The sequence below is a fragment of the Cellulomonas terrae genome, assembly GCF_007990265.1.
Taxonomy (GTDB): domain Bacteria; phylum Actinomycetota; class Actinomycetes; order Actinomycetales; family Cellulomonadaceae; genus Cellulomonas; species Cellulomonas terrae.
In genome coordinates this window covers 1-57,671 of sequence record NZ_BJWH01000018.1, presented here as the reverse complement: position 1 = coordinate 57,671, position 57,671 = coordinate 1, and the positions used below count along the sequence as shown (strand labels likewise).

51 protein-coding genes (1 of these 51 running past the window's edge) are annotated in these 57,671 nt (G+C 71.4%); 36 read left to right on the top strand and 15 right to left on the bottom strand.

The features are described from left to right. The 3 genes from CTE05_RS15270 to CTE05_RS15260 all read left to right on the top strand — a co-directional run. Positions 1 to 299: the 3' portion of a DUF3263 domain-containing protein gene (locus CTE05_RS15270; RefSeq protein ID WP_146847168.1), read on the top strand. It extends 7 nt beyond the left edge of the window; the window shows 299 of its 306 coding nt (coding positions 8–306); its start codon lies off the left edge, out of view; its stop codon occupies positions 297 to 299. Between the two features lie 108 nt (positions 300 to 407). Next, positions 408 to 1,001 (top strand): LytR C-terminal domain-containing protein, encoded by a 594-nt coding sequence (locus CTE05_RS15265; RefSeq protein WP_146847167.1) that lies wholly within the window; start codon positions 408 to 410, stop codon positions 999 to 1,001. A 100-nt stretch (positions 1,002 to 1,101) separates the two neighbouring features. Beyond that, positions 1,102 to 1,305 (top strand): cold-shock protein, encoded by a 204-nt coding sequence (locus tag CTE05_RS15260; RefSeq protein ID WP_146847166.1) that lies wholly within the window; start codon positions 1,102 to 1,104, stop codon positions 1,303 to 1,305. 51 nt (positions 1,306 to 1,356) lie between these two features. Here CTE05_RS15260 and CTE05_RS15255 read toward each other — a convergent pair whose 3' ends face one another. Continuing rightward, the gene (locus CTE05_RS15255; RefSeq protein WP_146847165.1) at positions 1,357 to 2,847 is read right to left on the bottom strand and encodes a glycoside hydrolase family 15 protein; all 1,491 of its coding nucleotides are present in this window, start codon (positions 2,845 to 2,847) and stop codon (positions 1,357 to 1,359) included. A 287-nt stretch (positions 2,848 to 3,134) separates the two neighbouring features. On the opposite strand from CTE05_RS15255, the gene groL reads away from it, so the two are divergent. Next, on the top strand, positions 3,135 to 4,760 hold the full coding sequence (groL, locus tag CTE05_RS15250) for a chaperonin GroEL (RefSeq protein ID WP_146847164.1): 1,626 nt from the start codon (positions 3,135 to 3,137) through the stop codon (positions 4,758 to 4,760). Positions 4,761 to 4,921: 161 nt separating this feature from the next. Here the strand turns inward: groL and CTE05_RS15245 are convergent, their stop codons facing one another. Beyond that, positions 4,922 to 6,148 carry a pyridoxal phosphate-dependent aminotransferase gene (locus CTE05_RS15245; RefSeq protein WP_146847163.1) on the bottom strand — a complete coding sequence of 409 codons (1,227 nt, stop codon included), beginning with the start codon at positions 6,146 to 6,148 and terminating at the stop codon, positions 4,922 to 4,924. Between the two features lie 213 nt (positions 6,149 to 6,361). Here CTE05_RS15245 and urtA point away from each other — a divergent pair, with 213 nt between their 5' ends. The 6 genes from urtA to CTE05_RS15215 all read left to right on the top strand — a co-directional run bounded on the left by urtA (position 6,362) and on the right by CTE05_RS15215 (position 11,942). Then, on the top strand, positions 6,362 to 7,621 hold the full coding sequence (gene urtA, locus CTE05_RS15240) for an urea ABC transporter substrate-binding protein (protein ID WP_146847162.1): 1,260 nt from the start codon (positions 6,362 to 6,364) through the stop codon (positions 7,619 to 7,621). A gap of 69 nt (positions 7,622 to 7,690) precedes the next feature. After that, entirely contained in the window at positions 7,691 to 8,575 is an 885-nt protein-coding gene (urtB, locus tag CTE05_RS15235; protein ID WP_146847161.1) for an urea ABC transporter permease subunit UrtB, read from the top strand. Next, entirely contained in the window at positions 8,572 to 9,663 is a 1,092-nt protein-coding gene (gene urtC / locus CTE05_RS15230; RefSeq protein ID WP_146847160.1) for an urea ABC transporter permease subunit UrtC, read from the top strand. The genes urtB and urtC overlap by 4 nt, the downstream gene beginning before the upstream one ends. Continuing rightward, positions 9,660 to 10,520, top strand: coding sequence for an urea ABC transporter ATP-binding protein UrtD (urtD, locus tag CTE05_RS15225; protein ID WP_222595496.1), 861 nt, complete (start codon positions 9,660 to 9,662; stop codon positions 10,518 to 10,520). The genes urtC and urtD overlap by 4 nt, the downstream gene beginning before the upstream one ends. Beyond that, the gene (urtE, locus tag CTE05_RS15220) at positions 10,520 to 11,212 is read left to right on the top strand and encodes an urea ABC transporter ATP-binding subunit UrtE (RefSeq protein WP_146847159.1); all 693 of its coding nucleotides are present in this window, start codon (positions 10,520 to 10,522) and stop codon (positions 11,210 to 11,212) included. Before urtD ends, urtE begins: the two co-directional genes overlap by 1 nt. Before the next feature lie 25 nt (positions 11,213 to 11,237). Then, on the top strand, positions 11,238 to 11,942 hold the full coding sequence (locus CTE05_RS15215) for a GntR family transcriptional regulator (protein WP_146847158.1): 705 nt from the start codon (positions 11,238 to 11,240) through the stop codon (positions 11,940 to 11,942). 29 nt (positions 11,943 to 11,971) lie between these two features. Here the strand turns inward: CTE05_RS15215 and CTE05_RS15210 are convergent, their stop codons facing one another. Further along, positions 11,972 to 12,547, bottom strand: a complete 576-nt coding sequence (locus CTE05_RS15210) for a hypothetical protein (protein WP_146847157.1) — start codon at positions 12,545 to 12,547, stop codon at positions 11,972 to 11,974. 86 nt (positions 12,548 to 12,633) lie between these two features. On the opposite strand from CTE05_RS15210, the gene CTE05_RS15205 reads away from it, so the two are divergent. The 3 genes from CTE05_RS15205 to atzF all read left to right on the top strand — a co-directional run bounded on the left by CTE05_RS15205 (position 12,634) and on the right by atzF (position 18,829). Continuing rightward, positions 12,634 to 13,233 carry a TetR/AcrR family transcriptional regulator gene (locus CTE05_RS15205; RefSeq protein WP_146847156.1) on the top strand — a complete coding sequence of 200 codons (600 nt, stop codon included), beginning with the start codon at positions 12,634 to 12,636 and terminating at the stop codon, positions 13,231 to 13,233. 131 nt (positions 13,234 to 13,364) lie between these two features. Next, entirely contained in the window at positions 13,365 to 16,970 is a 3,606-nt protein-coding gene (gene uca / locus CTE05_RS15200; protein ID WP_146847155.1) for an urea carboxylase, read from the top strand. Beyond that, entirely contained in the window at positions 16,967 to 18,829 is a 1,863-nt protein-coding gene (gene atzF / locus CTE05_RS15195) for an allophanate hydrolase (RefSeq protein ID WP_246123675.1), read from the top strand. The genes uca and atzF overlap by 4 nt, the downstream gene beginning before the upstream one ends. 17 nt (positions 18,830 to 18,846) lie before the next feature. Here the strand turns inward: atzF and CTE05_RS15190 are convergent, their stop codons facing one another. The 5 genes from CTE05_RS15190 to CTE05_RS15170 form a co-directional block, all read right to left on the bottom strand. After that, a complete protein-coding gene (locus CTE05_RS15190) occupies positions 18,847 to 19,122 on the bottom strand; it encodes a DUF4031 domain-containing protein (RefSeq protein WP_055917050.1) in 276 nt (91 codons plus the stop codon). 30 nt (positions 19,123 to 19,152) lie between these two features. Beyond that, positions 19,153 to 19,443, bottom strand: coding sequence for a WXG100 family type VII secretion target (locus CTE05_RS15185; RefSeq protein WP_146847154.1), 291 nt, complete (start codon positions 19,441 to 19,443; stop codon positions 19,153 to 19,155). A 162-nt stretch (positions 19,444 to 19,605) separates the two neighbouring features. Further along, positions 19,606 to 20,370: an HD domain-containing protein gene (locus CTE05_RS15180; protein ID WP_146847153.1), complete on the bottom strand. Its 765-nt coding sequence runs from the start codon at positions 20,368 to 20,370 to the stop codon at positions 19,606 to 19,608. A gap of 43 nt (positions 20,371 to 20,413) precedes the next feature. Next, complete coding sequence (locus CTE05_RS15175; protein ID WP_146847152.1) at positions 20,414 to 21,913, bottom strand: sensor histidine kinase; 1,500 nt, start codon at positions 21,911 to 21,913, stop codon at positions 20,414 to 20,416. Beyond that, entirely contained in the window at positions 21,910 to 22,644 is a 735-nt protein-coding gene (locus CTE05_RS15170; RefSeq protein ID WP_146847151.1) for a response regulator transcription factor, read from the bottom strand. Before CTE05_RS15170 ends, CTE05_RS15175 begins: the two co-directional genes overlap by 4 nt. Positions 22,645 to 22,814: 170 nt before the next feature. Here CTE05_RS15170 and CTE05_RS15165 point away from each other — a divergent pair, with 170 nt between their 5' ends. Next, complete coding sequence (locus CTE05_RS15165) at positions 22,815 to 23,570, top strand: type 1 glutamine amidotransferase (protein ID WP_146847150.1); 756 nt, start codon at positions 22,815 to 22,817, stop codon at positions 23,568 to 23,570. Between the two features lie 53 nt (positions 23,571 to 23,623). Here the strand turns inward: CTE05_RS15165 and CTE05_RS15160 are convergent, their stop codons facing one another. Together CTE05_RS15160 and CTE05_RS15155 are read right to left on the bottom strand one after the other, a co-directional pair. After that, positions 23,624 to 25,285, bottom strand: a complete 1,662-nt coding sequence (locus CTE05_RS15160; RefSeq protein ID WP_146847149.1) for a DNA repair helicase XPB — start codon at positions 25,283 to 25,285, stop codon at positions 23,624 to 23,626. Continuing rightward, a complete protein-coding gene (locus tag CTE05_RS15155; RefSeq protein ID WP_146847148.1) occupies positions 25,282 to 27,681 on the bottom strand; it encodes a helicase-associated domain-containing protein in 2,400 nt (799 codons plus the stop codon). The genes CTE05_RS15160 and CTE05_RS15155 overlap by 4 nt, the downstream gene beginning before the upstream one ends. Before the next feature lie 147 nt (positions 27,682 to 27,828). On the opposite strand from CTE05_RS15155, the gene CTE05_RS15150 reads away from it, so the two are divergent. After that, the gene (locus tag CTE05_RS15150; RefSeq protein ID WP_186814889.1) at positions 27,829 to 29,043 is read left to right on the top strand and encodes a M20 metallopeptidase family protein; all 1,215 of its coding nucleotides are present in this window, start codon (positions 27,829 to 27,831) and stop codon (positions 29,041 to 29,043) included. 102 nt (positions 29,044 to 29,145) lie between these two features. Here CTE05_RS15150 and CTE05_RS15145 read toward each other — a convergent pair whose 3' ends face one another. After that, positions 29,146 to 29,496 (bottom strand): TraR/DksA family transcriptional regulator, encoded by a 351-nt coding sequence (locus tag CTE05_RS15145; protein WP_146847147.1) that lies wholly within the window; start codon positions 29,494 to 29,496, stop codon positions 29,146 to 29,148. Between the two features lie 112 nt (positions 29,497 to 29,608). On the opposite strand from CTE05_RS15145, the gene CTE05_RS15140 reads away from it, so the two are divergent. The 4 genes from CTE05_RS15140 to CTE05_RS15125 are packed head-to-tail and all read left to right on the top strand — an operon-like array spanning position 29,609 to position 34,824. Beyond that, positions 29,609 to 29,992 (top strand): cold-shock protein, encoded by a 384-nt coding sequence (locus CTE05_RS15140; RefSeq protein WP_056019542.1) that lies wholly within the window; start codon positions 29,609 to 29,611, stop codon positions 29,990 to 29,992. A 2-nt stretch (positions 29,993 to 29,994) separates the two neighbouring features. Then, positions 29,995 to 31,047, top strand: coding sequence for a DUF3027 domain-containing protein (locus CTE05_RS15135; RefSeq protein WP_146847146.1), 1,053 nt, complete (start codon positions 29,995 to 29,997; stop codon positions 31,045 to 31,047). After that, positions 31,044 to 34,073, top strand: a complete 3,030-nt coding sequence (locus CTE05_RS15130) for an ATP-binding protein (protein ID WP_146847145.1) — start codon at positions 31,044 to 31,046, stop codon at positions 34,071 to 34,073. Before CTE05_RS15135 ends, CTE05_RS15130 begins: the two co-directional genes overlap by 4 nt. 10 nt (positions 34,074 to 34,083) lie before the next feature. Then, a complete protein-coding gene (locus CTE05_RS15125) occupies positions 34,084 to 34,824 on the top strand; it encodes a CAP domain-containing protein (protein WP_146847144.1) in 741 nt (246 codons plus the stop codon). A 10-nt stretch (positions 34,825 to 34,834) separates the two neighbouring features. Here CTE05_RS15125 and CTE05_RS15120 read toward each other — a convergent pair whose 3' ends face one another. Then, positions 34,835 to 35,077 carry a DUF2530 domain-containing protein gene (locus tag CTE05_RS15120; RefSeq protein ID WP_146847143.1) on the bottom strand — a complete coding sequence of 81 codons (243 nt, stop codon included), beginning with the start codon at positions 35,075 to 35,077 and terminating at the stop codon, positions 34,835 to 34,837. Positions 35,078 to 35,147: 70 nt separating this feature from the next. Between CTE05_RS15120 and CTE05_RS15115 the strand changes: the two genes are divergently transcribed. Beyond that, the gene (locus tag CTE05_RS15115; protein ID WP_146847142.1) at positions 35,148 to 36,647 is read left to right on the top strand and encodes an NCS2 family permease; all 1,500 of its coding nucleotides are present in this window, start codon (positions 35,148 to 35,150) and stop codon (positions 36,645 to 36,647) included. A 57-nt stretch (positions 36,648 to 36,704) separates the two neighbouring features. On the opposite strand, the gene CTE05_RS15110 is transcribed toward CTE05_RS15115, so the two are convergent. After that, a complete protein-coding gene (locus CTE05_RS15110; RefSeq protein WP_246123668.1) occupies positions 36,705 to 37,319 on the bottom strand; it encodes an arsenate reductase/protein-tyrosine-phosphatase family protein in 615 nt (204 codons plus the stop codon). Positions 37,320 to 37,527: 208 nt separating this feature from the next. Here CTE05_RS15110 and CTE05_RS20340 point away from each other — a divergent pair, with 208 nt between their 5' ends. The 4 genes from CTE05_RS20340 (at position 37,528) to CTE05_RS15090 (ending at position 41,376) form a co-directional block, all read left to right on the top strand. Then, complete coding sequence (locus CTE05_RS20340) at positions 37,528 to 38,127, top strand: hypothetical protein (RefSeq protein WP_186814888.1); 600 nt, start codon at positions 37,528 to 37,530, stop codon at positions 38,125 to 38,127. A 141-nt stretch (positions 38,128 to 38,268) separates the two neighbouring features. Then, positions 38,269 to 40,134, top strand: a complete 1,866-nt coding sequence (locus CTE05_RS15100; RefSeq protein ID WP_146847140.1) for a DUF4012 domain-containing protein — start codon at positions 38,269 to 38,271, stop codon at positions 40,132 to 40,134. 173 nt (positions 40,135 to 40,307) lie between these two features. After that, positions 40,308 to 40,724, top strand: a complete 417-nt coding sequence (locus CTE05_RS15095) for a peptidase (protein ID WP_246123666.1) — start codon at positions 40,308 to 40,310, stop codon at positions 40,722 to 40,724. Between the two features lie 178 nt (positions 40,725 to 40,902). Next, the gene (locus CTE05_RS15090; protein WP_246123664.1) at positions 40,903 to 41,376 is read left to right on the top strand and encodes a GNAT family N-acetyltransferase; all 474 of its coding nucleotides are present in this window, start codon (positions 40,903 to 40,905) and stop codon (positions 41,374 to 41,376) included. A gap of 135 nt (positions 41,377 to 41,511) precedes the next feature. Here CTE05_RS15090 and CTE05_RS15085 read toward each other — a convergent pair whose 3' ends face one another. Further along, positions 41,512 to 43,068: a tyrosine-protein kinase domain-containing protein gene (locus CTE05_RS15085; RefSeq protein WP_146847137.1), complete on the bottom strand. Its 1,557-nt coding sequence runs from the start codon at positions 43,066 to 43,068 to the stop codon at positions 41,512 to 41,514. A 206-nt stretch (positions 43,069 to 43,274) separates the two neighbouring features. Here CTE05_RS15085 and CTE05_RS15080 point away from each other — a divergent pair, with 206 nt between their 5' ends. The 9 genes from CTE05_RS15080 to CTE05_RS15040 all read left to right on the top strand — a co-directional run bounded on the left by CTE05_RS15080 (position 43,275) and on the right by CTE05_RS15040 (position 54,015). Continuing rightward, positions 43,275 to 44,783, top strand: a complete 1,509-nt coding sequence (locus tag CTE05_RS15080) for a sugar transferase (protein WP_246123663.1) — start codon at positions 43,275 to 43,277, stop codon at positions 44,781 to 44,783. Positions 44,784 to 44,851: 68 nt separating this feature from the next. After that, a complete protein-coding gene (locus CTE05_RS15075; protein ID WP_146847136.1) occupies positions 44,852 to 45,970 on the top strand; it encodes a glycosyltransferase in 1,119 nt (372 codons plus the stop codon). Beyond that, entirely contained in the window at positions 45,957 to 46,940 is a 984-nt protein-coding gene (locus tag CTE05_RS15070) for a glycosyltransferase family 4 protein (protein WP_146847135.1), read from the top strand. Before CTE05_RS15075 ends, CTE05_RS15070 begins: the two co-directional genes overlap by 14 nt. Positions 46,941 to 47,053: 113 nt before the next feature. Continuing rightward, positions 47,054 to 48,043, top strand: coding sequence for a glycosyltransferase (locus CTE05_RS15065; RefSeq protein WP_146847134.1), 990 nt, complete (start codon positions 47,054 to 47,056; stop codon positions 48,041 to 48,043). Between the two features lie 412 nt (positions 48,044 to 48,455). Further along, complete coding sequence (locus CTE05_RS15060) at positions 48,456 to 49,505, top strand: O-antigen ligase family protein (protein ID WP_186814886.1); 1,050 nt, start codon at positions 48,456 to 48,458, stop codon at positions 49,503 to 49,505. A 260-nt stretch (positions 49,506 to 49,765) separates the two neighbouring features. Further along, complete coding sequence (locus CTE05_RS15055) at positions 49,766 to 50,704, top strand: polysaccharide pyruvyl transferase family protein (protein ID WP_186814885.1); 939 nt, start codon at positions 49,766 to 49,768, stop codon at positions 50,702 to 50,704. Positions 50,705 to 50,728: 24 nt separating this feature from the next. After that, positions 50,729 to 52,006 carry a lipopolysaccharide biosynthesis protein gene (locus CTE05_RS15050; protein WP_186814884.1) on the top strand — a complete coding sequence of 426 codons (1,278 nt, stop codon included), beginning with the start codon at positions 50,729 to 50,731 and terminating at the stop codon, positions 52,004 to 52,006. A 186-nt stretch (positions 52,007 to 52,192) separates the two neighbouring features. Continuing rightward, positions 52,193 to 53,518, top strand: coding sequence for a UDP-glucose dehydrogenase family protein (locus CTE05_RS15045; protein WP_146847130.1), 1,326 nt, complete (start codon positions 52,193 to 52,195; stop codon positions 53,516 to 53,518). A 2-nt stretch (positions 53,519 to 53,520) separates the two neighbouring features. Further along, positions 53,521 to 54,015, top strand: a complete 495-nt coding sequence (locus CTE05_RS15040) for a CAP domain-containing protein (protein WP_186814883.1) — start codon at positions 53,521 to 53,523, stop codon at positions 54,013 to 54,015. Here CTE05_RS15040 and CTE05_RS15035 read toward each other — a convergent pair. Next, positions 54,012 to 54,443: a VanZ family protein gene (locus CTE05_RS15035; protein ID WP_186814882.1), complete on the bottom strand. Its 432-nt coding sequence runs from the start codon at positions 54,441 to 54,443 to the stop codon at positions 54,012 to 54,014. The two genes, CTE05_RS15040 and CTE05_RS15035, sit on opposite strands and share 4 nt — an antisense overlap. Positions 54,444 to 54,503: 60 nt before the next feature. On the opposite strand from CTE05_RS15035, the gene CTE05_RS15030 reads away from it, so the two are divergent. The 3 genes from CTE05_RS15030 to CTE05_RS15020 all read left to right on the top strand — a co-directional run. After that, entirely contained in the window at positions 54,504 to 54,926 is a 423-nt protein-coding gene (locus tag CTE05_RS15030) for a MarR family winged helix-turn-helix transcriptional regulator (protein ID WP_146847127.1), read from the top strand. Beyond that, on the top strand, positions 54,923 to 56,254 hold the full coding sequence (locus tag CTE05_RS15025; RefSeq protein ID WP_146847126.1) for an MFS transporter: 1,332 nt from the start codon (positions 54,923 to 54,925) through the stop codon (positions 56,252 to 56,254). Before CTE05_RS15030 ends, CTE05_RS15025 begins: the two co-directional genes overlap by 4 nt. A 165-nt stretch (positions 56,255 to 56,419) precedes the next feature. Then, on the top strand, positions 56,420 to 57,671 hold a 1,252-nt coding region (locus CTE05_RS15020; RefSeq protein WP_186814881.1), incomplete at its 3' end, for an Ig-like domain repeat protein.

Sequence of the window (57,671 nt, the reverse complement as noted above, 5' to 3'; positions counted from 1 at the left end):
CCGCGACGATCGCCATCGGATCGCTCGAGCACACCCAGGGCTCCTCCTCCACCGGTCTGTCCGAGCGCGACGAGCAGGTCCTGGCGTTCGAGCGGCAGTGGTGGAAGTACGCGGGCGCCAAGGAGTCGGCCATCCGCGAGCTGTTCGACATGTCGGCCACGCGGTACTACCAGGTGCTCAACGCCCTCATCGACGACCCGGCTGCCCTCGCCCACGACCCGATGCTCATCAAGCGGCTGCGCCGGATGCGTTCCTCCCGGCAGCGCGCACGCACGGCCCGCCGGCTCGGGGACGCCTGATCCGCCCCGGTGTGGGTGGTCCCCGAGACGCGTCTCCGCACGTGACACGGCACACGTCGTGCCTCAGGTGGACCCGTCCGCACGACCTGAGCCGTTAGCCTGTCCGGCGTGAGCAAGGCGGAGTACTCCTACCCCGAGGACGAGTTCGACGTCCCGTCGAACCCCGACGTCCCCCGCGGGGTGCATCGCGCACCCCGGTCGGTGTGGAGCCGGTGGTGGAAGTTCCTGGTCGTCCTGGCCCTGCTCCCGGTCCTCGCGTTCACTCTGGTGAACCTCGCGGCACAGGACGGCAACCTCCCGTCCCTCCCGGGCACGTCGAGCTCGCCGGACGCGGAGGACGAGGCGCCGACCGACACCGAGACCGAGGGCGAGGCCCCGACGGACACGGAGACGACGCCCGTCGAGGAGGAGCCCGCCGCGCCGGCCCCCGTGATGGAGACGCCGGTCATGGTGCTCAACGCGGCGAGCATCGGTGGCCTCGCCGCCGCCCAGGCGGAGAAGCTCACGGCTGCGGGCTTCACGAGCGTCGACACGGGCAACGCGGACCCGACCGAGGACGTGTCGACCGTGTTCTACACGTCGGAGGATCTCAAGCCCACCGCGGACCTCGTCGCGCAGACCCTCGGCCTGACCACGGTCACCCTGCAGGCCGCCGACGAGCCCGGGATCACGGTGCTCCTGGTCAGCGATCCCGAGGCCTGACGGACCCCTATCGGCCCTGGTCGGAGCCCGAACGCGGACACTAGGCTCTCGCGCACCGGGCGCCGGCGGAGCGCTCGGCACCGGACGTCGAGGAGTGCGCATGGCTCAGGGCATCGTGAAGTGGTTCAACGCGGAGAAGGGGTACGGCTTCATCACCCCGGTCGGGGGAGGCCAGGACCTCTTCGTGCATTTCAGCGCCATCCAGTCGGACGGCTACCGGTCCCTCGACGAAGGCCAGGACGTCGAGTTCGAGATCGGTCAGGGCACCAAGGGGCCGCAGGCCGAGCAGGTCCGCGCCCTCTGACCTCGTCCGTGCGGGCCGTGCACCTCCCGAGGTGCGCGGCCCGTCGGCGTGTCACGGCTCCAGCGCGTCGAGCGCGAGCAGCACGCACGCTGCGCTCCAGCCGAGCGGCGCCACGGCGGCCGGCGATCCGTCGGCGAGGACCTTCTCCGGCAGCGACCCCGACGGGGTGCGGTGCGTGTCGAGGAACGCGAGCCACCCGTCGGCGAGCTCGGTGTCGCCGTTCTCGGCGGCCACCCACGCGTAGAGCGAGGTCTGCGGCGTCCACGAGACGCCGTCGTCGCGCCAACCGGCACCGGGGGCGAGCCCGTTCGCCGGCCGCACCATGGCCGTCGCCGACGCCCGCCACGCCTTCTCCACGCCGGGGACGGCGCTGGTCAGGAACGGCGGGAGCAGGAACGCGCTGGCGGCGTCGGCGTGACCCCCGTCGAGGTGCCGCGCGAACCCGGTGGCGCCGAACCCGCGGATCACGGCGACCTTGGACCGGATCGAGGCGTCGAACGCCGACCGCGCCAGGGCGTCGTCGTCGGCGAGCTCCAGGACGACCGCCGCCTGCTGCAGCCCGGCGACCAGGGGTGCGACCGTGCCCAGCGTCAGCGTGTCCTCCGGCACCTCCCAGTAGTCGGGCGACGCCGGGGGCAGCCCGTCGTGCGCGACGAGCGAGATCGCGTGCCGCGCGGACCTCTGCACCAGCGGCAGGAGCTCCGCCGCCGCGTCCGCGCGCTGCGAGGGGTCGGTGATCTCGGCGAGGACGAGCCCGGACGCCCACATCACCCAGCCCGTGCCGTCGGTCTGCACGCCGCGGTCGTCCGGCGGCCCGGAGCCGTCGGGCAGGTACCGCGCCTGGAAGGAGCCGTCGGGGGACTGGACCCGGTCGAGGAAGCCGAGGATCTCGAGGGCGTCGTCGACGTGCCCGGTGCGCGCGAGGGCGACGGCGACGAACGACGCGTCACGCGGCCACACGTATCTCCACTTCTCCGACCAGGCCGCCACCGCGGCGCCGTCGGGGAGCTGGAGCGCGTGCAGGTCGAGCAGCGCGGCGCGCGCCATGTCCTCGTACGGTCCGCCGGTGCCGGGGACCGTGCCGGTGGCGAGCCACGCGCGCTGCCGTTCGGCCACGGACGCGGCGGCGCTCACGGTCGCGCCGTGCTCGTCCGTGGCCGCCCCGGCGACGTCGCGCGCGAGCCTGGCTGCCGCCGGGTCGAGGACGTGCGTGCCGGTCAGGAACGTGGCGTCGGTGCCGACCGCGAGCGGGACCCGCCGGCCGCCGGGCAGGGTGGTGAGGCCTTCGAGGTACAGCGGGATGGTCGCGTACTCGGCGGCGGACGGCTCCGGGACGACGACCGTCGCGGACAGGGTGTCGGTCGCCAGCGCCCCCGCCGGTGCGGTCACGACGAGCAGCGTCGTCCCGGCCGCCACGAACGCGGTGGCGACGAGCCCGCCCGTCCGGCGGCGGCGGTGCGCGGGGCTGCGTCGGTGCGCGCGCGGGACCACGGCCGCGGCGTGCCTGCCGTGGCTCTCGACGTCCTCGTCGTGATCGCGCACACGCGCACGATAGTGGGGCCGCACCCCGGCCCGGGCCCGATCACCTGCGCAGGAGGGCCTCCGACGTGCTCGGACCCGGGCCCGCGGGCACGCGCTCTGGGCGAACGCTGCTTGCACTCTCGGGGGTCGAGTGCTAACCATTGACTTAGCACTCTCCGGTGGAGAGTGACAGAACCACCACGGCCGTCCGGTGAGGGCCGTCGCACGCGGGACAAGACCGCGGGTGACGTGCTCGTCCGTCGCGGGCACCCTCGGCCGACCCGAACCCAGTGAAGGATCACAGCCCCATGGCCAAGATCATTGCCTTCAACGAGGAGGCCCGCCGCGGCATCGAGCGGGGACTCAACATCCTCGCCGACACCGTCAAGGTCACCCTCGGCCCGAAGGGCCGCAACGTCGTCCTGGACAAGAAGTGGGGCGCCCCCACGATCACCAACGACGGCGTCTCCATCGCCAAGGAGATCGACCTCGAGGACCCCTTCGAGAAGATCGGTGCGGAGCTCGTCAAGGAGGTCGCCAAGAAGACGGACGACGTCGCGGGCGACGGCACCACCACCGCCACCGTGCTCGCCCAGGCGCTCGTGCGCGAAGGCCTGCGCAACGTCGCGGCCGGCGCCAACCCGATCGCGCTGAAGAAGGGCATCGAGAAGGCCGTCGAGGCCGTCACCGCTGCTCTGCTCGCGCAGGCGAAGGACGTCGAGACCAAGGAGGAGATCGCCGCCACGGCCGCCATCTCCGCCGGCGACCAGGCGATCGGCGACCTGATCGCCGAGGCGCTCGACAAGGTCGGCAAGGAAGGCGTCATCACCGTCGAGGAGTCCAGCGCGCTGGGCCTCGAGCTGGAGCTCACCGAGGGCATGCGCTTCGACAAGGGCTTCCTGTCGGCGTACTTCGTGACCGACCCGGAGCGTCAGGAGGCCGTCCTCGAGGACGCGTACGTCCTGCTCGTCGAGTCCAAGATCTCGAACGTCAAGGACCTGCTGCCGCTGCTGGAGAAGGTCATCCAGGCCGGCAAGCCGCTGTTCATCGTCGCCGAGGACGTCGAGGGCGAGGCCCTGGCCACGCTCGTCGTCAACAAGATCCGTGGCCTGTTCAAGTCGGTCGCCGTCAAGGCCCCCGGCTTCGGCGACCGCCGCAAGGCGATGCTGCAGGACATGGCCATCCTCACCGGTGGTCAGGTCGTCTCCGAGACCGTCGGTCTCAAGCTCGACACGGTGGGCCTCGAGGTCCTCGGTACGGCGCGCAAGATCGTCGTCACCAAGGACGAGACCACGATCGTCGAGGGCTCCGGCGACGCCGCCCAGATCCAGGGCCGCGTCTCGCAGATCCGCGCCGAGATCGACAACTCCGACTCGGACTACGACCGCGAGAAGCTCCAGGAGCGCCTCGCCAAGCTCGCCGGCGGCGTCGCCGTCATCAAGGCGGGCGCGGCCACCGAGGTCGAGCTCAAGGAGCGCAAGCACCGCATCGAGGACGCCGTGCGCAACGCCAAGGCGGCCGTCGAGGAGGGCATCGTCGCCGGTGGTGGCGTGGCTCTCATCCAGGCCGGCAAGACCGCGTTCGAGGGCCTCAAGCTCGAGGGCGACGAGGCGACCGGTGCCGCGATCGTGAAGCTCGCGATCGAGGCTCCCCTCAAGCAGATCGCGATCAACGCCGGTCTCGAGGGTGGCGTCGTCGCGGAGAAGGTGCGCAACCTCCCCGTGGGTCACGGCCTCAACGCCGCGACCAACACGTACGAGGACCTGCTCGCCGCGGGCGTCAACGACCCGGTGAAGGTCACGCGCTCCGCCCTGCAGAACGCGGCGTCCATCGCTGCGCTGTTCCTCACCACCGAGGCCGTCGTGGCCGACAAGCCGGAGAAGTCGGCCCCCGCCGGCCCCGGCGGTGGCGAGGACTTCGGCGGCGGGTTCTGATCCCGCGCTGAACCACACGGACGGGCCGGTCACCTTCGGGTGACCGGCCCGTTCGCTGTCCCCGGCCGCCCCGCTGCTCGCGAGGTCGGCACTTTCCGACGAGAGCGTGAGCTCCGACTGCCGCTCTCGTCGCGAGCTGCCGCCCTCGACCGGCGGTCGGGCTACTGGCGGTAGCTCGACAGGAAGTTGCCCATGCGTTCCACCGCTTCCGCCAGGACCCGTGCCTCCGGGAGCGTGACGATGCGCAGGTGGTCCGGCTTCGGCCAGTTGAAGCCCGTGCCCTGGACGAGCAGGATGTGCTCGCTGACCAGCAGGTCGTAGACGAGGCGGGCGTCGTCGCGGATCTCGTGCACCTCCGGGTCGAGCCGGGGGAACAGGTAGAGGGCGCCGTCGGGGCGGACGCAGTCCACGCCGGGGATCGAGGTCAGCCCGCGGTAGGCGACGTCGCGCTGCTCGTGCAGCCGACCGCCGGGGGCGATCAGCGCCTCGATGCTCTGGATGCCGCCGAGGGCGGCCTGGACCGCGTGCTGGGCCGGGACGTTGGGGCACAGGCGGGTCGACGCGAGCAGGGTGATGCCCTCGAGGAACCCGGTCGCGTGCTCGCGGGGGCCGGTGACGACCATCCACCCCGACCGGTAGCCGGCCACGCGGTACGTCTTGGACAGGCCGTTGAACGTCAGGCACAGCAGGTCCGGCGCGACGGAGGCGAGAGGGATGTGCTGCGCGCCGTCGAACAGGATGCGGTCGTAGATCTCGTCGGCGAGCAGCAGGAGGCTGTGCTCGCGGGCGATCGCGGCGATGCCCTCCAGGACGGTGCGTGAGTAGACCGCGCCGGTGGGGTTGTTCGGGTTGATGACGACGATCGCCTTGGTGCGGGGGGTCACGAGCGAGCGGAGGTGCTCCAGGTCGGGCTCCCAGCCCGCGGCCTCGTCGCAGCGGTAGTGCACCGGGACGCCGTCGGACAGGGACGTCATCGCGGTCCAGAGCGGGTAGTCCGGCGACGGGATGAGCACCTCGTCGCCCTCGTCGAGGAGCGCCTGCATGACCATGGTGATGAGTTCCGAGACGCCGTTGCCCAGGTAGACGTCGTCGACGTCGATCTCGGGGAAGCCGGGCTCCGTCTCGTACCGCGTGACCACCGCGCGACGGGCGCTCAGGATCCCGCGGGAGTCGGTGTACCCGTGCGCGTGCGGGATCGCGGCGATGACGTCGCGGACGATCTGGTGGGGCGCCTCGAACCCGAACGCCGCGGGGTTGCCGGTGTTGAGCCGCAGGATCGTGTGGCCCTCGGCCTCCAGGCGGACGACCTCGTCCAGGGCGGACCCGCGGATCTCGTAGAGCACGTTCTTGAGCTTCGACGACTGGTCGAGGGGACGGTGCTGCGGCATCTGTCGAGGGTATCCGCCGCTGTGACGCAACCGGGACCGGCCCGAAACAGACCGTTTACGCGGACCGGTCGTTGCCCGAAACACCCCGTCCCTAGGTTCATCACCCATGGGCACAGGGATGTATACAGCGCGGGACACAGCGCGGTGTCGTTCGCTTTCCCGGCCCCTGTCCGGATCCGCCCCACAGCTCGTCCCCAGCGAAAGGCCTCTCCGTTGACCAGATTCAGTACGCGCGCTCTCGCCCTCCCGGCGGCCGCCCTGGCCGTCGCCCTCGGTGTCGCGGGATGTGGCGCCCGCACCTCCGACGACCCGGCGGACGCCGGCACGGCAGCGTCGGCCTCGTGCGTCGACACGTCCGGCGACACCGTCAAGATCGGCTTCCTCAACTCGCTGTCCGGCACCATGGCCATCTCCGAGCAGACGGTCCGGGACTCCCTCGACCTGGCCGCCGAGGAGATCAACGCCGACGGCGGGGTCCTGGGCAAGCAGCTCGAGATCGTCGCGGAGGACGGCGCCTCCGAGCCCAGCGTGTTCGCGGAGAAGGCCGAGAAGCTCATCTCGTCCGACTGCGTCGCCGCGGTGTTCGGCGGCTGGACGTCCTCGTCGCGCAAGGCCATGCTCCCCGTCTTCGAGGCCAAGGACTCGCTGCTGTTCTACCCGGTCCAGTACGAGGGCCTGGAGGCGTCGCCGAACATCTTCTACACGGGTGCGACGACCAACCAGCAGATCCTGCCCGGCATGGAGTACCTCAAGGAGCAGGGCAAGTCGAAGATCTTCCTCGTCGGCTCCGACTACGTCTTCCCGCGCACGGCCAACAAGGAGATCGTCGCCTGGGCCGGCGCCAACGACGTCGAGATCGTCGGCGAGGAGTACGCGCCGCTGGGCCACACGGACTTCGCGACGATCGTGAACAAGCTCAAGGGCTCGGGCGCGGACGCGGTGTTCAACACCCTCAACGGTGACTCCAACGTCGCGTTCTTCAAGGAGTACAAGAACGTCGGTCTGGCCGCCGAGACGCTCCCCGTCGTCTCCGTCTCCATCGCGGAGGAGGAGGTCGGTGGCATCGGCATCGACAACATCGTCGGCCAGCTCACCGCCTGGAACTACTACCAGACGGTCGAGAGCCCCGAGAACGAGACGTTCGTCGCGGCCTTCAAGGCCAAGTTCGGCGAGGACCGGGTGACCTCCGACCCGATGGAGGCGGCCTACACGTCGCTCTACCTCTGGAAGGGCATGGTCGAGAAGGCCGAGTCGTTCGAGGTCGCGGCCATCCAGGAGGCGGCGGACGGCGTCACGTTCGAGGCGCCCGAGGGCACCGTCACCGTGAACGGCGACAACCACCACATCGCGAAGACCGCGCTCATCGGCAAGATCGGCCCCGACGGGCTCATCTACACCGAGTGGTCGTCGGACGGTCCCATCGAGCCGGACCCGTTCCTCGAGGGCTACGACTGGGCCGAGGGCCTGTCCTGACCCGCTGGTGACCCGGCGCCTGCTCGCAGGCGCCGGGTCACCTCCCTCTCCACAGGAAGGACGGGCCGGATGGACGCCCTCGTCTCACAGCTCTTCGCGGGCCTCAGCCTGGGGTCGGTGCTGCTGCTCGCGGCGCTCGGCCTGGCGCTGACGTTCGGTCAGATGGGCGTCATCAACATGGCGCACGGCGAGTTCATGATGGCCGGCGCCTACACGGCGTTCGTGGTGCAGGGCGTCATCGCCGACGCGGGCGTCTCCCTGCTGGTCTCGCTGGTCATCGGGTTCCTCGTCGGCGGGCTGCTCGGCCTGCTCCTGGAGGTCACGCTCATCTCCCGCATGTACAAGCGGCCGCTGGACACGCTGCTGGTGACGTTCGGCGTCGCCCTCGTGCTCCAGCAGCTGGCCCGCGACGTGTTCGGCGCCCCCAACGTGGACGTCCGCGCGCCCGCCTGGTTGTCCGGAGCGGTGGACATCCTCGGCGTCGGCATCCCCAAGACCCGGCTGTTCATCCTCGCGCTCGCGCTCCTGTGCGTGCTGGCGCTCTCCCTCCTGCTCAAGCTCACCCCGCTCGGCCGCCGCATCCGCGCCACCGTGCAGAACCGCGACCTCGCCGAGACGTCCGGCATCTCGACGCGGGCCACCGACCGGCTGACGTTCTTCGTCGGGTCCGGCGTGGCGGGTGTCGCGGGAGTGGCCCTCACCCTGCTCGGGTCGATCGGTCCGACGCTGGGCACCAACTACATCGTCGACGCGTTCCTCGTCGTGGTCGTCGGCGGTATCGGGCAGCTCAAGGGTGCGGTGATCGCGGCGTTCGCGCTCGGGCTGCTCCAGGCGGGCTTCGAGTACTCGACGACGGCGAGCATCGCCAAGGTGCTGCTGTTCGTCGTGATCGTCGCGTTCCTGCAGGTCAGGCCGCAGGGTCTCGTCTCGGTGCGGACCCGGAGCCTCGCATGAGCCCCCGGGTCCGGTTCTGGGGCGGGCTCGCGATCGCCGCCGCGCTGCTGTTCGGTGTCGCGCCGGCGCTGCTGTCGGACTTCCGGCTCAACCTGCTGGCCAAGTTCTGCTGCCTCGCCATGGTCGCGGTCGGCATCGGGCTGGCCTGGGGGCGCGGCGGGATGCTCGTGCTCGGGCAGGGCGTGTTCTTCGGCCTCGGCGGCTACATCATGGCGATGCACCTCAAGCTGTCCGACGCCGGTCCCGGCGGGGTGCCCGACTTCATGCTCCTGTACGGCGACGGCACGGTACCCGGCTGGTGGGAGCCGTTCCGGGACCCCGTCGTCACGGTCCTGGCGATCCTCGTCCTGCCGGCCCTCGTCGCCACCCTGCTCGGCCTCGCGGTGTTCAAGCGACGCGTCCGGGGGGCGTACTTCGCGATCCTGTCGCAGGCGCTCGCCGCCGCGTTCGCCATCCTGCTCGTCGGGCAGCAGAAGGTCACCGGCGGCACCAACGGGCTCAACGGGTTCCAGTCGTTCTTCGGGTTCACCCTGTCGGACCCCGTGAACAAGCGGATGCTCTACTTCATCGCGGCGGGCGTGCTGCTGCTCATGGTCCTGACCGTGCGGCTGATCATGGGCTCGCGCTACGGCGAGCTCCTGGTCGCGGTCCGCGACCAGGAGAACCGCGTCCGGTTCCTCGGCTACGACCCGGCCGTCGTCAAGACCGTCGCCTACGCGGTCGCCGCCTGCTTCGCGGCCATCGGCGGGGCGCTGTTCACGCCGGTCGTCGGGATCATCTCGCCGGCCGACGTGGGCGTCGTGCCGTCCATCGCGTTCCTCGTCGGCGTCGCGATCGGCGGGCGGGCCACCCTCCTCGGGCCGGTGCTCGGCGCGATCGGGGTGTCGTGGGCGGAGACGTCCCTGTCGGAGTCGTTCCCGTCGTTCTGGATCTACTTCCAGGGTGCGCTGTTCATCCTCGTCGTCGCGTTCCTGCCGAACGGGCTGGCGACGGTCGGTCGGTTCTTCCGCCGACGACGCGCCGAGCCTGCCGACCCTGTGGCCCCGGAGCCGGAGCCCGCCCTCGAGACCTCCGGGAAAGCCTCATGAGCGAGATGCCCACCACCGCCGCCCCCCTGATCGGCGAGGGGTCGCTGGACCCGGACGCGCTGGAGCAGGTGATCGCCGCCGACGACGCCCGGTTCAAGCACGACTACCTGGAGATCCGCGACCTGCGCGTGGTGTTCGACGGGTTCGTCGCCGTCGCGGGTGTCGACCTGACGGTGACGCAGGGCGACCTGCGGTTCCTCATCGGACCCAACGGCGCCGGCAAGACCACGATCGTCGACGCCATCACGGGGCTGGCGCCCGCGACCGGGTCCATCCGGTTCGGCGGGGTCGAGCTCGTCGGCAAGCCGTCGCACAAGGTCGCACGCGCCGGGGTCGGCCGGACGTTCCAGACGGCCAGCGTGTTCGACGAGCTCACCGTGCTGCAGAACCTCGACATCGCCGCGGGGTCGCGTCGCAAGGCCCGTCTCATGCTGCGGCGGCGCAAGGGGATCCCGGAGGCGGTCGAGGCCGCGCTGGAGACCGTCGGCCTGACGCACGCGCGCGACCTGCCCGCCGGGGTGCTCGCGCACGGGCAGAAGCAGTGGCTGGAGATCGGGATGCTGCTCGTCCAGGACGCCCGGCTGCTGCTGCTCGACGAGCCCGTCGCCGGCATGAGCCAGGCCGAGCGGGAGGAGACCGGGCAGCTGCTCCGACGCATCGGTGCGCAGCGCACGGTCGTGGTCGTCGAGCACGACATGGAGTTCCTGCGCAGCTTCGCCTCGTCGGTGACCGTGCTCCACCAGGGGTCCGTGCTCAGCGAGGGGACGGTCGCGCAGGTGCAGGCCGACCCGAAGGTGGTCGAGGTGTACCTGGGCCGCGGTGCCGGTGCACGGGGCTCTACGAAGGAGGCGTCCTGATGCTGCAGCTCACCGGCGTGCACGTCGGCTACGGCCGGACGTCCGTGGTGCACGGTGTCGACGTCGAGGTGCCCGACGGCGGGGTGACCGCGATCATGGGCCACAACGGCGCCGGCAAGACGACGCTCCTGCGGGCGGCCGTCGGGCTGCTGCCGGTGCGCAGCGGACGCGTGACCCTGCTCGGCGAGGACGTCTCCCGCCTCCGGCCGCACCAGCGGGTGCGGCGTGGTCTGGCCTACGTGCCGCAGGGCCAGCAGTCGTTCGGGCAGCTCACCGCACGGGAGAACCTCCAGCTCGTCGCCGACGGCGCCGGGTCGGCCGGCGCGTCCCGGATGGCCGACGCGCTCGACCTGTTCCCCGCCCTGCGCGAGCTCCTCGGCCGACGCGCAGGTCTCCTGTCCGGTGGCCAGCGCCAGCAGCTCGCGATAGCCCGGGCCCTCCTGACCGGGCCGCGCGTCCTCATCCTCGACGAGCCCACCGAGGGCATCCAGCCGTCCGTGGTGCAGGAGATCGAGGACGCCATCGGGACGCTCAGCGCCGGTGGGCTGTCCGTGCTGCTCGTCGAGCAGCACGTCGGGTTCGCGCTCGGCGCGGCCGGGCAGTACTACGTGCTGGAGTCCGGGCGGGTCACGCGCTCCGGTGCCGGCGGCGCGGACCAGGAGGCCGACGTGCGCGCCGCGATGGCCCTATGAGCACGGGGGTCTACGCTTCGTGACCATGAGCACGGGTGGGACGACCGGGCTGTCCGAGGATCCGCGGTCGCTGCGTGACGTGGTCTATCAGCAGCTGCGCGACGAGATCTTGAACGGCCGCATCTCCCCGCGGGAGCGACTCACCGAACCCAAGCTGGGCAAGCTCTTCGACGTGTCGCGCACCCCCGTCCGGGAGGCCCTGTCGCGGCTCCTGTCCGACGGGCTCGTCGAGCGCACCGACTTCGGGTACGCCGTCGTCGTGCCCAGCCTGGAGGACCTGCGCAACCTCTACGAGCTGCGGATCACCCTCGAGCTGCGCGGGATCGCCCGGGCCATCGAGAACCCGCAGGTCCGGCACGACGAGGAGCTCCTGCGCACGGAGCGGGAGAAGTGGGCCGAGCTCCGTGACGCTCCGCCCGACCCCGACGCGAGCTTCGTGCTCTTCGACGAGGGCTTCCACCAGGTGCTGTCCCGGTCGTCGGGGAACACCCAGCTCACCGGCGCCCTGGTCACCGTGAACCAGAAGATCCGCGCCGTGCGCATGCACGACTTCGTCGAGACCGACCGCATCACCGCGACCATCGACGAGCACCTCGAGATCCTCACCCTGGTCCTCGCCCGCGAGCTGCCGTCGGCCCTGACCGCCCTGCACAAGCACGTGGGGGAGTCGCTCGAGGTCGTCATGCAGCGCGCGACGCAGTCGATGACCCGGATGGCGCTCGCGGGCTGACCTCCGCGGTCGTCGCACCGCCTCGTGGGTCAGCCGGCGACCGCGGCCACGACGCACGCCCCGCCGACGACCAGGTCCAGCCCGATGCACCACAGCGCGAGCGACCGGTTGACGACGGCGTCGCGGCGGAAGTGGATGACGTCCCAGACCACGTGCGTGGCCAGTGCGAGCCCGGCAATCGCGAGCCCGACGCGAGGAGCGAGCAGCAGGGCGACCAGGGCGACGCCCAGGTAGCCGGCGGCGGCGAGCGCCTGGGGAACGGTGAGCCGTGGGCGCAGGACGAGCCCGATGCCGGTGAGGATCACGCCTGAGGTCACGAAGACGATGGTCCGGGGGACGTCCAGGAGCCCGGCGAGCACGACGAGGACCGCGAACGTCCACGCGCCGACCCACCCGACCCACCGCCGCCCGGCGACCGCTGCGGCCAGGTACCCCAGGACGGCGATGCCGATCACCGTCGTCGGCTGCATGCTGGTCAGCCCCTCGCCGTCGCCCGGCAGGATCGCGAGCACGCCGGTGGCAGCCCCGAGGGCGACCCATGCCAGGAGCGCCCAGGTCCGGACGGCAGTCGAGCGGACCGTGACGCGGGCTTCTGTCGTGCTCATGGTGGGCACCCTCCGAGCGAATCGTGAACAAGAGTTCATGAACGGTAGTTCATGTTACTTTCTGGTGTCAACGAACAGGAGAGCCTGTGACCCCCCGACCGCCGCTGGACGTCGACGGCCTGCGCGAGACGCTCCTCGCGCACGCGCGCACGCTGATCGCCCGCGACGGCGTGGACGGGCTGACGATGCGCGCGCTCGCCGCCGAGGCCGGCATGGCGGTCGGCATGTCCTACAAGGCGTTCCCGTCGCGCGAGGAGCTCCTGCGGGAGCTGACCTGGCGCTCGCTCGGCGACCTGGCCCGGGACCTGGACGCGTGGGCGGCGCGGTCGGGGGGCGACCTCGGCGACCGGCTCATGGAGTTCTCCGACCTGCACCTCGCGTCGGACGCGCCCGCGCTCGTCGCCCATCTCGCCCGCTCGCCGCGGGAGGACGGTCCCCTCCAGCTCGCGGTCGACGCCGGCGTCACCCGGTCGTGGGCCGGCGTGATGACGGACTTCCTCGCGGCTCGGCAGCGGGACGGTGACGTGCGCGCCGACGTGGACGTCGCGGCCTTCGGCTTCCTGCTCACCGCCGCGATGCACCACGTCATGGTCGCCGAGGAGCCCTTCCCCGCCCCGGACCGGGCGACGCTCGCGCGCTACGTGGCTGCGGTCGCCGCGCAGCTGACCGCGGACGGGAAGGCGTAACGCACCGTTTACGCGAGCGCGTGGGCCGGGAAACACGGCGTCTCTAGCGTGCCGGATACCGGGGTGTATACATCCCGCGCCGGACGCCCGACGGGGGCGCGGCCCACGCACGACCGCACCCGGGGGACGCCGTGTTCGACACCCTGCTCGTGGCCAACCGCGGCGAGATCGCCGTCCGCATCCTGCGCAGCGCGCGCGACCTCGGCCTCAAGACCGTCGCCGTGTACTCCGACGCGGACGCGGCGGCCCCGCACGTACGGCTCGCGGACGTCGCGGTGCGTCTCGGACCCGCCGCCGCCAGCGAGAGCTACCTGCGGCCGGAGCTCGTGCTGCACGCCGCGGCGGAGACCGGCGCCGGCGCGATCCACCCCGGGTACGGGTTCCTGTCCGAGAACGCGCAGTTCGCCCGCGAGGTCGAGGCGGCAGGCCTGGCGTTCGTCGGGCCGACGGCGGCGCACCTGTCGGTGTTCGGCGACAAGCACCAGGCGCGCGAGGCCGCGCAGGCGGCGGGCGTCCCGCTCGTCGCCGGCAGCGGGCTGCTGGAGTCCGTCGACGAGGCGCTCGCCGCGGCGTCCGTCGTCGGCTACCCCGTCATGGTCAAGGCCGTCGGCGGCGGCGGGGGGATCGGCATGCAGGCGTGTGCCGACGCCGACGAGCTCGTGACGGCGTTCGACCGTGTGCAGCGCCTCGCGGCAGCCAGCTTCGGCAGCGCCGGGGTGTTCCTGGAGCGGTTCGTGTCCCGCGCGCGGCACCTCGAGGTGCAGGTGTTCGGCGACGGGGCCGGCCGGGTGGTGAGCCTGGGGGACCGCGACTGCTCGTTGCAGCGGCGCAACCAGAAGGTGGTCGAGGAGGCGCCGGCACCCGGGCTTCCCGACGACGTGCGCGCCATGCTCCACGAGTCCGCCCGAGCCCTCACGGCGTCGGTGTCCTACCGGTCCGCCGGCACGGTCGAGTACGTGTACGACGTCGACCGCGGCGAGGCGTCGTTCCTCGAGGTCAACACCCGCCTGCAGGTCGAGCACCCGGTGACCGAGGCCGTGACCCGCGTCGATCTCGTCGCGTGGATGCTGCGGCTCGCGCAGGGCGAGTCGTCGTTCCTGGACGAGGTGCCCGACGAGGGTCCGGCCATCGAGGGTCACGCCGTCGAGGTCCGCGTCTACGCAGAGGACCCCCGCAAGGACTACCAGCCGAGCGCCGGGCTGCTCACCGAGGTCGTCTACCCCGAGGACCCGTCCGTCCGCGTCGACGCGTGGGCCGAGACCGGGCAGCAGGTGACCAGCCACTACGACCCGATGCTCGCCAAGGTCATCGTGCACGCGGCCGGTCGCACCGAGGCGTTCGCGGCGTCCCGCCGCGCGCTCGCGGCCACCCGGTTCACCGGCGTGCAGACCAACCTCCCGCTCCTGCGCGAGGCGGTCGGCCTGCCCGACGTGCTCGCCGCGACGCACACGACCGGGACGCTGGCGGGCGTCACCGACGACGAGCCCTTCATCGACGTCGTTCGCCCGGGCGTGATGACGACCGTGCAGGACTGGCCCGGCAGGCTCGGCTTCTGGGACGTGGGCATCTCCCCGTCGGGGCCGATGGACGACCTCTCGTTCCGGCTGGGCAACCGCGCGCTGGGCAACCCCGAGGGAGCACCGGGCCTGGAGTGCACGCTGACCGGACCGCGCCTGCGGTTCAGCCACGAGACGGTCGTCTGCGTCACGGGCGCGCCCGCGCCGGTGACGGTCGACGGAGAGCCCGTGCCGCAGTGGGAGCCCGTGACCGTGCCCGCCGGGGGCGTGCTCGACGTCGGCGCACCCCACGACGCCGGCCTGCGCACCTACGTCCTGCTGCGCGGCGGGCTCGACGTGCCGCTCTACCTCGGCTCGGCGTCGACCTTCTCGATGGGCGGGTTCGGCGGGTACACCGGCCGCGCGCTCGTCGTCGGCGACACCCTCGTGCCCGGGGTCCCGCTCGGAGCCCCGCCCGTCGCCGTGCCCGAGGACGTCCGCCCGCAGCTGGTGCACGAGTGGGAGGTCGCGGTCCAGGAGGGACCGCAGCCGGCGCCGTCGTACTTCACGCCCGCGGACATGGAGATGTTCTACGCCGCGACGTGGCAGGTGCAGACGCACGCCAACCGCACCGGCATCCGGCTGACCGGACCGAAGCCGCAGTGGGCGCGCCCCGACGGGGGTGAGGCCGGCCTGCACCCGTCGAACCTGCACGACAACCCGTACTCGGTCGGCGCGCTGAACGTCTCCGGCGACACCCCGATCCTGCTCGGTCCCGACGGCCCGAGCCTCGGCGGGTTCGCCTGCCCGCTGACCGTCGTCGTCGGCCACCGCTGGAAGATGGGCCAGATCCGCCCCGGCGACACGGTCCGGCTGGTGCCGGTGCCCGACGCCACCGCCGACGCGCTGCGCACCGACGACGCCCTGCGCGCGTCCGCGCACCTCGGCCCGGACGTGCTCACCGGCCCCGACGGTGACGACGGGGTGCTCGCCCGGGTCGCCGGCACGCCCGACGTCGTCTACCTGCGCGGCGGCGACGACAACGTGCTCGTCGAGTACGGCCCGATGGTGCTCGACCTCGGCCTGCGGATGCGTGTGCACGCGCTCGGCGAGGCCCTGAAGGGCACCCCGGGCGTCATCGACATCACGCCCGGCGTCCGCAGCCTGCACGTGCACGTGGACCCGTCGGTCATCTCGGTGCGCGCGCTGGTCGACGTCCTGGTCGGTCTGGAGGCGTCGCTGCCCGCGACGGAGGACCTGGTGGTGCCGAGCCGGCGGATCCACCTGCCGCTGTCGTTCGACGACCCCGTGATCGCGGAGGCCGTCGCCCGGTACCAGGCCGGCGTCCGCCCGGACGCGCCGTGGCTGCCCTCGAACATCGAGTTCGTGCGCCGCATCAACGGCCTGCCGTCCACCGACGACGTGTTCGACACGATGATGGCCGCCGAGTACCTGGTGCTCGGCCTCGGCGACGTCTACCTCGGCGCGCCGCTGGCAGTCCCGCTCGACCCGCGGCACCGCCTCATGACCACCAAGTACAACCCGGCGCGCACCTGGACCGCCGCGGACACCGTCGGCCTGGGCGGTCAGTACCTGTGCGTCTACGGGATGGACTCACCCGGCGGCTACCAGCTCGTCGGCCGGACCGTGCCCATCTGGTCCGGGCACCGGCAGCGCGGGGTGTTCGAACCCGGCAAGCCGTGGCTGCTCCGGTTCTTCGACCGGGTCGTCTGGCACCCCGTCACCGCCGACGAGCTGCTCGCCCAGCGCGACGCCTTCGCGTCCGGGCGCCTCGACGTCGAGGTCGAGCACGGCACGTTCTCCTACCGCGAGCACCTGGACATGCTCGCCGAGCACGCCGACGACATCGCCGAGTTCCAGTTCCGGCAGGCCGCCGCCTTCGCCGACGAGCGCGCCGCCTGGGCGCTCGCGGGCGAGCTCGACTCGGCCGACGAGGCGGAGCCTGCGCACTCCGGTGACCTCGGCGCCGGTCCGGGGGAGGTCGAGCTGCTCGACGGCTGCGTGCTGGTCGAGGCGCCGATGGTCGGGAGCGTCTGGCGGATCGAGGCGCGGGCCGGGGAGCAGGTCAGGGAGGGGGATCTGCTCATCGCGCTCGAGGCCATGAAGCTCGAGCTCGGCGTCGCGGCGCCCGCCGACGGCACCGTGCTGAAGGTGCTCGTCGAACCGGGTCAGCACGTCGCTCCGGGCGCGCCGCTGGCGATCCTGGCGGTGGGCGCGTGACGCGGACGACCATGGGCGACGTGACCAGCACCGACGGGATGACCGGTACCGACGGCGTGACGGGGGGCGGGACCCTCCCGACGCCGTTCGTCGTGGACGACTCGTCCCAGCCGGACCTCGACGCGTCCGTCGGTGCTGCCGAGGCACGGGTGCGCCGCGCCTATGCCCGGATCGCCGAGGTGGACCGGCCCGAGGTGTGGATCGCGCTGCTGCCCGAGGAGTCGGCGATCGCCGCGGCCCGAGCGGTCGACGCGCGGCTCGCCGCGGGCGCGGTGCTGCCGCTGGCCGGGCTCACGCTCGCGGTGAAGGACAACGTCGACGTCGACGGGTTCCCGACGACGGCGGCGTGCCCGTCGTTCGCGGCCGACCCCGCAGGGCGACCCGGCCCGGCCCGTGCGAGCGCGCCGGCCGTCCAGGCGCTGGTCGACGCGGGTGCCGTCGTGCTCGGCAAGACGAACCTCGACCAGTTCGCGACCGGGCTGGTCGGTGTCCGCAGCCCGTACGGCGCCGTGCGGCACGCCACCCTGCCGGAGCGTGTCTCCGGTGGGTCGAGCTCCGGGTCGGCGGTCGCGGTCGCGCTCGGCATCGCGGACATCGGCATCGGCACCGACACGGCCGGCTCCGGTCGCGTCCCGGCGGCGTTCGGGGGACTCGTCGGCATCAAGTCGACGCTCGGCCTCGTCCCGACCACCGGCGTCGTCCCCGCCTGCCGCAGCTACGACGTCGTGACGACCTTCACGCGTGACCTCGACCTGGGCGTCCTGGCCACCCGCACGATGATCGGCACCGACCCGCTCGACCCGGTGCGCCGGGACTGGCCCGTGGACGTGCGCCTCGGCCTGCGGTCCGCTCCTGTGGTCGCAGTGCCGCGGGACGAGGACCTCGCACTGCTGTCGCCCGGCTGGCGGGCGGCGTTCGACACCGCGGTGCACGCAGTGAGTGCGACCGGTGCGCAGGTCAGGACGGTGGACATCTCCGGCATGCTCGACGCCGCGCGGCTGCTCTACGACGGCGCGATCGTCGCCGAGCGCTACGAAGCCGTCGGCACGTTCCTCGCCGCGGCCCCCGACGCGGATCCGACCGTGCGGTCGATCATCCTGTCCGGCCGCGACACCCCGGCGCACGCCTATGTCGCCGACCGTGCGCGGCTCGCCGCGGCGAAGGTGGAGGCCGCCGCGGTCCTGGACGGCTGCGACCTGCTGCTGCTGCCGACCACCACCGAGCACCCGACGATCGCCGCGGTGCAGGCCGCCCCGGTGACCATCAACCGCCGTCTGGGCACCTACACGAACTTCGTGAACCTCCTCGACATGGCGGCCGTCGCGATCCCCGCCGGCGAGGCCGACGGAGGCCCGTTCGGGATCACCGTCCTGTCCCGCGCGTTCGACGACCAGCTCGCTCTCGACCTGGCCGCCCGCCTGCTGGCGAGCTCGGACGACACCCCCGGCACGCCTCGGCTCCTCGTCGGGGCCGGGGTGGACGTCCTCGTCGTCGGCGCCCACCTGCGCGGCCAGCCGCTGAACGCCGAGCTCGAGGAGCTCGGTGCCAGGTTCGTCCGCACCGTCCGCACGTCCGACGCCTACCGCCTGGTCGCGCTCGACACCCAGCCTCGCAAGCCGGGCCTGGTGCGTGCCGGCCCGGGGGCGGGTGCCCCGATCGCGGGCGAGGTCTGGCGGCTCTCGCCCGGTGCTCTCGGGCGGATGCTCGCGGGTCTGCCCGCCCCGATGTCGCTGGGTCAGGTCGAGCTCGCGGACGGCACCTGGGTGGTCGGCTTCGGCTGCACGGCCGAGTCGGGGGTCGAGGGCGCGGACATCACGTCGACGGGCGGCTGGGTGGAGGCCTTGCGCCAGGGCCTCTGAGCAGGCGCCCGAGGCGGCTACCTGCGCCGGACGCGGTCCCGTGCCGGCACCCGCAGGCCCGACGCCCGCAGCCGGCGGATCAGCTCCTTGGCGCTGACCAGCTCCGCCCCGAGCGCGACGAGCTCCTCGATCCGCTGGTCCGGCACGTCGTAGTGGTCCCGGTCGAACCCCCGCTCGGGGATGCCGGCCCGGGCGGCGAACGCGTGCAGCTCCTCCAGCGACGAGTCGCTGACCAGGTGCCCCCAGAGCATGCCGTGGTTCGGCCACATCGGAGGGTCCACGAGCACGGTCACCGCCCGAGCGTAAGCGTGACCCCGCCGAGGTCACACGGTGAACAGGCGGGACGCCTGCGACTCCGCCTCGGCGTAGGTGCGGGCCGCCGACTGCATGGCGCTGGCGATCTGCGCGAGCGAGGCGTCGAGCCGCGCCTCGGTGGCGGTCCAGTCGGCGAGCACCCCCGTGAACGCCGTGGCCGCCGCGCCCCGCCACGATCCCTGCAGGTCGGCGAGCTGCCGGTGCATCGCGGACACCTCGCTGCGGATCGTGGCTGCGCGCGCCTGGACGCTCGCCGCCGCCGTCGCGACCTGCGCACTGTCGACCTCGTACCTGCTCATGTGACCCTCCGTCGGTGAGGGGCCGGACGGTCCCGGCTCCTGTCCGAGGACGGTAGGAGCAGGGGAACGGTCGCGACGGGTGGTCGGCGTCGACGGTGGAGGGCAGGTGGCGCCGGCGGGCTGTGGGCGGTTCGGCGGACAGCGCCGTGGCGAGCCCGTCGATCAGGTGCGCGCCGCGTTCGACCCCTCGGTGTCGGCCGTGCGCGCGGTGTGGGCGGCGGCCTCGGCGGCGGCGGCGTCGATCCCGCGCAGCTCCTTCTCGAGTCGCTGCAGCTCGCCGGACAGGTTCTGCCGTGCGGGCTCCTCCCACGCGGACCCGAGAGGGCTGACGAACAGCGACGGTCGGGCGAGGAGCTTGTGGATGATGCGGACCCGGGCGCGCACGTAGTCCTCGAGCGGCAGGTGGGAGTACTCGGTGCGGATGTCCTGCACGTACGCCTTGTACTTCTGCGGCTCGGTGGCGAGCATCGCGAGGTCGGCGTCGCACAGGACCGCGCAGTCGAAGTCCGAGGGGTTCGGGGCGTGCCGGACGAGCGCGACGACGAGGTCGTGCACGCGCTGGGCGCGGGCGTCGGGGACGCCGAGGGCGATCAGCTCGTCGTACGCCAGGCGCGCGCTGGCGATCTCGTCCTCGCCACCGCGGTTGGCGTACGCCTTGCGGTCCGCGGCGTCGAAGATCGCGCCGTGGTACCAGGCGGCCAGCCGCACGACGTCGGGCTGGTGGGTCTCCTCGACCAGCTCGTCGACGCGGATGAGGACGTCGACCAGGTGCTTCAGGTTGTGGAACGAGCGCCCGGGCGAGCCCCATCGGTCCACGAGTGCCTGACCGGCATCGCGGATCTGCTCGGTCGGGGCGGTGGCACCAGCCCCGACGGCACTGCGCACGAACGCGGACAACAACCACTGCGGTGCGTCATGGACGCCCATGGATCAGCCTTACTCCGACGGTAGGAACCCGCCATGTTAGCCCTCACACCTGAGGGTCGTGGGCCGGAACGGGGAGGGCGATCTGGACGGTCGTCCCACCGCCCGGTGTCTGGGCGAGCCGCACCGAGCCGTGGTGCGCGTCGACGATCGCCGCGACGATCGCCATGCCCAGGCCCGCACCGCCGGAGTCCCGGCCGCGACTGGCGTCGACGCGGTAGAACCGTTCGAACACGCGCGCGGCGTGCTCCGGGTCGATCCCGGGCCCGTGGTCGCGCACCTCGATCGCACCCTCGCCGGTGGGGAGGTGGCCGACGGCGATCTCGACCGGGGTGCCCGGCGGGGTGTGCTGGACCGCGTTCCCGACGAGGTTCGCCAGCACCTGCCGGAGCCGCGACTCCTCCCCGACCACGACGCACGGGCCGCCGTCGGCACCCTCCACGAGCGGGACGAGCCGGGTGGTGCGGGCGGGGTCGAGGGCGTGCAGGTCGCTGACCGCGTCGGCCGCGAGCACGGTGAGGTCCACGGGGCCGGTCTGCATCGGCCGGCCCTCGTCGAGGCGGGCGAGCGCGAGCAGGTCCTCGACGAGCGCCCCCATGCGGGTGGCGGACTGCTCGATGCGGCGCATGGTGTCGTCGACCTGGTCGGTCGTGGTCAACGCCCCCATCCGGTACAGCTCGCCGTAGCCGCGGATCGTGGCCAGCGGGGTGCGGAGCTCGTGGGAGGCGTCGGCGACGAACCGGCGCATGCGGGCCTCGGACGCGGTCTGCGCGCCGAACGCCTTCTCGATCTGCGCGAGCATGCCGTTGAGCGCGGCACTGAGCCGGCCGACCTCGGTGTGCTCGGAGGCTGCGGGGACGCGCCGGGACAGGTCACCGTCGGCGATGGCGGCGGCGGTCGCCTCGATCTCGCGCAGCGGCCTCAGCGAGCGACGGACCGCCCACGTACCGGCCGCGGCACCGAGCAGGAGGATGCCGAGCCCGCTCAGCAGGAGGACCGCGGACATGTGGCGGACGGTGCGCTGGATGTCACCGAGAGGGAGCGCGATGACCGCGGTGCCGATGGTGCCGTCGCGCATCGAGAAGTTGTAGGCGACCGCACGCCACTGCGACCCGGGCTGCGTCGAGGAGACCGTGAACGGCTCCGCGTTGCGGGCGCGGGCCTGCGCGGGGCTGATGGGCGGCACGTCCGGGGTGCCGTACTGGTCCTGCGTGGTCTCCGAGATGATCGGCAGGTCGTCGCCCTCGACCGAGTACCGCAGGTAGTAGTCGCTCGGCGTGTAGAACGGGCTCCCGTTGAGGTCGAGCTGGCTGAGCCTCTGCTGCGCGACCTCCGTGCCCTCGGACTGGAGCTTCGTGTCGACCTGCGCGACGAGCGTGCCCTCGAGCAGGGCGGCGCTGGTGGCGCCCGCCAGCACCAGGCCGACGGCCAGCAGCACCGTGACGATGCTGACGAGCCGCGAGACGAGCGTCGTCCCCGCCCACCAGTCGCGTGCGAGCCCGAACGCGCGCCGCCGAGGCGGAGCCGTCCCGACGTCAGCCGTCACGACGACTCGCGCAGCAGGTAGCCCACCCCGCGCTTCGTGTGGATGAGCGGGGGCAGCCGTCGGCCGTCGGCGTCGTCGAGCTGGTCGATCTTGCGGCGCAGGTAGGAGATGTAGGACTCGACGATGTTCGCGTCGCCGCCCCAGTCGTACTGCCAGACGTGGTCGAGGATCTGCGACTTCGACAGCACGCGGCCGGGGTTGAGCATGAGGTAGCGCAGGAGCTTGAACTCGGTGGGGGACAGGTCGACGGGGTGGCCGGCGCGGACCACCTCGTGGGAGTCCTCGTCGAGCTCCAGGTCGGCGTACCGCAGGATGCTCGTGTCGTCGTCCACCCCCGGCCGGGTGCGGCGCAGGACGGCCCGGATCCGGGCGACGACCTCTTCGAGGCTGAAGGGCTTGGTGACGTAGTCGTCCCCGCCGACCGTCAGGCCCTGGACCTTGTCGGCGGTGTCGTCGCGCGCGGTGAGGAACAGCACGGGGACGTGCTGGCCCTTCTCCCGCAGGCGCCGCGTGACGGTGAACCCGTCCATGTCGGGGAGCATGACGTCGAGCACCACGAGGTCCGGCTCGACCTCGCGGGCGAGGCGCAGGGCGGAGCCGCCGTCGGCCGCGGCGTGGACCTCGAAGCCGGCGAACCGCAGCGAGGTCGCCAGGAGCTCGCGGATGTTCGGCTCGTCGTCGACGACGAGCAGGCGTGCTTCCGGCGTGCCCGACGCATGGGGTGTCGACATAGGTCGAGTGTCCTCCTGGCGGCTGGGAGTTCGCTGGATGAATGCCGGACGGTGACGCGCACGCGTGACAGATTTCACCTGGGTGCAAATATGGACGACTGACCTGCAAGGAGACAGATGGGTCGTCCGTTCCCTGTCGACGCACCTCTCGACGGGGGTACCGTCTCCGCGTGACCACCCCCCTGCACGGCGACCGTCGCCCGGTCGTCACCGTCATCCAGAGCTCTCCCGACGTGCCCCTGGACCGCTTCAGCGACTGGCTCGGCGACGTCGAGCTGCGCATCGTCGCGGCGTTCGCCGGTGAGAGCGTGCCCACCGCCGACGGCGTCGGCGACGGCCTCGTCGTCCTCGGCGGCCACATGTCGACGTACGACGACGCGGGAGCCCCGTGGCTGCCGGAGCTGCGCGCGCTGCTCGCCGACGCGAGCACCCAGGGCGTCCCGACGCTCGGCATCTGCCTCGGCGCCCAGCTGCTCGCCGCAGCGCGCGGCGGCCGCGTGCAGGTCGCTGCCCCTCCCGGGCGCGAGTCCGGGATCGTCGACGTGCGCTGGCGCCCCGAGGCCGCCGGTGACGCCGTCGTCGGTGCGGTCGCGGCGCTCGCGGACGGCCGGCACGCCACCCCGCAGCCGAGCATGCACGCGGACGCCGTCGTCGACCTGCCCCGCGGTGCGGTCTGGCTGGCGTCGTCGGCCATGTACCCGTACCAGGCGTTCCGGATCGGCTCGGCGTGGGGCGTGCAGTTCCACCCTGAGGCGAGCGCCGACACCCTGCGCGGCTGGGCGGACAGCCACGACGACGTCGACACCGACGCCGTGCTGGCCGCGTTCGCCGCTCGGCAGGACCAGGTCGAGGTCGTGGGCCGCACGCTGGCGGAGTCGTTCGCGGCGCACGTCCGCGCCGGTGCCGCGGAGGCCGTCGCCGTCTGAGGCACCAGCAGAGCGCCCGACCCCGTGGGGGCCGGGCGCTCTCGCGTCTCAGGTCAGGCGGGCTCTTCCGCGGTGTCGAGCCCCAGGTCCTCCGCGTCGACGATCGAGTACGCGTACCCCTGCTCGGCCAGGAACCGCTGCCGGTGGGCGGCGAAGTCCTGGTCCACGGTGTCGCGGGCGACGACGGTGTAGAAGTGCGCGGTCCGACCGTCACCCTTGGGGCGCATGATCCGACCGAGCCGCTGCGCCTCCTCCTGGCGTGACCCGAACGAGCCGGACACCTGGATGGCGACGGACGCCTCGGGCAGGTCGATGGAGAAGTTGGCGACCTTGCTGACGACGAGCTTGGTGATCTCGCCGGCCCGGAACGCGTCGAACAGCCGCTGCCGCTCGTGCACGGTGGTCTCGCCGGTGATGAGGTCCGCCTCCAGGTGCTCCGCGAGCGTGTGGAGCTGGTCGAGGTACTGGCCGATGACGAGCGTCGGGTCGCCCTCGTGCTTGGCGACGAGCTGCTCGACCACCCGGTTCTTCCCGCGTGCCGTCGCGGCGAGCCGGTACTTCTCCTCCGGCTCGGCGGTCGCGTAGGCCATGCGGTCGGCGTCGGGCAGCGTCAGGCGGACCTCGACGCAGTCCGCGGGCGCGATGTAGCCCTGCGCCTCGATGTCCTTCCAGGGGGCGTCGAACCGCTTGGGCCCGATGAGGCTGAACACCTCGTCCTCGCGGCCGTCCTCGCGCACCAGGGTCGCGGTCAGGCCCAGGCGGCGGCGCGCCTGCAGGTCCGCGGTCATGCGGAAGATCGGCGCGGGGAGCAGGTGGACCTCGTCGTAGACGACCAGGCCCCAGTCGCGCGCGTCGAGGAGCTCGAGGTGCGTGTAGACGCCCTTCCGCTTCGTCGTGAGCACCTGGTAGGTCGCGATCGTGACGGGTCGGATCTCCTTGCGCGCACCGGAGTACTCGCCGATCTCGTCCTCGGTGAGCGACGTGCGCTTGACCAGCTCGTCGCGCCACTGCCGGGCGCTGACGGTGTTGGTCACGAGGATCAGGGTCGTCGTCGACGAGCGGGCCATCGCCCCCGCGCCGACCAGCGTCTTGCCGGCGCCACAGGGCAGCACGACGACGCCGGAGCCGCCGTGGAAGAAGCCGTCGACGGCCTGCTGCTGGTACGGCCGCAGCGCCCAGCCGTCCTCGAGCAGGTCGATCTGGTGCGCCTCGCCGTTGACGTACCCGGCGAGGTCCTCCGCGGGCCAGCCGAGCTTGAGCAGCACCTGCTTGAGGTGGCCCCGCTCGGACGGGTGGACGATGACGTCGGTCGCGTCCAGGCGCGCGCCGAGCAGGCCGGCGGTGCGCTTGGACCGGACGACCTCGGCCAGGACGGCCGGGTCGAGGGCGTGCAGGACGAGCCCGTGCACCGGGTCCTGGATCAGCTGGAGCCGACCGTAGCGGGACATGGTGTCCGCCACGTCGACCAGCAGGGCGTGCGGCACCGGGTAGCGCGAGTACTCGAGCAGGACGTCGACCACCTGCTCGGCGTCGTGTCCCGCGGCGCGCGCGTTCCACAGGCCCAGCGGCGTCAGGCGGTACGTGTGCACGTGCTCGGGGGCGCGCTCCAGCTCCGCGAAGGGGGCGATCGCGCGACGGCAGGCCTCCGCCTGGTCGTGGTCGACCTCGAGCAGGAGCGTCTTGTCGCTCTGCACGATGAGGGGGCCGTTGGTCACGAAGTCTCCTGATGCTCGTCTGACGGTGTCACGCGGGTGACGGTCGCGATGCGGTGCACCGCAACCGTCAGCTCGGACTCACGAGCGGTGTCGATGGCCCGCAGCCGGCCGCCCTCGACCCGCAGGGGTCGCAGCAGCCGCCGCTGCGGGACGCCGTGGGAGCCGACCAGCTCGACCCACACCTCGGCCTTCTCGGCAGCCGCCTCGCGCAGGAGCACCAACGCGTCGACGGGGTCGGCTGTTCCCGCGCTCGGCGCGGGGGTGCTGGGCGGGGCGGGGGCACGACGGGTCGGCGCGGGCAGGACCGTGCCGGGTACCCGCTCCGCCTCGTCGGCCTTGCGCTCGGCCTCCGCCCGCCGCAGCTGCGGGACGAGGGCGACCAGGCGGTCGTCGGTGAGCGTCTCCCGTGCGCTCGCCGGAGCGGCGTCCGAGGCGCGGCGGCGCGCTCCCGCGGTGGCGCGACGGCCCACGCGACGGATCGACGACACGACGTGCACGACCTGCCCGTCCGGACCCTCCGCGACCGGTGCCAGACCGTGGGCGCGCAGGGCCTCGACCAGCTCCCGGGCCGGCGCCTGCGCCGCCAGGACGGTGGGCGCGAGCCGGACCAGGCCGAGCGACGCCAGCCGCGGGTCCTCGGCCAGCCCGGCCAGCAGGGAGGGGTCGTCGGCCCGGACGTAGCCCGCCGCCGACCCGACGCGCAGCCGCCCGTGCCGGCGCGCGGCGTCGCGGACCAGGTACTCGAGCGGCTGCGGCACACCCGCCCGGCTGTGGCCCGCGAGCTCGGCGAGCAGGCCGTCGGCGGTCGACCCGGCGTCCAGGGCCCGACGGACGGACTCCGGTGTGAACCGCACGGTGAGCGCGCCGCCGCGGGACTCGACGTGGGCCGTCCGGTCGAGGAGGTCCTCCAGCTCGGGGCTGGGCCGCCCCGGGACGACGCCCGTCAGGTCGCCCTGCAGGAGGATCTCGTCGACGGCCGGGGGCAGGGCGGCGGCGAGCGCGTCCGCGGGGTCCGCGGCACCGACCAGCGGAGCGGTCTCCAGGAGCAGGGCACGGCCCGCGTCGGACAGGGCCCCGGCGCCGGTGATGCCGAGCCGTCCGGCCTCGATGAGCATCGCCTGGACGGCGGCGGGCGGCGGGACCGACCGCGGGGTGCGCCAGCGCAGCACGGCGAGGACGTGCGCGGGGTCCAGCGCGGTCCCCGGCGGGGTGTCCGCGAGCACGTCGAGCACGGCTCGCCGCAGCCGCGGTGCCCAGGTGCGCTGGAGCTCGGGGTCGAGCGCCGCCCGCACCCCGCCGCGGTCGTCGCGGCTGCCGACGAGCCACGCGGTCCGCAGGGTCGAGCGCCACGTGCGGGCCAGCACAGCCCAGCGGTCCGGCACGTCGCGCATCGCCCACTCGTCGACGGCGACCGTCGGGGCGAACGACGGGGTGTCCTCGCCGTCGTCGGCGACGAACGCGGCGGCCCCGGCGAGCTCGATGACGAACGCCGCCTCGGCCTCGTCGGTGTCCAGCGCGCTCGCCACGCGCCGCAGCTCGCGCACGCCCAGGCCCCCACCGCGCAGCACACCGGGCGGGGTCTGCTCCCAGAGCCGGACCAGGCGGGCGACGAGGAGCACGATCCGCTCGCCCGCGGCAGCCGACTCCGCGGCGACCAGGGCGTGGTTCCGGTGCGCGACGTCGGCCGGGAGCGCCGGCGGGAACGCGGGCGCGGTGTGGGTGCGTCCGCCGCGCAGCGCCAGGGCGACCGCCCGGGGCAGCACGACGTGTCGGGAGTCGCCGGGCAGGAGCAGGTGGCGGCGGACCAGCCAGTCGACGGCCGCGGCTGCCGCGGTGCTGTTGGACGGGGCGAGCCCGACCGGCGGACCCCACAGCAGGGCGTCCAGCACCGGGCGCGCCCCGGCGGGTGCGGTCGCGAGGAGCGCCGGCAGGTCGTCGAGGTCGACCGGCTCCGCGGGGACGCCGCGGCGGACACCCGCGTCCGCCGACGCCAGGCCCGCCGGGTAGGGGCCGAGGATCTCGGCGAGGCCGGGGGACGGCAGGAGCGGGGCGTCGGGGGCGTCGGAGTCGGGGTAGACGAGGGTGCCGACGACCGCGAGCCGCAGCGCGCGCTCGACCAGTGCCATCCCGGCCTCGTCGGTCGCGCCGACGGCTGCGGGGAGGTCCGCCGCCGTCACCGGGCCAGGGTCGGAGAGCGCCACGACCGCCTCGAGCACCTGCAGCACGCTCGCGTCGACGCCCGCGAGCGCCCGTTCGAGGCTGGACCGGCTGGTCGCGCGGACCGCGAGCGACGACAGGGTGGCGGGGGAGGGTGACGCCAGGTCCGGTCGGCTGCGCAGGAGCGCGACGAGCTCGTCGTCGCTCCGTTCGCGCAGGTAACCGGTGAACGTGGGCATCCGCTCAACCTTACGCGGCGCAGCGCGCGGACGGGGGCTCGGCTACCAGGCGGTAACCGGTCGGCGCGACCGCCGCACGGTGCCGGCGTCTGGCAGGCTCGAGGGTGAGTCCTCGTCCGTCGCCGCGCCCGTTCGGAGGTCAGCCGCGTGACCCTCTCTCCCGAGACTCTCGCCACCCTGCGGGCCGACGCCGCCGCACAGCTCCCGTCGCTCGTCGAGCTGCGCAGGGCCCTGCACCGGACGCCGGAGATCGGCCTGCACCTGCCCGCCACGCAGCAGCTCGTGCTGGACGCGATCGCGCTCCTCGGCCTGGAGGTCAGCACGGGCACCGGGCTCAGCTCGGTGGTCGCGGTGCTGCGCGGCGGCCGGCCGGGTCCCGCGGTCCTCCTGCGCGGGGACATGGACGCCCTGCCCGTCACCGAGGACTCGGGCGAGCCGTTCGCCTCCGAGCACGACGGCGTCATGCACGCGTGCGGCCACGACCTGCACGTCGCCGGGCTCGTCGGCGCCGCACGGCTGCTGGCGGACCGTCGCGAGCAGCTCGCCGGCGACGTCGTCCTGATGTTCCAGCCCGGCGAGGAGGGCGACCACGGCGCGCGCCTGATGATCGAGGAGGGCGTCCTCGACGCGGCCGGCTCCCGCGTCGTCGCCGCGTACGCCCTGCACGTGGTCTCCGCCGTGCAGCCCGCCGGGCTGGTCGCGTCCCGTCCCGGCACCATGCTGGCCGCCGCCGACTCGGTGGTCGTCACCGTGCACGGCCGCGGCGGGCACGGGTCGATGCCGCACCTCGCGGCGGACCCGGTGCCGGTCGCCGCGGAGATCGTCCTCGCGCTGCAGGCGATGGTCACGCGACAGTTCGACGTGTTCGACCCCGTCGTCGTCACGGTCGGCAGGATCGCCGCCGGCACGACGCACAACGTCATCGGCGCGAGCGCGGTCCTGGAGGCGACCGTCCGGTCGTTCTCCGACGCGACCCACGCGGTCGTCCCCGAGCGGCTGACCCGCGTCGTCGAGGGCATCGTCGCGGCCCACGGCCTGACCGCGACGGTCGACTACCAGCGCGGCTACCCCGTCACGACGAACACCCCCGCCGAGGTGGACCGCGTGGCCGGCCTGGTCCGGGGGATGTTCGGCGAGCAGGCGTACGTGACCGCCCCGCAGCCGATGTCCGGCTCGGAGGACTTCTCCTACGTGCTCCGGGAGGTCCCCGGGGTGTACGTCGGCCTCGGCGCGACGCCGGTCGGCGAGGACCCCGCGACGGCACCCTTCAACCACTCGGCGCAGGCCCGCTTCGCGGAGGAGTCGCTCGCGGTGGGCCCGGCGGTCCTCGCGGCGCTGGCGCTGGACCGGCTGACGGAGTAGTCCCCGGCCACGAGCGCGGCAGTTCGCGACGACCGCGGCAGTTCGCGACGACCGCGGCAGGAGGGACTGCCGTCCTCGTCGCGAACTGCCGATCTCGCGGAGTCAGCCCGTCGCGCAGGCCACGCACGTCGTCGCCGTCGGGCGCACCTCCAGGCGGCCGGGCGCGATCCGGTCCCCGCAGACCGTGCAGATGCCGTAGGTGCCGTCGTCGATCCGCCGCAGCGCGTCGTCGACGGACTCCAGCCGCGCGAGCGCGTCCCGGACCAGGGCGTCCACCTGCGCGCGCTCGAACGCGATCGTCGCGCCCTCGGGGTCGTGCTCGTCGTCGGCGTTGCTGTCCCGGGACGCGTCGACGACCGCGTCGTGCTCGCCCCGCAGGGCGGACAGGCGCTGGAGGGTCACCGAGCGGAGCTCCTCGAGCCTCGTGCGGGCGGTGTCGTCGGCGGTCGTCACCCGGCCAACAGTGCACCCGCCCGCGGGCGGTGCGCGAGGGACGGGGATTTTCGCGAGCCGCGGCCGGTAACCTGGTGGCCAGTACGTCTACTTCTCATGAACGGGGTTCACCGTGCCTACCGGCAAGGTCAAGTGGTTCGACACCGAGCGTGGCTTCGGGTTCATCGCCGGCGACGACGGCGGCGAGGTCTTCCTGCACGCGTCGGCGCTGCCGGAAGGCGTCAACGCGCCGAAGCCCGGCGCCAAGGTCGACTACGGCGTCGCCGACGGCCGGCGCGGTCCGCAGGCCCTGTCGGTCAAGCTGCTGGACCCCGTGCCCTCTGTCGCGAAGGCGGCGCGCAAGCCCGCCGACGACATGGCCGTCATCATCGAGGACCTCATCAAGGTCCTCGACCGCGTCGGCAACGACCTGCGTCGTGGCCGCTACCCCGAGAAGGCTCGTGGGGTTCAGTACGCCGCCCTGCTGCGAGCCGTCGCGGACGACATCGAGGCCTGAGCATGCCTGCAGCAACGAAGGACGCGGTCCTCGGGTCGGCCGTCGACCTCGCCCGTGAGGTCGCCGTCGGCCTGGCCGAGGACCCCTCCGACGTCGGCGAGTACCTCGGTCTCGTCGTCGAGGGGGAGCGGCTGGTGTCCCACCGGTTCGCGTCGGCCGCCCGCGGCTACCGCGGCTGGGAGTGGACCGTCACGGTCGCCCGCGTGCCGCGCGGCCGCACCGCCACCGTCTGCGAGGCCGAGCTCCTGCCCGGTCCCGACGCGGTGCTCGGTCGGGCGTGGCTGCCGTGGTCGGAGCGCATCCGCCCCGGCGACATCGGCCCCGGCGACGTGCTGCCGTTCAAGGCCGACGACCCGCGGCTCGAGCCCGGCTGGACCCCGACCGGGGACCCCGAGCTCGACGACGTCGCGATCGACGAGCTCGCCCTGGCCCGCGTGCGGGTGCTGTCGCCGCAGGGTCGCGACGAGGCCGCCGAGCGCTGGTACCGCGGCCCGCACGGTCCGACGAGCGCCGGCTCGCTCGCGTCGGCCGCCGCGTGCGGCAGCTGCGGGTTCCTGGTGCCGCTGCAGGGGTCGCTCGGCACGGTCTTCGGGGTCTGCGCCAACCAGTGGTCGCCCGACGACGGCACGGTCGTGAGCGTCGACCACGGCTGCGGCGCGCACTCCGAGACCGACGCGGAGGCCCCGCCGACCGACTGGCCCGCCCCCGACCCGCTGATCGACGAGCTCAGCCTCGAGACGGTCCAGCTGGGCCCGTCGGAGACGGACGCGCAGCCGGAGACGGACGCGCAGCCGGAGACGGACGAGGCCGACGAGGCTCCCGCGGGCGAGGTCGCGACGGACGAGGTCTCCGCCGACGAGGTCGCACTCGACGAGACCCAGGCCGACGAGACCCAGCCCGACGAGACGGACGACGCCGGTCCCGACAGCGCGTCCGTCGATTCCCCCGAGTCGACCGACGCCCCGGACCTCGAGGCCACCGCCGACGCACCGGACGGCACCCCCACCTCCGACTCCGCAGACGAGTCGCCGGCCCGCCCCGACCCGGAGCCGTGACCGCCGACGCCTTCGGGACGGCCGCCCTGCGCGCGGCCGTCCTGGGGGCGTGGCGGGTCTCCCCGGCGAGGCTGCGGGAGGACGCCAACACCGAGGAGGACCACGCCCGCGGCTACTACCGCGACCGCGTGGTCGTCGAGCTCGCCCAGAACGCCGCCGACGCGGCGACGCGTGCGGGCGTGCCCGGCCGGCTGCTCCTGCGGCTGGCGCGCACGGACGGCGACCGGCTGGTCCTGGTCGCCGCGAACACGGGTGCGCCCCTGGACGCGGACGGCGTCGCGTCGCTGGTGTCGATGCGCGCGTCGGCCAAGCGGGACGACGCCCGGGCGGTCGGCCGGTTCGGCGTCGGGTTCGCCGCCGTGCGGTCGGTGTCCGACGAGATCTCCGTGCTGTCCACCACGGGCGGGCTGCGGTTCAGCGTCGCCGACACGGCCGAGCTGCTCGCGGAGGCGTCGCAGGACAACCCGGCGCTCGCGGACGAGGTGCGTCGCCGCGACCGTTCGCTGCCGGCGCTCCGGCTCCCGTTCGCCGCGGAGGGCATCCCGCCGACGGGCTACGACACGGCGGTGGTCCTGGAGCTGCGTGACGAGGTCGCCGCCGACGAGGTCCGCTCCCTCCTGCACGACGTGGGCGACCCGTTGCTGCTGGCGCTGCCGGGGCTGGTCGAGGTCGTGGTCGACGACGACACCGGCCCGCTGCGGCGGCTGGCGGACGTCGCGCAGCGGTGGACGGTCGCGACCGGCGAGGGCGAGCTGCCGCTGGCGCTCATGGCGGACCGTCCGGTCGAGGAGCGCGCCGCCCGGGCATGGCGGGTCACGTGGGCGCTCCCGCGCGGCGACCGGACGCTCGCCCGCGCGGAGCAGGTCGTGCACGCCCCCACGCCGACCGACGAGCCGTGCACGGTGCCCGCCCTGCTCGTCGCGACGTTCCCCCTGGACCCGTCCCGCCGGCACGTCGCCCCGGGCGCCCTCACCGAGGCGGTGCTGGACCACGCCGCCGACGTCTACGCACGGCTCGCGCACGGTCGCGCGGCCGCCGGGCTCGACGCCCTCGCACTCGTCCCGACGGGTCTCGCGGCAGGATCGATCGACGCTGCTCTGCGGGACCGCATCGTCGACCGTCTGACCCGCACACCGCTGCTGGTCCCCGCCGCACCCGTCGGCGACACCGCCCTCGTCGTGCCGGAACGGTCCGTCGCGCTGGCGGGCTCGTCGGTGCACGACCCCGGCGCGCTGGCGGCGCTGGGCCGACGGGTGGCGGCGCTGGTGGTGCTGCCGACCGGGCGCGAGTCGCAGGCGCGGGCGGTCGGGGTGGAGATCCGGTCGCTGGCGGACGTCGTGGAGGACCTGCCGGCCGCGAGCGACGGCGGCTGGGTGGAGCTCTACGACGCCCTGGCGCTCCTCGCCGACGACCCGCAGTCGCGCGAGGCGCTGGGCGCGGTCCCGGTTCCTCTCGCGGACGGGCGGGTGGTACGGGGTGCGCGCGGCACCGCCGTGCTGGAGCCCGACCTCGTGGAGCGCCTCGGCGAGCGGACGCTGGAGACGCTGGGCCGCTGGGGGGTGCGCGTGGTCGACCCCGCGGCGGCGCACCCCGTGCTGGTGCGGCTCGGCGCGCAGGCCCCCGACGCGGTCGGTCTGCTCGGCCTCGACGCCGTCCGGCGGGCGGTCCTGGACCTCGCCGACGACGAGGGAGAGACGGTCGACGTCGTCGACACGGTCCTCGCCCTCGTCGGGGCCGCGGACGGCGCGACGCTGCCGGGCGACGCGCTGCCGTGGCTCGGTCTCCTCCCGCTGCCCGCCGCGGACGGCGACCGGACACCCGCGGACAGCCTCGTGCTGCCGGGCTCGCCCGCGGCGCAGCTTCTCGACGACCGGGTGCTGGGCACGGTCTCCGCCGAGGCCGTGGACCGGTGGGGCGCGCAGACCCTCGCGGCCGTCGGCGTGCGCGCCGACCTGGTGCTGGTCCACGTCCCGGACGTCCTGGCCGACCCGGCCTCGGTGCGGGACGGCGCGACGGACTCGGCGACGCTCGCCGCGCAGTCGCTCGACGGCTGGGACGACTACCTCGCCTACCTGGGCGAGCGGCTCGGCCGCGGGGCGTTCGTGGGGGAGGCGGTCGCGGTCGCGGACCTCGACGCGGTCGACCCGGACGCGTGGCCGCGGGTGCTCGGCCGCATCGCGGGGGAGCCGGCGCTGCGCCGCGCCCTCGTCGACCCGGTGCGCGGTGAGTCTTCGGCCGTCGCGCCGTCGTACACGTCGTGGTGGCTGCGCGAGCGGTCGGGCCTGGGGCTCGGCCGGCCGTTCGCCGTGGGGGACCGGCTGGCGGCCCTCCTGCCGGCTGCGCCGGACGCGGTCGCGCACCTGGACGCCGCGGTCCAGCGCGCACTCGGCGGGGTGGTCGCGCTCGAGGAGCTCGACGGCCCCGGCTGGACGCAGCTGCTCGACGCGTGGGGACCGGTCGGGATGCCGGTCGACCCGGAGCTCGCCGTCGCCGTGTGGCGGTCGATGGCTCCCGACGAGCCTCCCGAGCGGCTGCCCGCGGTCGTCGGACCCGGTCGCGTAGCCGTCGTGCACGCCGAGGACGCCGCCGTCGCCGACCACCCGATGTGGTACCAGCGCACCGACGTGGCCGCCCTGGTGCCGGGCACGGAGGCGACCGCCACCCTGCTCGACCTGCCGTTCGCCAGCGACCTGGCCGACGGCGACGTCGCAGCCGGCGGCGAGGTCGACGACGTCCCCGCGGGCGTGCGGGCGCTGCTCCCGGACGCGCCGGACACCTGGGTGCAGCACGACGACCTGACGGTGGACGGCGCCCCGGTCGACTGGTGGGTGGAGGACTCCGTCGTGCACGCGGTCCACCTCGCCGGCCTCGCCGCGGGTCTCGCGCAGGCGGCCGGCCGGTGGGACCTGCGCTACGCGGTGGAGGTCCTGCTCACGGACCCGGACCGGGCGGCGGAGATCGCGCTGGACGTCGTCGAGGGCGGTCAGCCGGAGGGCCGACTGTCCGATCTGTCCGTTAACCGATAGCGTCCCGGACGTGCCCCCGCTCCACGCCGCCCCGGACAGCCGCCGGAGCCGGCGAGCCCTGCGGGCCCCGAGGCCGAAGCGGCACCGGGTCCGCACGGTCTTCCTCGCACTGGTGAGCACGTTCGCCCTGGTGGCGGTCGGGTTCGCGCTGAACCCCACGGGCGACCCGTCCCACATCCCCGACGCGTTCGAGCTGGCAGCCCCGCGCGACGGCGCCGTGGTCTCCCGGTCGGGTGACCGTGCGGCGGATCCCACGTCGGCAGCACCGACGGCGGCCGAGACCCCGACGGCGCCCGCGTCCGTCGCCCCCGAGCCCGGATCAGGACCAGCGCCAGAACCCGAGCCCGAGCCCGAACCCGCCCCCGAGCCCGCCCCCGAGCCGGAGCCCGCAGCGCCCACGATGGTCGAAGAGATCGTCACCCGCACCAACGAGGAGCGGGCCGCGGCCGGCCTGCCCGCCCTGGCGGTGTCCGACTGCGCAGCGCAGCAGGCGGTGGCCCGCACGGCGCTGCTCGTCGCCGAGAACCGGTTCGAGCACGACCCGCTGGAACCCATCCTCGAGGCCTGCGCCGCCCGGGCCGTGGGCGAGAACCTCGCGCTCGGCTACCCGACGGCCCTCGCCGTCGTCGCGGGCTGGATGGGGTCCGACGGCCACCGCGCGAACATCCTCAGCACCAGGTACACGCACATCGGCGTCGGGTGCACCGACGGTCCGCGCGGCATGCTGTGCGCGCAGGTGTTCGTGGCCTGAGCGGGGTTCCTCAGCGTCGGCGCGCGGTGTTCCGGCGGGCCCACAGCACGCCGAACAGCCCGAGGACCACCCCGGTCGCGCACACCCACGCAGGCATCCACGACGCCTCGTCGCTCCCCGCCAGGACGACGGCCACCACGAACGCGACGCCCCAGACGGCCGTGCCGGCGAGCATCACCCGTCCCAGGTCGACGTCCACCGGGGGCGGCGGGGTCCGGGTCGGGTGCAGCAGGCGGGCGATCAACGAGGGCACCGGCAGAGCCTAGTGGGCGACGACGAGCGGCTGTCCGCCGCACGAAACATGGGTCTGCCACACTGCGCGCATGTCTTCGACCCCCACCGCGCAGACAGAGCGTCCTGCGCCTCCGACGAACGCTGTCGACCGCTACTTCAAGATCACCGAGCGCGGCTCGACCATCGGTACCGAGATCCGCGGTGGTCTCGTCACCTTCTTCACGATGAGCTACATCATCGTGCTCAACCCCCTGATCATCGGCACGGTCCGCTCCGGGGACGGCCAGTTCCTCGGCGGCGGCGACGCCCCCGACCTGACGGCCGTCGCGGCCACCACGGCGCTCGTCGCCGGGGTGCTCACCATCCTCATGGGCGTCGTCGCCAACTTCCCGCTGGCGCTCGCCGCCGGGCTCGGCCTCAACGCGGTCGTCGCGTACTCGATCGCGGCGCTGCCGAACATGTCCTGGCAGGACGCCATGGGCATCGTCGTGCTCGAGGGCCTGATCATCCTGCTCCTCGTGCTCACCGGGTTCCGGGCGGCGGTGTTCCGCGCAGTCCCCGTGGAGCTCAAGACGGCGATCAGCGTCGGCATCGGCCTGTTCATCGCGTTCATCGGTCTCGTCGACGCGGGCTTCGTGCGGATACCCGCCAGCATGGCCGTCCCCGTGGAGCTCGGGATCGCCGGGTCGCTGGGCAGCTGGCCGCTGCTCGTGTTCGTGTTCGGGCTGCTCCTCGCGATCGTCCTCATGGTCCGCAAGGTCAAGGGCGCCATCCTCATCGCGATCGTCTCGGCCACCGTGCTCGCGTTCGTCATCGAGCTCGTCGGCAACATCGGGCCGCAGAAGGACGAGACCGGTGCCGTCGTGAACCCGGGCGGCTGGGCGCTGGGCAACCCGCACTGGCCGGACGGCGGGATCATCGCGACGCCCGACTTCTCGCTGGTCGGTCAGTTCTCCCTCTTCGGCTCCATCGAGTCCATCGGGATCGTCGCCGTCCTGCTGCTCGTCTTCTCGCTCCTGCTCGCCGACTTCTTCGACACGATGGGCACGATGGTCGCCGTCGGCAGCGAGGCGAAGCTGCTCGACAAGGAGGGCAACCCGATCGGGACGCAGAAGATCCTCGTCGTCGACTCCATCGCGGCGGCCGCCGGTGGTGCCGGCAGCGTCTCCTCGAACACCAGCTACATCGAGTCCGCGGCGGGTGTCGGTGACGGTGCGCGCACCGGTCTGGCGTCCATCGTGACGGGCATCGCGTTCCTGCTGGCCACGTTCCTGGCCCCGCTGGTGTCCATGGTCCCGTTCGAGGCGGCCACCCCGGCGCTCGTCGTCGTCGGCTTCCTCATGGTCACGCAGATCACGGGCATCGACTGGCGGAACTGGGAGCTCGCGATCCCGGCGTTCCTCACGATCATCCTGATGCCGTTCACGTACTCGATCACCGCGGGCATCGGCGCGGGCATCATCACGTTCGTCGTCATCAAGCTCGCCCTCGGCAAGGTCCGCGAGATCCACGCGTTCATGTGGGTGGCGTCGGCGATGTTCGTCGTCTACTTCCTCATCGGCCCCATCAAGAGCGTGCTCGGGGTGTAGCCCCACGCACGACGGAGGCCGGGTCCCGACGGGGGCCCGGCCTCTCTCGTGCGCTCGTCAGCGGCGGACGGCCGCGACGATCGTCTCGACGGCGGGGAGCAGCTGATCGAAGGACTTCCGGTAGAGCGCCGCGTCGCCGCGGTACGGGTCGACGACGTCGTCGTCGACGGGCCGGTGCGCCATGAGACCGCGACGCGACGCAGCCACCGGCACCAGCGTCCGGACCCGGTCCGCGGTGGTGGCGTTGGCGCCCGGCAGGGTCGCCGGGTCGACGTCCGCGACGAGCCGCGCCAGCTCCCGCAGCGTGAACGTGCGCCGCACGGCCGACGGGACCATCTCGACGATCGTCGAACGGTGCCGCCGGGTCAGCGCGAGCACCAGGTCGGCCTGCTGCACCAGCGCGGGCACCAGCTGCCGAGCCTCGAAGCCGCGCGGCTCGACGCCCTGCGCGGCGACCATCTCGGCCATCTCGTCGGTCATCGGGTAGCCGACGAGGGCCCCCGTCCCGGCGGAGCCGACCTCGATCGCGGGCGCCAGCCCTCCGACGTCGCGCCCCCGGTACGCCGCACCCAGACCGGCAGCCAGCAGCCGCTCGACGGCCGGCGACCGGCAGATGTTGCCGGTGCAGACGACGAGGACGCGGAAGGGCTCGGCCAGGTCGGTGGGGGTCACGGTCTCTATCTTGCGGTCTGCGGCGCCGGTTCCCCGCATGACGTGACCCGATCGGCGCAGCGTTTCCACCCTGTGCGGGGCCACCCCACCTCCCGCGCCCCGAAGTCCTGCGGGCGGGGGTGTGCCTTGTGGTGAATCGTCGCTATTGTCGGTTTCGGGCATGGACGAGCGGGCCGGGGGCGGCTCGGACGATCTGGGGGACTGCCGAATGAACCGAGGCTCACGCACCATCGCGACGGCCGTCGTGGCGGCTGCCCTGGCACTGTCGCCGCTGGCGGTCTCGGCGGCGAGCGCCGTCGTCGTCCCCAGCCCCTCCGACACCTCGACGGGGACTGCGACGCCGACACCCACGCCCACCCCGACGCCGACGCCGACCCCGCCGCCACAGCCGGCGCCCTCCTGCGCGGTGAGCGTCAGCACCACGACCGTCGGCAGCTCGCTGACGGTGAGCTGCACGGGACTGGTGCCGGGGGCCGCCCACAGCATCACGGTGACCTCGGCCGACCCCGCGACGCCCGACTCCGCGATCGCCGTCGCAGGCGAGAAGACCACCGCCAAGACGGCAGGAGCCGACGGGACGATCGCCGGCGTCGTCACCCTGACCGCGGCCGGCACCTACACGATCGTGGTCCGGGACCAGACGAACGCGGCCCTCAGCAGCCTCACCGTCACCGCGGTCGCGCGCGCCACGCCCACCCAGCTCAGCGAGACCGGCGTGGACCCGCTGCCCCTCGCGCTCGGCGCGGGTGCCCTCGTGGCCCTCGGTGCCGGGATCGTGGTGCTCGTCCGGCGGCGGCAGGTCTCCTGACCGGGCACCCGACGGGACCCGCACCTCCACCCGATCGGCCCAGGCTGCCTCGCGCCTGGACGGCTCACCCAGGGCGCGCCGGTACCATTCCGACCGCGGTCGCCTGCCCGGGCGGCGGTTCGCCAGGGGGAGAGAGACGTCGTGACGCACCCGGGATGGGGAGACGGCTGGAACGCACAGCCCGTCCCCGAGGCGCCCGAGCACCCCGAGACGGTCCGCCGACGACGCAGCAGCTACGTCCGCGCGCGCCGCCGCCGGAACCTGCGCCGCGTGCTCGTCGGCTGCGGCGTCGCGCTGCTGGTCGTCGTCGCCCTGGGGGTCTGGCTGGCCGTCGACGCGAAGCGTGCCGCCGACGCGCTCCAGGCCGCTCGCGGCGACGTGCGGGACCTGCAGGAGCAGGTGCGGGCCGGCGACTCCGACGCCGCGGACAAGACCCTGGTGCAACTGCAGGCGCACGCCTCGACGGCCGCGCTGTCGACCAGCGGTCCCGTCTGGACACTCGCGGGCAGCTTGCCGTGGGTCGGCCAGAACGTCGACGCCGTGCAGACGGTCGCGCAGGCCGTCGACGACCTCGCCCAGCACGCCCTCCCGTCACTGATGCAGGCGAGCAACCTGGTGGATCCCGCCGCGCTCGCTCCCGTGGACGGCCGCGTGAACCTCGCGCCGCTCCAGGAGGCGGCACCGGCGATCGTCGCCGCCGACGACGCCGTCCAGATCACCGCCCAGCAGCTCGACGACCTGGACACGTCGTCCCTGCTCCCGTTCGTCGCCGAGCCCGTCGAGACCCTGCAGGACCAGGTGGCCGACGTCGCCGTGACCACGGCGACCGCGTCACGCGCCGCCCAGCTGCTGCCCGCGATGCTGGGCGCCGACGGACCGCGCAACTACCTCGTCCTCGTGCAGAACAACGCCGAACAGCGGGCCACCGGGGGCATCCCCGGCTCCGTGCTGCACCTGCGCGCCGACGGGGGCGCCGTCACCGTCGTCGAGGAGCGGTCCGGCGGCTCCCTCGGCGGCCTCGCCGAGCCGGTGCTGCCGCTCACCGACGCGGAGCAGTCCCTCTTCGGCCCGCTGCTGGGCGCCGACATGCGTGACGTCACGTTCACGCCCGACTTCCCGCGGTCGGGCGCGCTGGCGAAGGCGATCTGGGAGCAGGAGGTGGGCGGCACCATCGACGGCGTGCTGTCCGTCGATCCCGTCGCCCTCGGGCTCGTGCTCGACGCCACGGGTCCTGTGCAGCTCTCCGACGGGACCACGCTCAGCGGCGACGACGCCGCGCAGCGCCTGCTCAACCAGGTCTACCTCGACCTGGAGGACCCGCAGGACCAGGACGCGTTCTTCTCCGACACGTCACGGTCGGTGTTCGCCGCGGTCGTCGGTGGCCAGGGTGACGCACCCGCCGTGGTGGACGCGCTCGCCGAGGCGGCGCGGCAGGGACGGTTGATGGTGTGGTCCGCCGACGAGGGGGAGCAGGAGCTCCTGGCACCGACCGTCCTCGGCGGATCGCTGCGGGGCGTCGACGACGACTCGGCCGTCATCGGCGTCTATCTCAACGACGGAACCCAGGCCAAGCTCGGCTACTACCTGGACCTGACGATCGACGGCGAGGTGACGGAGTGCCGTCCCGACGGGTCCCAGCTCGTCCGCGCGGTCGTGACGCTGCAGTACAACGCGCCTCCGGATGCGGCCGACCTGCCGTCCTACCTGGTCGGCCTGGACAACATCGTCCCGCTCGGTGAAATTCGGACAAATACCCTGATCTACGCGCCCACCGGGGGCGGAATCGATTCAGTGCGGGTGAATACTGATCCGCAGGGCCTGCTCGCACAGATCCACGACGACCTGGGCGTAGGCGCTCGGACATTCACTCTCAAACCCGGCGAAAGCGGCTCCTTGGAGCTGGACATCGTCACCGGAAAAGAACAGCGCGGTGACCTGCGCATTCGCTCCACGCCGACCGCCCGCCAAAAGGGTGACGCAGTCCTGGGTACCGCATGCGAGATGTAGAAGGTACGGTTGCCCCTAGTCACAAGACGCCACTCCTGTAACACGACTGTCCGGGGGGACACCCAATGAAGATTCGTCGCACCGCTCTGGTCGCTGTTGCTGCCGTGGCACTTGCTCTCGTTCCGTCCGCCGCCTTTGCCTATGGCGCCGGGGACTACTCGAACCGCGGAACCGTGTCCGACACGACGCCCGCCGCCGGTGAGAGCTTCACCGTGACGGTCACCGGCCCCGCCGGCGCCCAGGTCACGCTGACCATCACCAGCAACCCCGCGTCGATCCCGGACTCCGCGATCACCATCGCCGGGACGAAGTCGCTCACCAAGACCACGAACTCCTCGGGCACGGCGGTCTTCACCGTCACGCTGAGCCAGGCCGGCACCTTCACGCTGGTCGCCACCGACACCGTCTCCGGTGCCGTCCTCAGCTCGCAGGCCGTGTCCGTCGCCGGCGCTGCCGGCTCCGGTGCGGGCAACCTGAGCTCGACCGGGTCGAACGCGCTGCCGATCGCCCTGGGCGCCGGTGCGCTGGTCCTCGTCGGCGCCGGTGGCGTCGTCATGGCCCGTCGTCGCTCGGCTGACGTCGCCGCCTGAACCACCTCGCACTGACCGAGAGCCCCGCACCGGATGGTGCGGGGCTCTCGTGCGTACGGGGGCGGACGGCCTCTCACGCTCGACACTCCTTCAACCTGGTCACCACCTGGCTGCGCCGGTAGGCGGTACGTTCCATCGGGTGCTCCCTGCTGCTACCGCCCGCCTGTGCTTCCGTGAGATGACGGACGACGACCTCGATGCGATGGCGGCACTGCTGGGCGACCCCAACGTCATGACGTTCTACCCGGCTCCCAAGACCAGGCAGGAAGCCGCGGCGTGGATCGGCTGGAACCAGCGCAACTACGCCGAGCACGGCTATGGACTGTGGATCGTAGAGACCCACGACGGGCAGTTCGTCGGCGACTGCGGGCTGACGTGGCAAACGGTCAATGACGCGCCGAAACTCGAAGTCGGGTACCACGTCCGTCATGACCTGCAAGGTCGCGGGTACGCCACTGAGGCAGCCACTGCTTGCCGCGACTTCGCCCAGGAGATCCTCGGCGTGTCCGAGCTCGTCGCGATCATCCATCCCTTGAACGCCGCCTCCCGCCGCGTCGCAGAGAAGATCGGCATGGCTCACATCGGCGACGAAACCTCCAGCCACGCGGCCGACCGCATCGTCATGGGCACCGAGTTCGCCGCTACTGCCTAGCTGTCCGGGAGACAGCGAGTCGGTTGACGCCTCTGCCTCGGCCTGCCCCAGCGTTCGGAGACGCCCAAGACGCAGGGGCCGCACGACAGCGGCCCCGGACCGCGAGGGTCCAGGGCCGCCACGACGCCGGTCGGGTCAGCTGGTCGGACGCTGGTGCTGCGCCGGACCGTTCTGCGCCTGCTGACGCTGGAAGTCGCTCAGCTGCGTGTCGCTGAGCGAGTCACCGGGCCAGAGCGTCGTCGGACCGGTCAGGACCGACGGCTCCGACGGCTGCGGGGCACGGGCGGGCGGCGCAGGCTTGCGCTTCCTGCGTCCACCCCGACCCGAGTCGGCCGACGTGGCCGGAGTGGGGGAGTAGTCGTAGTACGCGTACTGGTCGCTCTGCTTGCGCTTCTGCCGGTTGACGACGATGCCGAGGATCCGCGCCCCGACGGTCTCCAGAGCACCGACCGACTCCGCCAGCTGGTTGCGGTGCAGCCTGTCCGCCCCGACGACGAGCAGAGCGCCACCGGTGAGCTTCGACAGGATCGCGGCGTCGGTGACGGGCAGCAGGGGAGCCGTATCGATGATGACGACGTCGTACTGCGAGGTCAGCTTCTCCAGCAGGTTCGCCATCGCGAGCGACCCCAGCAGCTCGCTGGGGTTCGGGGGCACCTGACCGGCCGGCAGCACGTGCAGGTAGCCGTTGCCCCACGGCTGGATGACGTCCTCGACGCTCGCGCGGCCGATCAGGACGGTCGTCAGACCGACCTTGCCCTCGAGACCCATGTACTTGGCGACGGACGGGCGACGCAGGTCGGCGTCGATCAGCGCGACCCGGGTCCCCGCGTCGGCCAGCGTGATCGCCACGTTGATCGACGTGGTCGACTTGCCCTCGCCCGGCAGCGACGACGTGATGACGATCGACTGCGGACGGTCGGCGATGTCGAGGAACTGCAGGTTCGTCCGCAGGCGCCGGAACGCCTCGGAGCGCTGGCTGTGCGGGCTGCTCTGGACGATGAGGGGGTGCTGAGGGGCGTCGGGGTCGTCGGGAATGACCCCGATGACGGAGGTGTCCGTGACACGGGCAACGTCCGCGTCGGAGCGTACGCGGGTGTCGAGCACGGCTCGGAGGACAGCGACACCTACGCCGACGGCGAGGCCGAGAAGCATGCCCAGAGCAAGATTGAGCTTGAGGTTGGGCGAAGACGGCCCCTCGGGCGAGACAGCATCGCGAACGATCGAGATCTTCACGGCGGAGGCACCGCCGTCGCTAGGTGTCTCGAGGTCGGCGATCACCGACTTGAACTCCTCGGCGATGGCGTCGGCGGTCGCGGCCGCCATCGCGGGGTTCTCGTCGGTGACGGCGACGTTGATGAGGGAGGTGTTCAGCGGAGAACTGGCACTCACGCGGGACGCCAGAACCTCAGAGCGGTCCTCGAGGCCGAGTTCCTCGATGACGGGCCGCAGAACGAGCGGGCTGGTCACGAGCTGGGTGTACGAAGACACCTGTTGGCGCGTGAAGTTCGAGCCCTGCAGCAGATCGCTCGACGACTCGCCGGCCTTGACCGAGACATAGAGCTGCGTCGACGCCTGGTACATCGGGGTGGTGACCAGCGATACCGCGATCGCGAGCGCCGCGCCCAGCAGGGTGAACACGGCAATGGACAGCCATCGCTTGCGCAGAATGACCCAATAGTCCTGAAGCTCCACTGCCCGTTCTCCCCTGCTCGGATATGCGCGGGCGCAAGTCTCTCATAGCCCATGGCCACGCGGAGCGCGGGTGAAAACGAGTCGCAGGAGCAACTTGACCCCTTTAGGCCGAATCCCATGATTCCGTCGGCGACGCGTCGCGGTACGATTCGACCTTCACGTTTTCTGCGGCTCGGTCTGCGGAAGGCGGACACCGGGGGGTAAACGTGGCGAAATCGGACACGCGCGAGCCTGCTGTGCGGTTCGTGCCGCAACAGTTCGCGCGCTCGACACACCTGTCCGCTGCGACGGCGAATCCCCGATGGCGTGATCTCGCGCTTCGTCTTTGGACGACCGACTCCGCGGCAGTCGTCGTTGCGGTAGCCGTCGCGTACCTCGTGCGATTTGACCACACCGGCCTGGCGATCGTTTCTGGAGAGTTCTCTCCGTCTTACCTCTCGGTGTCGGCGGCACTCGCCGCGGCGTGGCTCGCTGCTCTTGCGGTGGGTCGAACCCGCGACCGGCGTGTTCTCGGTAGCGGTCCGGCTGAGTTCTCTCGCGTGTTCAACGTCACCTGGCGACTCTTCGCCGCCGTGGCCGTTGTCGCCTACCTCCTGCGCATGGAGATCGGTCGCGGATATCTCGGCTTCGCTGCGCCGCTGGGGCTGGCACTCATCCTCGGCGGCCGGATGTGGTGGCGACGCTGGCTGCACTCCCGTCGCGAGACAGGCACGTACCAGTCGGGGATCCTCGTCATCGGACATCGCGACAAGGCCGCGGGCCTGATCGGGGAGTTGCACAAGAACTCACGTGTCGGATTCACGGTGCTCGGTGTCTGTGTTCCCACGGGGGAGATCATCGACGGCGAGCTCATTGGCGGCGTTCCAGTGCTCGGCGGAATGGACCGCGCTGCAGAGATCGCCGAGCGCATCGGAGCATCCGCGGTCGCCGTCACTGGCGCCGATGCGATCACCTCCGAGACGGTCCGGCAGCTCGGATGGGACCTCGAAGGAAAGGGCATCGACCTCGCCCTGACGCTCTCTCTCGTTGACGTTGCCGGACCCCGTGTGCTCATGCGGCCGGTCAACGGCCTTCCGATGATGTACGTAGACGAGGCCAGGTTCACCGGGGGCAAGTACATCCTCAAGTCGCTGTTCGACTGGGTGATGGCCGCCATGATCACGGTCCTACTACTACCGGTGCTCGCAGTCGTTGCACTCCTCGTCCGGGCGACCAGCCCTGGGCCCGTGCTCTACCGGCAGGAGCGCATCGGTAAGGATGGTCGGCGCTTCCGGATCTTCAAGTTCCGGACCATGGTCGTGGGCGCGGACAAGCGGCTTGCCGAGGTGCTGGCCGAGCAAGGTGCCAACTCGGTTGGGATGTTCTACAAGCCGACGAACGATCCCCGAGTGACGCCCATCGGCCGCGCCCTGCGCAAGTACTCCCTCGACGAGCTTCCGCAGTTGCTGAATGTCCTGTTGGGTGACATGAGTCTCGTCGGGCCCCGGCCGCAGATCGACGCGGAGGTTGCCCAGTACGACCGGGCCGCGCACCGACGTCTCCGCGTGAAGCCCGGCCTCACTGGCCTCTGGCAGGTCTCTGGAAGATCGACACTTGCGCCCGAGGATGGCATTCGTCTCGACGTCAGCTATGTCGAGAACTGGACGCTGTTCGGTGACCTGCTCATCCTCGCCCGGACTGTCCGGGTCGTCACCAGCGGCGACGGCGCTCGCTAGTGGCCGGTGGTGTCCTTGTCCACGAGTGGCTCGCTAGAACTGGCGGTTCAGAGAACGTCTTCGACGCGATGGTTGAGGCGTTCCCATCCGCAGACCTCTTGTGTCTGTGGTCGGACGTCGCAGACCGCTACCCGGGCCGGACGTTCCGCGAGACTGCTATCGGCCGATCGCCTCTGCGCGGGCGGAAGGCGGCGATGCTGCCGGTGCTCCCGATCGCATGGCGTCGCCAGCCCGGGTCCTACGACTGGGCGCTCGTGAGCTCGCACCTCTTCGCTCATCACGTCTCATTCCGCGGTTCACCGGCTTCGTTCGAGAAGTACGTCTACGTTCACAGTCCGGCTCGGTACCTGTGGGAGCCGACCATGGACACGCGAGGCGCGTCGCCACTGGTCCGTGGCGCGGCCTTGCCGCTGCGGATGATCGACCGCGCTCGTGCGCGTGAGATCACGCGCACGGCTTCGAACAGCTCGTTCGTTCGTGACCGAGTCCGGAGAGCCTGGGGTATCGACTCCGAGGTGATCTACCCACCGGTGGAGGTCGAGCGGATCGCGAGCGTCGAGCGATGGGAAGACAGGCTCCTGCCTCTCGAGATGTCAGTGCTCGCCGGTCTGCCTAAAGACTTCGTCCTCGGCGCGTCCAGGTTCGTTCCGTACAAGGCGCTCGACCTCGTCATCCGCGCCGGTGAGTACAGCGGGCTCCCGGTGGTTCTGGCTGGGGACGGTCCCGACATGCCTCGTCTCCGTGCAATCGCTGAGACTGCCAACGTTCCGGTCTACTTCGTCGGCCGCGTCTCTGACGAGATGCTGTACGCGCTCTACCAGCGCACGACCGTCTACGTCTTCCCGGCGATCGAGGATTTTGGCATCATGCCCGTCGAGGCGATGGCTGCCGGCGCGCCAGTCGTCTGCGGGAGGCTAGGTGGCGTCACGGAGTCGGTGATTGACGGTCTGACCGGAAGCCACGTGGACTTTCAGGACTGCGTGTCCGTCCGAGCCGGGATGCGCGCGGCCGAGGGATTGCGAGGCGCGACGATTTCGCAGAGCGCAGCCCGCTTCGACCGCTCCGAGTTCACTCGGCGGATTCGCGTCTTTGCTCGGGTCGAGCCTTCGCCGACGAATGACGGAACGCACACCGCGGTAGCGGAGCAACCCAGCGCGTCCAGGGCGGTTCGACGTGACGACCGCTGACGGACGTTGGCGCGGCCAGCACGGGATCGGCCGCTTCTCTTCCGAGGTGCTAGGACGCCTCGAGGTCGATCGCGCCATCGAACCGGGCATTCGCCCCGCGTCACTGCTCGATCCCGCCTACGTGGCGTGGTCAATGCGCGACCGTGGCCGCGAGGTCTACTACACGCCCGGATTCAACGCTGGCCTTCGTGGACGGTATCGCCAGATGCTGACCCTCCATGATCTGATTCATCTCGACGTACCCGCCGAGACCTCGGTCCACAAGCGCGTCTACTACGAGAAGATCGTGCGCCCTGCTGTTCGGGAGACTGGCCGAGTGTTCACCGTGTCCGAGTTCTCACGAAGGCGAGTCGCCGAATGGGCCGGGCTTGACGCGGACCAGGTCGTCAACGTCGGTGTGGGCTGCTCATTCCCCACGGCGAGCGAAGATGAGCTCCTCCTGAAGCAGGAGCGAGAGCGCGATGAGGCTGCAGTGCTCTTCGTCGGCAACGGTAAGCCGCATAAGAATCTCGGTCTTGCACTACAGGCGATCGCCCGTCTGCCTACGACGTATCGGTTCGTGACGGTCGGGGTCGACGAGCCGACGCTCCGCCAGGCCGCGGCTAGCGCCGGAGTGCCTCCGGAGCGGATCGACCGCCACATGGGGGTGACGGAGGACGCGCTCCGCGGGTTCTATCTCGCGGCCTCGTGCGTCGCCATGCCGTCGGTCTACGAAGGCTTTGGACTGCCAGCGCTGGAAGGCATGGCCGTCGGGACGCCGACCGCCTTCGTCGCGGAGGCTGTCGGCGAGACACTTGGCGAGTTGGGCTTCCCCTCCTCAAACGAGCCCGACGACTACGCGCACGCGGTGCGGTGCGCCGTTGAGGCAGGTCCGCAGCTGGCTTCGAAACTCCGGGACAGGGCTGCCAACTACACCTGGGACGCTACTGCGGACACAGTACGGACGACCCTGAAAAGCCTCGATGTCTAGCGAGCGCGGATACCTCGGCTGGCGCCGACAGCCAGGGCGTCTGACATGCACAAGTCGACAGGGCCGCGGAGGGGCGGATCAAGCCGACTGGGCCGATGTGAACGTCCCTGAGAATGCATCCCCAAAGAGTGTGGAGCAGAGCAGTTGCGCGCATGGAACTCGCCGTCCTACGCCTCCACGAGCGTCACTGGATTCGTCGATGGGCTCGTTCGGTGACTGAGCAAGTTACTGGCGTCGTTGTTCTCAATTGGCGAGACACGGGTCGCACCATCGAGTGTGTGCGGTCACTCTTGGAGGTATTCCCCCCGTCAAGTGTAATGGTCCTCGACAACGAAGCGACGGGAGCGCTCCGCGAAGCCCTTCGGAGATTCAACCCAGATATCCCTGTACATGAGTTTAGGGAGAATCGCGGTTTCGCAGGTGCCATGAACACCGGGATCGCGCTACTGGAAGCACTCGGGTTCTCGAGAATTCTAGTCGTAAACAACGACGTCGTCATCAACGCCCATGCGATCGCTCCCCTTCTCGAGCCAGACATCCTCGCGGAGAACGTTATTCTTGCGGCACCCGTTCTCATTGAAGAAGGTGCACGACATTCGCCCGCGTCGCGGTTGAACCCATGGACGGCGGCGATTCGCCCTCTGAAGCAAAATGAACCGGCTGACTTTTTGACCTGGGCTTGCGTGCTTGTCGACGCTGAAAAGTTTCACACCGTGGGAGGGCTGAACGAGAGCTACTTCATGTATTGGGAAGATGTTGAGTTCGGGTATCGCTGTGCACGTGCGGGTCTCGCCCAGCGTGTGGTGGAGGCGGCCTCTGTCCACCATGCTCGGTCCGCCTCCCATGGTAACGCCGGTCCAAGAATCGACAGATATCAGGCTCTCGGCCTCGTCGTATTCGGGCGCTCCGACTGGCGCGTGAAGTTCGTCGGAGCTCCAATTCGCATAACTGTCCGAATTGCGAAGCGTCTGGCTCAACGTCGTTGGGTCAACGCCCTCGAAGTCATTCGGGGTGTGGCAGTCGGGCTTACGCTCAAAGAGCCGGCCTACACCAGCAGTCGCGTTGTTCCTCAAACAATCACTAAGCCAGCGGAGGGCAAGTGACTACGCCGGAACCACCTGGCCGCTCGGTCGATTCGGGGAGCCACTCTGCCGTCTGCCACGGGGCGGAGGCGCGCCAGTGAATCCCGATTCACGCTTTGATCGCCAGTCCTCCGCTAGCACAGCCAGCGTGCCCCGAACGGGTTCCTCGACACCGTTCACCACCACCAGAGGCAGGCTTCGCGGTTCGCGAGCGCTGGAAGCGTTTATCGCAGTATGCGTGGTCGCGGCGGCCACCGACCGGATAGATCTGGCGCGAGGCGGTGCCCCGCTGGTGATCACACCGTACATCGCCCTGATTCCGTGCATCATGACAGTCATGGTTGTTCGCGCATTGAGCGGGCACCGCGCAAACCCGATATCTCGGGACGCAAGATCTGGCGTCTTTCTAATGGCTGGGTTTATCGTGCTGGCCATGATCTCCGTCATGGCCATCGGCGGAGACGGATTGTCGACCGGACGGGTGCTGCTCCTGCTCGCTCTCGTTGTGAGCGCTGCATCCATCGTCTGGCTAGCCCTGACGGTCGATACGGCGTGGACGTTGCGTGCAGCTGGATGGGGGCTGATTGCAGGAAGCCTTGTACTCGACACTCTCAGCCTCTTCTCATGGCTGCGATTCGGTACCGGGCACGCAGTACTGCTCGGGCCAATCGACATTACGGCTGGGTCTATCGGGCAGGACATACCGCGCCTCTCCGGGCTCTCGTTGGACCCAAATCGTGGAGCGTTCACGGCTGCGGTTGCGGTTCACCTCGTCGTCCTCGAACCATTGACGAGCCGCTTTCGGATGGCCGTGGTTTCATTGGCTGCCCTCTTTGGGTCGGGGCTAATCGTAGTGGCATCGGTCTCGCGAAGTGGAGCAATAGCTTGGCTAATTTGCGCTATCGGTGCCGTCGTTCAAGCACCTCGGGGGCGGCAACGTCGCCGCGTTGCCGGCGCTCTGATGTTTGCCTCGGTCACGGTGGTCTTCGTCGTTGCACGAATCATCTCCGCAAATGGAGCAATCGACCTCGCCTTGGTCACAAACCGACTCGACTTGAGCGAGGGAACATCAGGTGGGGAACACCTTAGCCTGTATCGGATCGCTGCCGAGTCCATAGCTGCGGGTCCGATGCAACCGTGGGTAGGCGCCGGTTTCGGACGGTCCTACCTCGAGGTCGCGGAAGTCTTCGCTGGGTCAACCTACGGAAACTTTCACTCCCTCTACCTCACTGCACTGGTGGAGATGGGGATCGTCGGCTTGGTTGTCATCCTCATACTAGTAGTCGCTCCGACGCTGAGCGCTCGACGATGGCTGGCACTGGCGACGGTCGCGTTTGGAGTCTTCTATCAGAGCATCATGGATCCGATCTTCTGGTTTGTGATCTCGCTCCTCTGGATCGCGGGAACCACTTTCGATGCTGGTAGATCCGCGCGAGAAGTGGATGTATCTCAAAATATACGAGCGCGGCGCGAAGAGACATAATCTCCGCTTCGGACCTATTTCTGCTCAGGATGCGACGGACGGGAAGTAAAGTGGGCCACTATCCGCAAGACGATCTAATTGCGACAGTCGGAGCTTACGATCGATTTAATTATGGAGACCTGCTGTTTCCGCTGGTTCTGGACTCGGCGGCCTCGAAGCTGGGCCTAGCGCCGTTGGCGCACTTTTCCGTTCGAGCCGCTGACATGTCCAGTGCGGCAGGATTTTCGTGCGGTTCGATAGGGTCTCAAGAATTCGCGTCAATGCGCGGAATCGTCATCGGTGGGGGAGAGGTTCTCGGTGCGCGCTGGGGAGAGGCGCTCATCTCCCAGATGAAGAGCCCCTGGGACCTTGGCGCGCTCGCCATCAACAAGGTGGCTGGGCGGGCGCTTGATGGGTTCGCCATGCGGCGAGCCGGAGGTCGTACAAGGTCCCCGTTCATTCCGCAGATCGGTGGGCAGCAGCGGCTCTCTACAAATGCAATCGGTGCATCTTCGCTCGACCGGCTCCCCGCCGAATATCGTCAGAGCGTTGTATCGACACTGCAAAGAGCATCTTACGTGAGCGTGCGCGACGAAGTCGGTCTCGAACGCCTGCGAGAGGTGGGAATTGGTGCGACGCTCGCACCGGACAGCGTCGCCGTTCTCGCGGAATTGCGCCCTCCCAGACGGGAGCAAGGGGAATCGATGGTAGTCCAGTGTTCGAGGAGCTGGCTCCGGCGCGACGGGCGGAGCCTGGTGGCTTTCGTTCGGGAGGCCGCTCGCCAATTTGAACGCGTCGAACTGTTGCCGATCGGGCTCGCCGGCGGGCATGGAGATGTCGAAGCGATGCGCGCTGTCGAGCGGCGAGTCGGACTAGATACCGTCTCGGTGACGCCGGTGAGTTCGATATGGGATATTGCGGACACGATCTCCAGCTCCCAAGTGTTTGTCGGAACAAGCTTGCACGGCCATATATCTGCAATGGCGTACGGCGTGCCGTCCATTGCGCTGGCTGGCATATCGAAATTGGAGGCCTACGTCAACACCTGGGCTCGGGGCGATGTGCCGATCTCAGAGGGCGCACATCTGGAAAGCGCGCTCGAGCGTGCTCTGACGAGGGAGCGATCCATCCTGCTGGAGAACGGACAGCGCCTCGCTTCGCTTGCCGCCCGCAGCACGGAGAACACCCTGTCGTCTGTAGCGATCTCCCTTCGCGACTGATCGAGGATGCGAAGACTAGCGCGGATGAGGTCCGCACTCTCCGGCCCTTCGTCGATCGTGATTAGCCGAATCGCCTCGGCGATGCTTGGTGTCGTGAGCGCGCCGATACTAGCGCGGGCGCTCGGACCAGACGGTCGGGGTCAGACGGCGGCTGCGCTGGCGCTAACTGGGCTGCTTCCCATTGCTCTATCATTCGGAATCCCGATTGTCGCCCGAAGGCGCGGAGCGAGCGGCGAGGAAGTGGCTCCCACGGTACGGGCGATCAGGCTCTTCGGCCTGGTGGTGGGTGCCCTTGGCGGGCTCATCGCATACTTCAGCACCCTCTCGATTCTCGAATCGTTGCCCCATCCTGCAAAGTTCGCACTCGTCGTCTCGGGCATCGGATGCAGTGCGAGTGGACTGCTCTGGATTTCCGACGTGAATATATTGATTGCTCGTGAGCGGCATGGCGCCTTTGCACTGGTAAACCTAACGTCGGGTGCGGTGTTCACTACCCTCGTGGCCATTTTTGCGTTGATTGGTAAAATTTCTGTCTCCGCGGTGATTTGGTTGAACTTAGCCGCGATGGTCACCACGCTAGTCGTGTCAAGTTGCCTCCTCCGAGTCGGCATCCGTGGACCCCGCGCGCGCACCCGTGTCCTGCTGGTGGAGTCGCGCAGGTTCTACGGCGCCCAGCTTGCAGAAGCATCGTCCTATCGACTCGACCAGTTCTTTGCGCTCCCGATCATTGGCGCCCACGCCGCTGGTCTGTACTCCGTAGCGGCGACCATTTCGCTCCTGCCGATGGCCGTAGGTCAGGCGGTCGGATCGAGCACGTTCCGTCGATTTGTGCGGGCAACCTCCACGGGAACGTTTCGTGCCGACTTCTCTACCGACCTGCGCGGCGCGGTCGTGGCTGGGTGGGCTGCGTCACTCTCAGTCGCGGCGGCAACGCCTGCAATCGTTGTCCTCGGATTCGGCCGCGATTTCTCGGACGCGATAATTCCCGCACTGATTGCATTGGCGGGCTCCGTCGCGGTTGTAGGGAACTACGTTGTGAACTCCGGTTTGGTCGCGCTGAACAAGGGTTGGCAGCAAACGTCGGCTCAATTCGCCGGACTACTTGCCGGCTTGGTGCTGTTAGTGTTGTTGGGTCCGACTCTTGGTCCCTCTGGCGCTGCGCTGGCGTCGACACTTGGATACTGGCTAACGTTCTGGTGTGGGTATTTGGCGACTGGTCTCGGCCTTCGAGATCTCTCTCCGAGAGTTGGCGATCTTCGAGGGGCGCGCGACCTCTTCAGGCAGGGTCGGCAGGGTGCTTAGGTCGGAGAGGCATCAACGTGGTGCGTCGAGCGCGGAGCACATCGGTGCGACTCCCGCGATTGCCGCGCCCACGTCAGGACCAGGTCCAACGCGGCCATCGCGGTGAGGTATCACCCGCATCCGGGCAGGTTATCCGCGTTTCGGCCGATATAGTCGGCGCTTCCTGACACCCCTGGAGTGAGATCCGTGCGCCTCTCTGTCATCGGTTGTGGCTACCTCGGTGCCGTCCACGCGGCGAGCATGGCCTACCTCGGCCACGAGGTGATCGGCATCGACGTCGACCAGCGCAAGATCGAGGCGTTGCGTGCAGGTCAGGCGCCGTTCTACGAGCCGGGACTGCCGGAGCTGCTGGCCGAGGTGGGTGCCACGGGTCGTTTGACGTTCAGCGACGACATGGCAGACGCCGCGGGCGCGGACGTGCACTTCGTCTGCGTGGGGACCCCGCAGGTGCACGGGGAGTTCCGCGCGGACCTGACGTACGTGAACTCCGCCGTCGAGGCGCTGCGTCCGTACCTGCGTCCGGGTGACGTGGTGGCGGGCAAGTCGACGGTTCCGGTGGGGACGGCGGAGGCCATCGCCGGGGCGCTGGCGGAGACCGGTGCGGTGGTGGTGTGGAACCCGGAGTTCCTGCGTGAGGGGTTCGCGGTCGCGGACACGCTGCACCCGGACCGTCTGGTCTACGGCCTGCCGACGGACGAGGACGGCGAGCCGACGGCGGAGGGCACCAAGGCCCGTGCCGTGCTCGACGAGGTCTACGCGACGCCGCTGTCCGAGGACATCCCGCTCGTCGTCACCGACTACGCCACGGCGCAGCTTGTCAAGGTCGCGGCCAACTCGTTCCTGGCCACCAAGATCTCGTTCATCAACGCGATGGCCGAGCTGTGCGAGGCGACGGGCGCGGACGTGACGCGCCTGGCTGATGCGATCGGCTACGACGCGCGCATCGGCCGCCGGTTCCTCAACGCGGGTCTCGGCTTCGGTGGCGGGTGCCTGCCGAAGGACATCCGGGCGTTCATGGCCCGCGCGGGCGAGCTCGGCGTGAGTGACGCCCTGTCGTTCCTGCGCGAGGTCGACTCGATCAACATGCGGCGTCGCGTGCGCATGGTGGACCTGGCGCGCGAGGTGAGCGACGGGTCGATCGTCGGGAAGCGGATCGCCGTGCTCGGGGCGGCGTTCAAGCCCGACTCGGACGACGTGCGGGACTCGCCGGCGCTGTCGGTCGCGGCGCAGATGCAGCTGCAGGGTGCGCACGTCACCGTCACGGATCCGCAGGCCGTGGACAACGCGCGTGCCAAGTGGCCGGACCTGCGGTTCGCGAGCACGCCGCTCGAGGCCGCCAAGGACGCGGACGTGGTCCTGCTGGCCACCGAGTGGCCCGAGTACCGCGAGATCGACCCGGACGCCCTGGCGGCGGTCGTCGCGCACAAGCGCATCCTGGACGGCCGCAACGTGCTGGAGCCTGCCGTGTGGCGGGCGGCGGGCTGGACGTACCGGGCGCTGGGACGTCCCTGACGGTGTCCCGCCGGGGGGCGTTCGGGTGGGTGCTCGTCGTGGTCGGCGTCGTGCTCGCCTCGGTGGCGCTCTACCTCGCGCTGCGGCCCGAGCCGACGGGCGTGGAGCCGTGGTCGGCGGACGACGCGGATCCTCGGACGTACGCGGCTGAGCTCGTCGACGCGACCAATGCGGCGCGGGCGGACGAGGGCCTGACGGCGCTGGCGGTCTCGGAGTGTGCGACGGAGGCGGCGACCGGGCGCGCGGAGGACCTGAGCGGCGGCGCGGACCTGGAGCACGCGCCGCTGGCGCCGGTCATCGAGGCGTGCGCGCCGGCGTCGTCGGCGGCGGAGAACCTCGCTCGTGCCGCGGCGAGCCCGCAGGACGTGGTCGACGCCTGGCTGGACTCAGCGGGCCATCGGGCGAACCTGCTCGATCCCGATCTTGCCGAGGTCGGCATCGGCTGCCGGCTCGACGGGGACGAGATGCTCTGCTCGCAGGTGTTCCTCGGCCCTTAGCTGGCAGTTGCGGGTTCCGGGGCGCGCGACGGCCGTCGGGCGACCAGCACGACCGCCACCCCGACGACGGTCCCGAGGGTGTTGGCGACGAGGTCGCGCACGTCGGAGACGCGGTGGGGGAGGAACAGCAGCTGGGCGAGCTCGATGGCGCACGAGGTGGCCAGGCCCAGGGCGACGACCGTCCAGGCCGGCCAGCGGGGGCGGAGCAGGCTGACGAGGATGCCGAACGGGACGAACAGCGCGATGTTGGCGAGGAACTCCGTGGCGCTGTAGGTCAGGGGGATGCCGACGGAGTCGATCCAGCCCAGGACGGTGCGGACGAGGTCGAAGCCGTCGTCGTCGCCGAGCCGGGGCCACAGGGTCACGCGGGCGAGGCCGACGAGGTAGACGACGAAGAGCGCGATCGTCACCCGTCTGCTCCTCGTCACCGGCTCAGGGTAGGCGACGCCGACTGTCATTACGCAGGGTAATGATCTAGAGTAAGGATCATGCCCTCCTCCCGTGACCTCGCCGGCGAGCTCCGCATCGCCATCGGCCGGGCCTCACGGCGGATCCGGGCGGAACGGGGCGAGGCCGGCCTGACCGACCCGCAGTTCACGGTCCTCGCCTGGCTCACCAAGGAGGGCCCGCTGACCCCGGGCCAGCTGGCCGAGCGCGAGCGCATCCAGCCGCCGTCGATGACCCGCACGGTCAACGGCCTGGTGGAGCTGGGTCTCGTCGCGAAGGCGGAGCACCCGACCGACGGCCGGCAGGTCGTCGTGAGCCTCACGGACGCCGGTGTGGCGGAGGTCGACGAGACCCGACGTCGTCGGGACGCGTGGCTGGCCGACCGCCTCCGGCAGATGACCCAGGACGAGCGCACGCTGCTCGCCGACGCCGCCGAGCTGCTGCGGAGGATCGCCGCTTCATGAGTCCCACGTTCTCCTCGCTGAAGTTCCGGAACTACCGGCTGTGGTTCGCCGGGGCTCTGGTGGCGAACGTGGGCACCTGGATGCAGCGCGTCGCCCAGGACTGGCTGGTCCTCACCGAGCTCACGGACGAGTCCGGGGTCGCGGTCGGCATCACGACCGCCCTCCAGTTCGCCCCCGTGCTCCTGCTCTCCCCGTACGCGGGGCTGCTGGCGGACCGGGTGGACCGGCGCAAGCTGCTGATCGCGACGCAGGTGGGCCAGGGCATCCTCGCCGCCGGGCTGGGTGTCCTGGTGCTCAGCGGGCACGCTCAGCTGTGGCAGGTGTACCTGTTCGCGCTGGCCCTCGGGTGCGTCACTGCCATCGACGGGCCGGTCCGGCAGACGTTCGTGGCGGAGCTGGTGCCCGCGCACAAGCTGTCGAACGCGGTGGGCCTGAACAGCGCGTCGTTCAACGCCGCCCGCCTCATCGGCCCGGGCGTCGCCGGCCTGCTCATCGCCGCCGTCGGCACGGGGTGGGTGTTCGTCATCAACGCGGTCACGTTCGGCGCGACGATCTTCGCCCTCACGCGGATGCGCAGGTCCGAGCTGAGCCCGATGCCGACGACGGCGCGCGCCAAGGGGCAGCTGCGCGAGGGCATCGCCTACGTGCGGGGCCGCAGCGACATCCTCGTGATCATGGTCGTCGTCGGCGTCGTGTCCACGTTCGGCCTCAACTTCCAGCTGACCAGCGCGATGATGGCGCGCACCGAGTTCGGCATGGGGGCGGGGGAGTACGGGATCCTCGGCTCGGTGCTGGCCATCGGGTCCCTGACCGGGGCGCTGCTCGCCGCGCGACGGGAACGGCCACGCGTCCGCCTGGTCATCGGTGCCGCGTTCGGGTTCGGCATCGCGACGGGCGTGATGGCCCTCATGCCGACGTACCTGACGTTCGCGATCGCCTGCATCCCCGTCGGCCTCGCGTCGCTGACCATGATGACGGCCGCCAACGCGACCATCCAGCTGAGCACCGACCCCGCCGTACGGGGCCGGGTGATGGCGCTGTACATGATGGTGTTCCTCGGCGCGACGCCCATCGGCTCGCCCATCGTCGGCTGGATCGGGCAGACGTACGGCGCCCGCTGGGCCATCGGCGTCGGGTCGATCTCGGCCCTGCTCGTCGCCACCGGCGCGGCGCTGTGGGCGTGGAAGAAGTGGGACGTCACGGTCCGCTACCACGTGCGCAGCCGCCCCCACCTCGAGGTGCTCTACCCGGCACTGCCGGAGCGCCGCGCGCAGACGGCGGCCGAGCTCGGTGCCCAGGAGGCGGCGGACCGCCAGACGGCGGCCTGACGCCGGCCTGCACGACCCTCCCCATCGATCTGCCCGATTCGTGGGGACGAAAGGCTCATGTTCGGCCCCGAAGCTGACGATTACCGTCTTTTCGGGCTCGCACGGTGCGGGCCCGTCGGGTGCCACCGCAGCGGTGAGCGGCCATGTCATGCAGGGGGAGTGGGTATGCAGCGCAGCGGCACCGTGCTGGACCGTCGACGGAACGTCCGGGTGCGGCGGTTCCTCGTCGCCACCGGTCTGGCGGCTCTCGTCGTCGCCGGTCCGGTCGTGGGGGCCTACGCCGACGTCCCGGTCACCGGGGTGACGCTCACGGGCCGGGTCGTCGGTCCCGACGGGACCGCGGTCCGCGGTGCCAGCGTCACGCCGCAGCTCGACGGCGGGAGCCTCCCCCCGGCGGTCACCGGCGCCGACGGCACCTACGTCCTGCGCGACCTGGTCCCCGGGTCCTACGCCCTCCTCGTGGGTGCGCGGCCCGACACCGGCCTGCTGTCCGGCTACCACCCGGACGGTGCCTCCCCGCAGGTCCCGCAGCGCCTCACGGTCACCACGGCCCTCACGCAGGTGGCGCCGGACACCCGCCTGCAGCGCGGTGCGACGGTCGCGGGGACGGTCCGCCGTCTCGACGGGACCCCGGTGCCGTCCGCGGACGTGTGGGTCGACCTCGTCGGTCCCGGGGGGTACAGCTTCCCCGCGACGACGGACGTGTACGGCAAGTACCGCGTCGTCGGGGTGCGCAACGGCAAGGTCACCGTGTGGGCCGGCTCGACCCGCACCGGGGAGTGGGGTTCCGACTACTCCGGCATCGGCACGTTCTACGCGGGCGCCACCGGTACGCCGCGCCGCACGCAGGCCACGCAGGTGACGACGACCGCCGGCGGTGCGCTGACGGGCATCGACATCACGCTGCCGCCGCGCGGCACCGCTCCGTCCGCGCTCGCCATGACCCTCTCGCCGGCGAAGCCGACCGTCGGGCAGCCCGTCACCGTCACCGTGCAGGCGTCCGGTGCGGCCGGAACCCCGACGGGGACGATCGACCTCGCCGCGGACGGCTTCCTCGACGACGCGGTGCTCGACGGCCAGGGGAAGGCGACGATCACGTTCACGCCCGACGCCGGGACCGACTACGTGGAGCTGACCGCCACCTACGACGGCAGTGCGACCTATGCCGCGGCATCGGGCGCGGTCGACTTCCAGCCCGGTGACCAGCCCGTCGAGACGCGTCCCGTGCCGACGGTGACCGCCGTGTCCCCGTCGTCGGTCAGCACCGCGGGCGGCACCCGGGTGACGCTGACCGGCACGGGCTTCGACGCCACGGCGTCCGTCTCCGTCAACGGTGTCGCGGCCCAGGACGTCGTCGTCAGCTCGGCCACGTCCCTGCAGGCGACCGTCCCCGCGCACGCCGCCGGTACGGCCCGCC

Bases quoted from the DNA above. Each gene is read 5' to 3' on its own strand.
- CTE05_RS15065 (WP_146847134.1), top strand. From the start codon at position 47,054: ATGCATCCCCAAAGAGTGTGGAGCAGAGCAGTTGCGCGCATGGAACTC.
- CTE05_RS15060 (WP_186814886.1), top strand. From the start codon at position 48,456: ATGATCTCCGTCATGGCCATCGGCGGAGACGGATTGTCGACCGGACGG.
- CTE05_RS15055 (WP_186814885.1), top strand. From the start codon at position 49,766: ATGCGCGGAATCGTCATCGGTGGGGGAGAGGTTCTCGGTGCGCGCTGG.
- CTE05_RS15050 (WP_186814884.1), top strand. From the start codon at position 50,729: ATGAGGTCCGCACTCTCCGGCCCTTCGTCGATCGTGATTAGCCGAATC.
- urtC (WP_146847160.1), top strand. From the start codon at position 8,572: ATGAGCCCCCGGGTCCGGTTCTGGGGCGGGCTCGCGATCGCCGCCGCG.
- CTE05_RS15075 (WP_146847136.1), top strand. From the start codon at position 44,852: ATGGTTGAGGCGTTCCCATCCGCAGACCTCTTGTGTCTGTGGTCGGAC.
- CTE05_RS15030 (WP_146847127.1), top strand. From the start codon at position 54,504: ATGCCCTCCTCCCGTGACCTCGCCGGCGAGCTCCGCATCGCCATCGGC.
- CTE05_RS15155 (WP_146847148.1), bottom strand. From the start codon at position 27,681: ATGCCCACGTTCACCGGTTACCTGCGCGAACGGAGCGACGACGAGCTC.
- urtE (WP_146847159.1), top strand. From the start codon at position 10,520: ATGCTGCAGCTCACCGGCGTGCACGTCGGCTACGGCCGGACGTCCGTG.
- CTE05_RS15090 (WP_246123664.1), top strand. From the start codon at position 40,903: ATGACGGACGACGACCTCGATGCGATGGCGGCACTGCTGGGCGACCCC.
- urtD (WP_222595496.1), top strand. From the start codon at position 9,660: ATGAGCGAGATGCCCACCACCGCCGCCCCCCTGATCGGCGAGGGGTCG.
- CTE05_RS15135 (WP_146847146.1), top strand. From the start codon at position 29,995: ATGCCTGCAGCAACGAAGGACGCGGTCCTCGGGTCGGCCGTCGACCTC.
- CTE05_RS20340 (WP_186814888.1), top strand. From the start codon at position 37,528: ATGAACCGAGGCTCACGCACCATCGCGACGGCCGTCGTGGCGGCTGCC.
- CTE05_RS15170 (WP_146847151.1), bottom strand. From the start codon at position 22,644: ATGTCGACACCCCATGCGTCGGGCACGCCGGAAGCACGCCTGCTCGTC.
- CTE05_RS15180 (WP_146847153.1), bottom strand. From the start codon at position 20,370: ATGGGCGTCCATGACGCACCGCAGTGGTTGTTGTCCGCGTTCGTGCGC.
- CTE05_RS15260 (WP_146847166.1), top strand. From the start codon at position 1,102: ATGGCTCAGGGCATCGTGAAGTGGTTCAACGCGGAGAAGGGGTACGGC.
- CTE05_RS15185 (WP_146847154.1), bottom strand. From the start codon at position 19,443: ATGAGCAGGTACGAGGTCGACAGTGCGCAGGTCGCGACGGCGGCGGCG.
- CTE05_RS15215 (WP_146847158.1), top strand. From the start codon at position 11,238: ATGAGCACGGGTGGGACGACCGGGCTGTCCGAGGATCCGCGGTCGCTG.
- CTE05_RS15025 (WP_146847126.1), top strand. From the start codon at position 54,923: ATGAGTCCCACGTTCTCCTCGCTGAAGTTCCGGAACTACCGGCTGTGG.
- CTE05_RS15210 (WP_146847157.1), bottom strand. From the start codon at position 12,547: ATGAGCACGACAGAAGCCCGCGTCACGGTCCGCTCGACTGCCGTCCGG.
- groL (WP_146847164.1), top strand. From the start codon at position 3,135: ATGGCCAAGATCATTGCCTTCAACGAGGAGGCCCGCCGCGGCATCGAG.
- urtB (WP_146847161.1), top strand. From the start codon at position 7,691: ATGGACGCCCTCGTCTCACAGCTCTTCGCGGGCCTCAGCCTGGGGTCG.
- CTE05_RS15245 (WP_146847163.1), bottom strand. From the start codon at position 6,148: ATGCCGCAGCACCGTCCCCTCGACCAGTCGTCGAAGCTCAAGAACGTG.
- CTE05_RS15115 (WP_146847142.1), top strand. From the start codon at position 35,148: ATGTCTTCGACCCCCACCGCGCAGACAGAGCGTCCTGCGCCTCCGACG.